Below are 48,917 nucleotides of genomic sequence, written 5' to 3'. Positions count from 1 at the left end.
CCGGGGGGCGCCCCCCCCCCCCCCCACACCCCTCTTCACACACACCCCACCACACCACCCTGCCGCCCCCCTGCCCCCCCCCCCCGCGCCGGCGCCCCCCCCCCCCCCCCCCCCCCCCGGGAGGTATTAGCTGAACAGCGAGTAGAAAATAGCGGAGATGGCAATCAGACCCATCACGACAACGAACACGTTGCTGATATGACCGCTGTACTTACGCATCGCCGGCACTTTCTGAATCGCGTACATCGGCATCAGGAACAGAATCATCGCGATAACCGGGCCGCCCAGGGTTTCAATCATGCCCAGGATGCTTGGGTTCAGGGTCGCTACCGCCCAGGTGGTGAGCAGCATGAACAGCGCAGTGATTTTGTTCAGCTTGTTGATTTCAATGCTCTTGCCTTTACCGCGCAGAGATTTAATCACCATACCGTTGAAGCCTTCACGCGCGCCCAGGTAATGGCCCAGGAAGGATTTGGTGATAGCGATAATCGCGATAATTGGCGCCATCCACGCAATAATCGGTGCGTTAAAGTGGTTCGCCAGGTAAGACAGAATGGAGATGTTCTGCTCTTTCGCTGCTGCCAGGTCCGCCGGGGACAGGCTCAGCACGCAGCTGAAGACGAAGAACATAACGGTCAGAACCATCATCACGTGCGCACGGGCAAGAATGCTGGAACATTTTTTCTCAGCGCCCTGGCCGTATTCTTCACGCTTCGCAACCGCGAAGGAGGAGATGATAGGGGAGTGGTTAAAGGAGAACACCATCACAGGGATCGCCAGCCACAGGGTCATCCACAGGCCGTTACCGGTTGCTGACGCGCTGCTTAATGAGAGGGTTTCCAGCGCTGCGCCGTTCCAGTTAGGAATCAGGTAGCAGGCCAGCACCATCAGCGCGATAACGAACGGGAATACCAGTACGCTCATCGCTTTTACGATCATCTGCTCGCCGAAGCGAACGATGGTCATCATGCCCACGATCAGGATCAGCGACAGAATGGCGCGCGGTGGCGGCGTGATCTGCAGCTGGTGGGTCATGAAGCTTTCAACGGTGTTGGTAATCGCTACGCTGTACACCAGCAGGATTGGGTAAATCGCGAAGAAGTAGAGCAGGGTGATCAGCTTGCCTGCGCCTACGCCAAAGTGTTCTTCAACCACTTCGGTGATGTCTTCGCCCGGATTTTTACCGGACAGCACGAAGCGGGTCAGGCCACGGTGTGCGAAGAAGGTCATCGGGAAGGCGATAATCGCCATGATGATCAGCGGGATCAGGCCGCCGACGCCTGCGTTGATAGGAAGGAACAGTACACCAGCGCCGATTGCCGTGCCGTACAGGCCAAGCATCCACATGGTATCCGTTTTGCGCCAACCGCTTCGGGAATCAATCGAAGCAACGGTGCTGGTTTGAGTGGTTTCCATCTATATCTCCTGGAGGAAGCAAATTGTCAGGTTTCTAGTCAAATCCGATGAAAAAGTGCCTGACGGTAATATGAAATTCGTTCAGTGACGGTTTTTTAATAATTTTTGCCCGTAACTATTGGCGGGCGGAAAGATACATTCTAGTTATGAATCCTTCAGTGATCGCGATCCCAAATGCAATAATCCACTTTTGATATGGATATATTTAGACCATTTATCTACTAAAAAAACGTCAAAGAGAATTTACGGGCGCGAAGGCTACCATTAACAACATGTAGCCTGGAAGGCTGCATTCTGAGATAGGCGCCTTTTGCTGTAAAAAAGCGGGTTTTTAGTGTTTTCTGACGGAGAATTTGGATTAAGGGCGATTATTTCCGGTTCGTCAGGAGAGGTAATCGTTTGCGTTTGGGCGAAGTTTGCATCTGATATAGAGGACGGCTATGAATGAGAACAGGAATAAAAAAGCCGGATAACGATCGTTCGTTATCCGGCCTGAGGCGATTTTTTTAGCCGTTACTTAATGATTTCGTAGCACGGTATATACGCTGAGCCCGGCAGCTTCATGCGGTGCTGAGCAACGAAGCCCTGCAGCATGTCGTCCATGCGGCGCATCATCTCTTGATCGCCGTGGATTTTGTACGGGCCAAACTCCTCGATGGCGCGAATGCCAACCTCTTTCACGTTGCCCGCGACGATCCCGGAGAAGGCGCGCCGCAGGTCGGCGGCCAGCACTTCGACCGGCTGATCGGGGTAAAGCTTGAGGTTCGCCATATTCTCGTGCGACGGCTCAAACGGGATCTGCAGATCCGGCGCAATGCGGATCGACCAGTTAAAGCTGTAGGCATCGCCCGTATCGCGGCGGTTCTCTTTCACCAGCGGCATGGCTTTCTTCATCTGGCGCGCCACTTCAGCCGCATCGTCAATGATGATGTGATAGTGGCGGCGGGCCGCTTCGCCCAGCGTATGCACGATGAACTCGTCCAGCACGCGGAAGTAGTCGGCGCTCTCTTTCGGCCCGGTCAGGATCAGCGGCAGGACCTGATCTTTGTTGGCCGGGTTCATCAGAATACCCAGCAGATAGAGCAGCTCTTCCGCCGTTCCCACGCCGCCCGGGAAGATGATGATCCCATGGGCGATGCGGACAAACGCTTCAAGGCGTTTTTCGATGTCCGGCATGATGATCAGCTCGTTGACCAGCGGGTTCGGCGGTTCGGCCGCGATGATCGACGGTTCGGTCATGCCGATAAAGCGCCCCTCTTTGTAACGCTGCTGCGCGTGGCCGACGGCGGCACCCTTCATCGGCGCCTCCATCGCACCCGGACCGCAGCCGGTACAAATGTTCAGCTCGCGCAGCCCGAGATGCGTCCCCACGCGGCGCGCGTACAGGTATTCCGTTTCGTTAATGGAGTGACCGCCCCAGCACACGACCATATTCGGCGCTTCGCCGACGTGCAGGGCGCGGGCGTTACGCAGGATAGAGAATACCAGGTTGGTAATGTGGACAGAGCTTTCAAGATCCAGATGCTGGAAGCGCCCGGCGTTATGAATTTGTCCGTTAACAAACAGGATGTCGCGCAGCACGGCAAACAGGTTGGCCTGCAGCGAGCGGATAATGCGCCCGTCAACGAAGGCGTCTTCCGGCGGGTTGATCACCTCAAGCTTCACGCCGCGCTCCCGGCGCAGCACGTTGATGTCAAAGCTTTCGAAGCGGGACAGCAGCTCTTTGCTGTTGTCGGTCAGGCTTCCGGAGTTCAGGACGGCAAGTGAACAGTTGCGAAACAGTTGATAGAGATCGCTGCTGGCCGTGCGTTTAAGCATGTCCACTTCCAGCTGCGACAACATATCCATTGAGCCCAGCGGGCTAATATGTGTAATCAAGTGAGCTCCTTACGGGACGAAAATCGTCTTTCCCTGTTGATTACAATAGCCCTGGCTTATGACGTTTCACAACTATAAGCGCGGAATAGACCGCGCATATTGTGAAAATATTTATATTACTGGCGCACCAGGCGGCCCGTTGCGGGCACAAAGTCGGTGTTGGTCCGCCACGGGTTGATGTCTAAACCCCCGCGGCGGGTGTAGCGCGCGTACACGCTCAGCTTTTCCGGCTGGCAGAAACGCTGGATGTCGTTAAAGATGCGCTCCACGCACTGTTCGTGAAATTCGTTATGGTGGCGGAATGACACCAGATAGCGCAGCAGCTTCTCGCGGTCGATCTGCGGGCCGCGGTACTGGATCTGCACGGAGCCCCAGTCGGGCTGGTGGGTGATCAGGCAGTTGGACTTCAGCAGGTGGCTGACCAGCGTCTCTTCCACCACCTTGCCGCCCGCGGCGTTTTCAAGGTAGTCGGTGCTGAACTCATAGCTGTCCACCTCAATGTCCAGATCGTCGATGCAGGTCCCGCTGAAGTGGGCGATCGGCTGACCTTCCAGCTCGTGCAGGCGGTACAGTGACACGGAGACATCCCCCTGCGCGCAGGCGCGTAAATCCTGCTCCAGCGTGCGCTGGACGTCGTCCCAGCTGCTGAATTTCGTCTGGTTAAAGCTGTTGAGATAGAGCTTGAAGCTTTTCGACTCCACCAGGTTAATGCTGGCGTGATCCAGCTCTACGTGGCCGACGGCGACCTGCGGCAGGCCGCGCGCGTTAAGCCAGGAGAGCTCGTACAGCGTCCAGATATCGCCGCCGACAAACGGCAGCGCGTCGGCGTGCAGGCCCAGCGGATCGCGGTTAAGGCTGCGCGGAACGCCCTGAAGCAGCGAGGCATCGTAGGTGTCGCGGTAATCGGTCGATTTACCCAGCGTTAAGCCCGTTAACGCCTGATGATTTTCGTAAGACATGTTTCATAGCCACTTTGCAGGTACACTTATGGGCTGAGTTTATCCTGTCTTACAAGAAGAGAGAAATCGGTGGATATCGAAACTGCAAATGCCCTGACGAACTTCACGACCCGCTACTGCGATGCGTGGCATGAAAAACAGGGAACGTGGCCGCAAAGTGCTGAATTACATGGTGTGCCTTCGCCGTGCATTGTCTCTTCCCTGGACGATAGCGTTATCTGGCAGCCCAAGCCCTTTACGGACGAGCAGAATGTAAATGCGGTTGAACGCGCAATGGACCTTGTGGTACAACCAGCGGTTCACGCGTTTTATACCACCCAGTTTGCCGGTGATATGCCCGCGCGTTTTGCAGGATTAGCGCTCACGCTGCTGCAAACCTGGAGTGAAGACGATCTCCAGCGCGTTCAGGAGAACCTGATTGGTCACCTGGTCACGCAAAAACGCCTTAAGCTTTCACCGACGCTCTTTATCGCCACGCTCGACAGCGAGCTGGACGTCATTTCCGTCTGCAATCTGTCAGGTGAAGTGGTTAAAGAGACCATTGGTACCCGCAATCGCGACGTGCTCGCTCCCTCTCTTGCGGATTTCCTCACTCAACTTGAGCCCCTTCTGTAATCCAGGATGCCATCAGGCGTGTGAGAGATCTCTTACAAGGTTTGTAGGAGATCGACGTCACTTTCAGTATTGCCTTAATATTTTTAGAATTTAATAACCATAAATATTAGTAAGTTAACTGATTATGAGGCCGTCAAATGGCCTTTCTTAAGGCTTACACCACGAATAAGGTGGGTTGTAAGACGAAGCGGAATAGAGGATTATTTCTCCGTCGACAGGAAGCCGACACGAAAAACGAACATCAGGATGATGACGTTTTTCACACAGGACACGTCAGGAAGGCGCTGCAGGAAGGCTTCAGGATGAAGCAAAGAGGATAACGCAGGACGCGTAAGGGACACCTCCAGGAAGGAGAATGAGAGCCGGTCAGGATGGTCGGTGGGTCAGGAAGGCCAGGACGTTTCAGGATGAAACAATCACGTCAGGACGATGTGAGCAGGATGCAAAGGTTAACGGATGAACACGCCCTCGGGCGCAGGAAAAGTTGTCACGGACGAGCAGGGAGCACGAATTGTAGCTGGAATGCTGCGAAACGAACCGGGAGCACTGTTTATACAGTGCTCCCTTTTTTTATTTCTGCTTCCTGCAATGCTATGCTGCGCGCCGTTCAGATTTTCAGTTGAGGTTATCATGACGCATCACGAAAGCGTTCGTGCGCAGTTGCACGCCATCGAAGCCCTTCTTCGCCATCACCAGCTTTGGCAGGAAACCGCGCCGCATCCCGAAGCGTTCGCCAGTACGCAGCCATTTTGCCTCGACACCCTGGCACCGTTTGAGTGGCTGCAGTGGGTGTTAATCCCGCGCATGCACGCGCTGTTGGAGGGCGGTCACCCGCTGCCGCAGGCGTTCGCCGTTTCCCCCTATTATGAAATGGCGCTTGAGGAAAACCATCCCGCGCGCGAGGTCGTGCTCGTCGAGCTGGCTCGCCTGGACGCGCTTTTTGCCGGTGCCGGTGCATGACGATTGAAATCCTCTATCAGGACGAGTGGCTGGTGGCGGTGAATAAACCGTCGGGGTGGCTGGTGCACCGCAGCTGGCTCGATCGTGACGAGAAGGTGGTGGTGATGCAGACCGTACGCGACCAGATTGGTCAGCACGTCTTCACCGCCCACCGTCTCGACAGGCCGACCTCCGGCGTCCTGCTGATGGGGCTCTCAAGCGAAGCGGGCCGCCTGCTGTCGCAGCAGTTTGAACAGCATCAAATCCAAAAGCGCTATCACGCGATTGCGCGCGGCTGGCTGACGGACGCGGCCCGGCTTGACTACCCGCTGGTCGAAGAGCTGGACAAGATTGCGGATAAATTCGCCCGCGATGATAAAGGCCCGCAGCCCGCGGTCACAGACTATCGCGGTATGGCCACCGCGGAAATGCCGGTGGCGACCAGCAAATTTCCCACCACGCGCTACAGCCTGGTTGAGCTTCTGCCCAAAACCGGGCGCAAGCACCAGCTTCGCCGCCACCTCGCGCACCTTCGTCACCCGATTATCGGCGACAGCAAGCACGGCGATTTACGCCAGAACCGCAGTGCGGCAGAGCACTTTGGCCTTAACCGCCTGATGCTGCACGCCAGCGAACTGAGCCTGACGCACCCGTTCACCGGCAGGCCGCTGACCCTTCACGCAGGGCTGGACGACGTCTGGATGCAGGCGCTGTCACAGTTTGGCTGGCTGGGGCAACTCCCCGAAAATGAAAGGGTTGAGTTTGCGGCGGGCAACGTTCAGGATGAACGGCAACAGTAAAAATCAACGGAGCAAAGCATGGCTGAAGTGGGTATTTTTGTCGGCACGATGTACGGTAACTCGCTGCTGGTGGCGGAAGAAGCCGAAGCGATCCTCGCCAGTCAGGGCCATAAAGCCACGGTCTATGAAGATCCGGAGCTGGCCGACTGGGAAAAGTATCAGGACAAATTCATTCTGGTCGTGACGTCGACAACGGGGCAGGGCGATCTGCCGGATAGCATTGTCCCACTGTTCCAGGGCATTAAAGACCAGCTGGGCTACCAGCCCGACGTGCACTACGGGATCATCGCGCTCGGCGACAGCTCCTACGCTAACTTCTGCGGCGGCGGCAAGCAGTTCGACGCGCTCCTGCAGGAGCAGAGCGCCCAGCGCGTGGGTGAAATGCTGCTGATCGACGCCGGCGAACATCCGGAGCCTGAAAGCGAATCCAACCCGTGGGTTGAGCACTGGGCGACGCTCCTCAAATAACGTCTGGCCCGCCTGCGCGGGCCTGCACCACCCGCGCCAAACGCCAATTCCGTGAACCATCTTCCATCGCTTTGGGCTTATGCCCCAAACAACGTTCCACACTCCCTTCAATGTTGTGTTCCTGCACGGTGAGGGAGCCACGCCCCCTTACATATACTTTTCCCGTCACTATAAAACGGCACGTAGCCGTACCAAAACTGCCAACCGCTAACCTCTCATTCTGATTACCCTACAGGTGCTTTACAGAATGAACCAGGCGAAAGCTATGATTCAGGAGTGCATCAATGAGTACATTAAGCCAAGCGGCGAGCGGCGCTGAAAAGCGCACCAACGCTCGCTACTGGATTGTGGTGATGCTGTTTATCGTCACGTCCTTTAACTATGGGGACCGCGCAACGCTGTCGATTGCCGGTTCCGAGATGGCAAAAGATATCGGGCTCGATCCGGTCGGTATGGGTTATGTTTTCTCCGCATTTTCATGGGCCTATGTCATCGGCCAAATTCCTGGCGGCTGGCTGCTTGACCGCTTCGGCTCGAAGCGCGTCTACTTCTGGTCCATCTTTATCTGGTCGATGTTTACCCTGCTGCAGGGCTTTGTCGACATCTTTAGCGGCTTCGGCATTATCATTGCGCTCTTCACCCTGCGCTTCCTGGTGGGGCTGGCGGAAGCGCCTTCATTCCCCGGCAACAGTCGAATCGTCGCGGCCTGGTTCCCGGCGCAGGAGAGGGGAACGGCGGTCGCCATTTTTAACTCGGCACAATACTTCGCAACCGTCATCTTTGCACCGGTCATGGGCTGGCTGACGCATGAGGTGGGCTGGTCGCACGTCTTCTTCTTCATGGGCGGGCTGGGGATTGTCATCAGCTTTATCTGGCTTAAGGTGATCCACGAGCCGAATCAGCATCCCGGCGTCAACAAGAAAGAGCTGGAGTACATTGCCGAAGGCGGCGCGCTGATCAACATGGATCTGAAAACCGAAAAGGCCAAAGTGCCGTTCAGCCAGAAATGGGCGCAGATCAAGCAGCTCGTGGGCTCGCGCATGATGATCGGTATCTACCTTGGCCAGTACTGCATTAACGCCATGACCTACTTCTTCATCACCTGGTTCCCGGTCTATCTGGTGCAGGCGCGCGGCATGTCGATTCTGAAAGCGGGCTTTGTGGCCTCGGTTCCGGCCATCTGCGGTTTCGTCGGCGGCGTGCTGGGCGGCGTGATCTCCGACTGGCTGATGCGCCGTACCGGCTCGCTGAACATCGCCCGCAAAACGCCTATCGTGCTGGGCATGCTGCTCTCAATGTCCATGGTGTTCTGCAACTTCGTTAACGCCGAGTGGATGATTATCGGCTTTATGGCGATGGCGTTCTTCGGTAAGGGGATTGGCGCGCTGGGCTGGGCGGTGATGGCGGATACCGCGCCGAAGGAGATCAGCGGCCTGAGCGGCGGCCTGTTCAACATGTTCGGCAACATTTCCGGGATCGTGACGCCGATTGCCATCGGCTACATCGTCGGCACGACGGGCTCGTTCAACGGCGCGCTCATTTACGTGGGCGTCCACGCGCTGGTGGCCGTACTGAGCTACCTGGTGCTGGTGGGCGACATTAAGCGCGTCGAGCTTAAACCTGTTGCGGAGCGCGGATGATGACAACCCAATCAAGCCCGATCGTGACGGACATGAAGGTCATTCCGGTGGCCGGACAGGACAGCATGGTGCTCAATATCGGCGGCGCGCATAACGCCTGGTTTACCCGCAACATCGTGGTCCTCACCGACAGCGCTGGCCACACCGGCGTCGGCGAGGCGCCCGGCGGAGAGGTCATTTACCAGACGCTGGTGGATGCGATCCCGCAGGTCGTGGGGCAGGAGATTGCCCGCTTAAACAAGGTGGTTCAGCGGGTGCACAAGGGCAACCAGTCCGCAGACTTCGACACCTTCGGCAAAGGCGCCTGGACGTTCGAGCTGCGCGTCAACGCGGTGGCCGCGCTGGAAGCCGCGCTGCTCGATTTGCTGGGCAAAGCGCTAAACGTCCCGGTGTGTGAGCTGCTGGGGCCGGGCAAGCAGCGCGACGCGGTAACGGTGCTGGGCTATCTGTTCTACATCGGCGATCGCAATAAAACCGATCTGCCGTATCTGGCGCGCTCTCCCGGCAGCCATGAGTGGTATCACCTGCGTCACCAGGAAGCGCTGTCCAGCGAGGCGGTTGTCCGCCTGGCGGAGGCGGCGCAGGATCGCTACGGCTTTAAGGACTTTAAGCTGAAGGGCGGCGTGCTGCCGGGCGAACAGGAAATCGAAAGCGCCCACGCGCTGAAAAAACGCTTTCCGGAGGCGCGGATCACCGTCGATCCCAACGGCGCGTGGCTGCTGGATGAGGCCATCGCCCTGTGTAAAGGGATGGGCGACGTGCTGACCTACGCGGAAGATCCGTGCGGCGCCGAGCAGGGCTTCTCCGGCCGCGAGGTGATGGCCGAATTTCGCCGCGCCACCGGGCTGCCGGTCGCGACCAACATGATCGCCACCAACTGGCGCGAAATGGGCCACGCGGTGATGCTCAACGCGATGGATATCCCGCTGGCCGATCCGCACTTCTGGACGCTTTCAGGCGCGGTCCGCGTGGCGCAGCTCTGCGACGACTGGGGCCTGACCTGGGGCTGCCACTCCAATAACCATTTCGATATCTCGCTGGCGATGTTTACCCACGTAGGCGCGGCCGCGCCGGGTAATCCGACCGCCATCGATACCCACTGGATTTGGCAGGAGGGAGAAGCCCGTCTGACCAAAAATCCGCTGGAGATTAAAAACGGCACCATCGCCGTTCCGGATTCGCCGGGGCTGGGCGTAGAGCTTGACTGGGACCAGATCCATCAGGCGCATGAAGCCTATAAAAAACTGCCGGGTGGCGCACGTAACGATGCGGGCCCGATGCAGTACCTTATCCCTGGCTGGACATTTGACCGCAAGCGCCCTGTTTTTGGACGTCACTGATAAAAGGATTGAACCATGAGCACATTTTCCACTCCCGTCGTTACCTCCATGCAGATTGTGCCGGTTGCCGGACACGACAGCATGCTGATGAACCTGAGCGGAGCCCACGCGCCATTTTTCACCCGCAACATCGTTATCATTAAAGATAATTCCGGCCACACCGGCGTGGGGGAAATCCCCGGCGGCGAGAAGATCCGCAAGACCCTGGAAGAGGCGATTCCGCTGGTAGTCGGCAAAGCGCTGGGGGAATACAAAAATGTCCTGAACGCCGTGCGTAACACCTTTGCCGACCGCGACGCGGGCGGGCGCGGCCTGCAGACGTTCGATCTGCGCACCACCATCCACGTCGTGACCGGCATTGAGGCCGCGATGCTGGATCTGCTGGGCCAGCATCTGGGCGTTAACGTGGCCTCGCTGCTCGGCGAAGGCCAGCAGCGCAGCGAAGTAGAAATGCTGGGCTATCTGTTCTTCGTCGGCAACCGCAAGCAGACGCCGCTGCCGTATCAAAGCCAGCCGGACGAGGCGTGCGACTGGTATCGCATTCGCCACGACGAAGCCATGACCCCGGACGCGGTGGTGCGCCTCGCGGAAGCGGCTTACGAGAAATATGGCTTTAACGATTTCAAGCTGAAGGGCGGCGTGCTGGCCGGCGCGGAAGAGGCGGAAGCGGTTTCTGCCCTGGCAAAACGCTTCCCGCAGGCGCGCGTCACGCTGGATCCGAACGGGGCCTGGTCACTCGACGAAGCGATCGCCATTGGCAAGCAGCTGAAAGGCGTGCTGGCGTATGCGGAAGATCCGTGCGGTGCGGAGCAGGGCTTCTCCGGCCGCGAGGTGATGGCGGAGTTTCGCCGCGCCACCGGCCTGCCGACCGCCACCAACATGATTGCCACCGACTGGCGTCAGATGGGGCACACGCTCTCGCTTCAGTCGGTCGATATCCCGCTGGCGGACCCGCACTTCTGGACGATGCAGGGCTCGGTGCGCGTGGCGCAGATGTGCCACGAATTTGGCCTGACCTGGGGCTCACACTCCAACAACCACTTTGATATTTCGCTGGCGATGTTCACCCACGTCGCGGCCGCCGCGCCGGGCAACATTACCGCCATTGATACCCACTGGATTTGGCAGGAGGGAAATCAGCGCCTGACCAGGCAGCCGTTCGAAATTAAGGGCGGTATGGTTCAGGTTCCTTCTACGCCGGGTCTGGGCGTGGAGCTGGATATGGATCGGGTGATGCAGGCGCATGAACTGTATCAAAAACACGGCCTGGGGGCGCGCGATGATGCGCTTGCCATGCAGTATCTGATCCCTGACTGGACATTCGACAATAAGCGTCCGTGCATGGTACGCTAAAGGCATTGGGACCGCTCCCATGAGCGGTCGTTTTCCCTGATGTATGCTTAACAAAGTCAACATGCGTAAGGATGCTATATGAAACTCGTTATCGCACCGGATTCCTGGAAGGAAAGCTTGACCGCCCTTGAGGTGGCGACGGCTATTGAGGACGGTTTCCGTGAAGTTTGGCCTGATGCGGAATATGTGAAAATCCCGGTAGCCGATGGCGGGGAGGGAACGGTGGATGCCATGGTGGCGGCCACCTCCGGCGAGCGCGTGGAGGTAGAGGTTACGGGCCCGCTTGGAACGCGCATCCCCTCATTTTATGGCATCTCCGGCGATAAGCAGAGCGCCTTTATTGAGATGGCGGCCGCCAGCGGTCTGGAGCTTGTTCCTGCTTCAGCGCGTAACCCGCTGAACACGACCTCGTGGGGAACGGGCGAGCTGATCCGCCACGCGCTGGACGCGGGCGTCAACCATATCATCATCGGTATCGGCGGCAGCGCCACCAACGACGGCGGCGCGGGCATGGTGCAGGCGCTGGGCGCGAAGCTGCTGAACGACCGGGCGCAGCCGCTTGGCTACGGTGGCGGGGAGCTGGCCACGCTGGCGCAGATCGATCTTAGCGAGCTGGACGCGCGCCTGGCGGAATGCCGCATTGAGGTGGCCTGCGATGTCAGCAACCCCTTAACCGGGCCTGAAGGGGCCACAGCGGTGTTCGGGCCGCAAAAAGGGGCAACCGCCGAGATGGTCACCGCGCTGGATGACGCGCTGGGGCATTATGCAAAGATCATTGCCCGGGATCTGGATATCGACGTGCTCTCTCTAGCGGGGGGCGGAGCGGCGGGCGGAATGGGCGCGGCGCTTTACGCCTTCTGCGGCGCGACGCTGCGCCAGGGCATTGAAATCGTGACCGACGCCCTGCGTCTGGATGAACAGGTTGCCGACGCTGACATCGTGATAACCGGTGAAGGCCGCATCGACAGTCAGACCATTCACGGCAAAGTGCCCGTGGGCGTGGCGAAGGTGGCAAAACGCTACAACAAGCCGGTGATCGGCATCGCGGGCAGCCTGACGGCAGACGTCGGCGTGGTCCATCAACACGGTATCGACGCGGTATTTAGCGTGCTTTACAGCATCTGCTCCCTTGAAGACGCGCTGGGGAATGCCCAGGCGAACCTGCGCATGGCCGCGCGGAATATCGCGGCGGTGCTGAAGGTTGGGAAAGGGTTGTAGGGGAATTCCCCTCACCCCGGCCCTTATGTCTTGATCTTCTCCACTCAGGTGGAGAAGATCCCCGACTGATCATCGGGAGGTTACCGGTGAGCATCACCCGGCCCTGGTGCCCCTGAGCCCGCGGGAGAGATTATGCCCCGGTAACCTGTTTCCCTGTCGCCTCAAGACCGAACGGTATCCTGTGCCCCGAGCACCCACATATAAGGATGGTCCGGCGATATTATTCATAAGGTTACGGAGTGCCATCATGAATCTTGTCCCCGTCGGCGTTGATATCGCCAAACTTAAATTTGATGTTGCTGTCCTGCTGCCAAATCAGAAGTACAAAACCAAAAAATTCGCCAACACGCCTGCCGGATGCCGTGAGTTCCTTAACTGGCTGACTCGCTTTGGCGACTGCCATATCTGCATGGAAGCCACGGGCTGCTACAGCACTGAGCTGGCCACACTGCTGGCCGATAACGGCTGCTGCGTCAGTCTCGAAAACCCGGCGCGTATACACGCATTTGGCAACACGGAACTGACCCGCAACAAAACCGACAAAAGCGATGCGGCGCTGATAGCCCGTTACTGCGCTCTGTATCAGCCCGCCCCCTGGCATCCAGCTCCGCTGAGCGAGCGGCAGCTGACGGCTCTGGTGCGCCATCTGCGTAACCTGGAGGAAATGCGTCAGATGGAGGTGAACCGCCTTGAGGCAGCCGATGACGTTATCGTTCCCTCCCTGAACGAGCACGTCGCGATGCTGGACGAACTGATTGAAGAAACGCGGAAGAAAATCAACCGTCACATCGATGATAACCCGGACCTGAAGCGGGACAGGGCATTGCTGAAAAGTATCCCCGGGATAGGTGACATGCTGAGCGTGAGTCTGCTGGCGTTCGCGGGAAACCTGCGAAGGTTCAGCGACAGCAAGGCACTGGTGGCGTATGCGGGCCTGAACCCACGTCGGAGCGAGTCAGGAATGTGGAAAGGGAAAAGCAGGCTGTCAAAAGTGGGTCACGCGGAACTGCGCAGCGTGCTGTATATGCCAGCGATAGTGGCGGGAAGATGTAATGAAGTGGTGAAAAAGTTGATGGGGAGGCTGGCAGCGAGAGGGAAGACAGGAAAAGAACGCGTGTGCGCGGGAATGCGAAAACTGCTGCAACTGGCGTATGGAGTGGTGAAATCCGGGCGCGAATTTAATGCTGAAATACCGCTTGCCGGATAACCGGCAAGACGGTATCTCCCCAAAGGGGCGAGGGGGTAAAGACGGCTCGGTGCAGTCCCCTCACCCCCAAGGGGGGGGGGGTTTGGGGGTGGGGGGGGGCCCGCGCACGGGTGACCCCCCCCCCCCCCCCCCCCCAGGCCGCTCTCTCGTGTCACCCACCCAACACCTTCCTCGCTTCCCGCGTCACGTTATCCATCTCGTCCAGCAGCTCCAGAAACTCGGGCTCAAGCTCGGCCTCCGGCGTGCCGCCGCGCAGCTGCTGCTCCAGCAGCTGGCAGAGGTTTTTCAGCCGCGGCACGCCGCTGTAGCCGCAACTGCCGTGCAGCTTGTGGATGGCGTCCAGCAAATCTTCCGGGTTCTCGCCCACCAGCTGTTCCTCCACCTTGTTACGGATCTCCGGCAGGAAGGCGATCAGCATTTGCAGCATCTCGCGCGCTAAGTCGGTTTTACCCGCGGCCTGGCGCAGCGCCAGCTGCCAGTCGAGCGTCGCGTTAGGGTTGATATCCTGAGCCGGTTCGCTCGGCTGGGCTGAAAACGTGTATGACCCGCCAATCCGATCGGGTTTGTAGCGCAGCAGCAGGTTATGCAGCTTTTCTTCATCTATCGGTTTCGCCAGGTAATCGTTCATCCCGGCGTTGAGAAGCTTCTCCTTCTGACCGGCCATCGCGTGGGCGGTAACGGCAATCACCGGCGTCTGCTGCTGGTGCGGCAGCTGGCGGATCAGCTCGCAGGCGCGGATGCCGTCCATGCCCGGCATTTGAATATCCATCAGAATCAGGTCGAACTGCATCTGTTTGGCTTGCTCAACTGCCTGCGCCCCGCTGGTGCACAGCTCAACGTGCTGAACCTGATCCTCCAGCAGCACGCCGATAAGCTTGAGGTTCGCCGGGTTGTCATCCACCGCCATCACGGTCATCGCCAGCTTGCTCTCTTCCTCTATCAGCGGCAGGGCGTGCTTGCTCAGGCGGCAATATTCCGTCAGCGCAGGAAGCAGCCGCGTGGCGGTAAGCGGCTTCAGCAGGCAGGCTGCGGCACCGTCGTTTTTCAGCTCTTCGGCGTTTATCTGCGCATGGCACGGCAGGGCCAGCAGCAGGTAGTCGGTCATTGAGGCCGCCTTTGCCAGCCGCTCCTGCTGCATGGTCAGCTCGCCGGTAAAGGTAACGGGTATGCCCATCAGCAGAATATCGTAGTGATCGATCGCCAGCGCCGAGAAGGTCGGGCTGTAGATAACCTCCAGCGGCGTGGTGCTTAAAATATCCAGCGTACACTGCGCCGCCGCGGCGTTAGGCTCAACGTAGGCCAGGCGCATGCCTTTCAGGCAGCCGGTCATCGGGCCGTCCGTCAGCACGTTTGGATTGAGGTCGAGATTGATATGGAACCAGAAGGTGGAGCCGCGGTTAGGCTGGCTGTGGAACGAGATATCTCCGCCCATCTCTTTGACCAGCTTTTGGGTGATCACCAGCCCCAGCCCGGTACCGCCGTGGCGGCGCGAGATGCTGGCATCCGCCTGGCGGAACGCCTGGAAGAGGCGCGACTGATCGCGCTCCGGAATACCAATCCCGGTATCGCGGATCTGCACCTCAACCTGCACCTTGTTGTTACTGAGCGCCCGCTTCTCCACCAGAATATCGATATTGCCGCTTTCGGTGAACTTGATGGCGTTCCCCACCAGGTTGGTGATCACCTGCTGCAGGCGCAGCGGGTCGCCGATGACGTTATCCGGCACGTCGTTTTTAATGTTAAGCGTCAGCTCCAGCCCCTTGTCGTGCGAGGAGTGGGCGAGAAGCGTCACCACCTCATCCAGCGTGCTGCGCAGCGGGAACGGAATGCTTTCCAGGATCAGCTTGCCCGCTTCCAGCTTGGAGAAGTCCAGCACGTCGTTAATGATCGCCAGCAGGTTGTTGGCCGAGCGCTCAATGGTGTGCAGATGATCGCGCTGGGTGGGGTTCAGCTCGCTCTTGAGCGTGAGGCGGGTAAAGCCGATGACGCCGTTGAGCGGCGTGCGCAGCTCGTGCGACATATTGGCCAGGAACTCGGACTTAATGCGCGCCGCTTCCTGAGCGCGTTTTTTCGCCAGATCCAGCTCGACGTTCTGAATTTCCATCTGCTCCAGCGTTTCGCGCAGATCGGAGGTGGCCTGATCGACGTTGTGCTGCATCTCTTCGTGGTAGGCCGCCAGCGACATCGCCATCGAGTTAATGCCGTTCTTGAGCATGTCCAGCTCGCCGAGCATAAACCCTTCCACGCGGCTGTCGAGCTGCCCGCGGCGGATGCGGTCAACGGTGTTCACCATGTTGCGGATTGGCCCGGTCACGTCGCGCATCAGTCGCCAGCCGAAAATCAGGGCAATGCCGATGCAGAACAGCATCATCATGCCGGAGACAAAAATTTCTTTGTACTGCTGCAGCCGCACCGACTTGAGATCCAGCTCCAGCGCCACATATCCCAACATATTATTGCCGGTTTTGGCATCGGACGTGGCGGATTCATCGGGTGAATAGCTCTCGGAGATAATCGGCGTGCGCAGAATCATAATATCCCCGCGGCGCAGTACGCTCAGATGGCGCGGGAACGGCGTACCGTTGGGGATCTGCAGCTGCGCCGGGTCGAGATGGAAGTTTGACGTCACGAACAGGCGGTTATGTTCGTCATACACGGAAATGGCCCGCACGATGTCGGAGTGACGGCGGTGCAGCACGCTGATTAACTGGCCAATGGATTCGCGGTTTTGCAGGTTCATCCCGTATTCGCTGGAGACGGCGAGCGGTTCGATAATGCTCGCTCCCGCGTCTTCAAGCTGCCGCTGCAGGTCGTTATAGCGGTGCACCACAAAGAAGATGCTCAGCAGCAAACCGATTAGCACGGTGGGGGCGAGGATCAAAATCATCATGCGAGCACGCAGGCTGTAGTTGGTCATGGCGTTCCGTTATGGGACAATTAGGATAATTATGTATATTTGAGAAAAATCTCGGCGATGGCGCAATTCTACTCTGCAAAGCGACGCGTGACGACGCGTCAGATCATAACTGTTGAAGCAACGGACCTCGACCCCTTTGGTCAGGGCGTTGCACGCCACAACGGTAAGGCACTGTTTGTCACTGGTTTGCTGCCAGCGGAGCGCGCTGACGTTACGCTGACCGAAGACAAACGCCAGTACGCTCGCGGCCGGGTTAAGCGTCGTCTTAATGATAGCCCTGAACGCGCCGCGCCGCGCTGCCCGCACTTTGGCGTCTGCGGCGGGTGCCAGCAGCAGCACGCGAGCGTCGCGCTGCAGCAGCAGAGCAAAAGCCGCGCGCTGGCGCGCCTGCTCAAGCACGACGTCAATGACATTATTGCCGACCAGCCGTGGGGCTACCGCCGCCGCGCGCGCCTGAGCCTGAACTATTCTCCGAAGACCGAGCGTCTGGATATGGGGTTTCGCCAGGCGGGCTCCAGCGATATCGTCGACATCCCGCAGTGCCCCATTTTGGTGCCCCGCCTTGAGGCATTGCTCCCGGACGTGCGCGCCTGCCTCGCGTCGCTGGAGGGCGTTCGCCATCTCGGCCACGCTGAGCTGGTGCTGGCGAACAATGGCCCGCTGATGGTTTTACGCCATACTTCACCGCTGTCGGATAAAGATCGGCAAAAACTGGAACGCTTTTCGCATTCCCAGGAGCTCGCGCTTTTCCTCGCGCCGCAAAGCGAGATACTGGAGCAGCTAACGGGAGACGCGCCCTGGTATGCCGCAAACGGGCTACGCTTAACGTTCAGCCCGCGAGATTTTATCCAGGTGAACGACGGCGTGAACCAGCAGATGATTGCGCAGGCGCTGGCGTGGCTGGACGTTCAACCCACTGACCGCGTGTTGGATCTCTTCTGCGGCATGGGCAACTTCACGCTGCCGCTGGCGCAAAAGGCGGCGAGTGTAGTGGGCGTTGAAGGCGTCGAGGCGCTGGTGGCGAAAGGGCAGGAAAATGCCCGAGAGAACGGCCTGCAGAACGTGACATTCTTTCATCAGAACCTTGAGGAAGACGTCACCAGGCAGCCCTGGGCGAAGCAGGGCTTCGACAAAATTCTTCTCGATCCGGCGCGTGCGGGCGCACCGGGCGTAATGGCACATATTATTAAACTCGCCGCAAAACGCGTGGTCTATGTTTCCTGTAACCCGGCAACGCTTGCCAGGGACAGCGAGGCATTAACAGCGGCGGGTTACCAGATTCAGCGTCTGGCAATGCTGGACATGTTCCCGCACACTGGGCATCTGGAATCGATGGTGTTGTTTGAGCACATCTAATGAGTTTGGCTTGTCGACTTCGACAGGCCCTTGTCCCTAAAGGAGAGGACGATGGTTGCGGTAAGAAGTGCACATCTTAATAAAGCTGGTGAGTTTGACCCACAAAAATGGATCGTAAGTCTGGGGATTTCCAGCCAGCAGTCGTGTGAACGCTTAACCGAAACCTGGGCCTACTGTTTGCGCACCACCACGGGCCATCCGGACGCCGACCTCCTTCTGTGGCGCGGCGTGGAGATGGTTGAAATCTTATCCATGTTGAACATGGATATCGAAACGCTGCAGGCTTCGCTTCTGTTTCCGCTTGCCGACGCTGACGTCGTCAGCGAGGACGTTCTGCGCGAAAGCGTAGGCAAGCCCGTGGTGGCACTGATCCACGGCGTGCGTGATATGGCGGCTATTCGCCAGCTTAAGGCGGCGCACACGGACTCCGTCTCGTCGGAGCAGGTCGACAACGTGCGCCGGATGCTGTTGGCGATGGTGGATGATTTCCGCTGCGTGGTCATTAAGCTTGCCGAGCGTATTGCCCACCTGCGTGAAGTGAAGGATGCGCCGGAAGACGAGCGCGTGCTGGCCGCCAAAGAGTGTACAAACATCTACGCTCCGCTGGCGAACCGCTTAGGGATTGGCCAGCTGAAATGGGAGCTTGAGGACTACTGCTTCCGCTACCTGCACCCGGCGGAATACAAGCGCATCGCCAAGCTGCTGCACGAGCGCCGCATTGACCGCGAGCACTACATCGACGAGTTCGTCGGCGGGCTGCGCCAGTCGATGAAGGAAGAGAACGTGCGCGCGGAAGTGTACGGTCGTCCGAAGCACATCTACAGCATCTGGCGCAAAATGCAGAAAAAGCATCTCGCCTTTGACGAGCTGTTTGACGTGCGCGCGGTGCGCATCGTGGCCGAGCGTCTGCAGGACTGCTACGCCGCGCTCGGGATCGTGCACACGCACTTCCGCCACCTGCCGGACGAGTTCGATGACTATGTCGCGAACCCAAAACCGAACGGCTACCAGTCTATTCATACCGTGGTGCTTGGCCCGGGCGGCAAGACGGTTGAAATCCAGATCCGCACCAAACAGATGCACGAGGACGCCGAGCTGGGCGTGGCCGCGCACTGGAAATACAAAGAAGGCACCTCTGGCGGGGCGCGCTCCGGCCACGAGGACCGCATCGCCTGGCTGCGCAAGCTGATTGCGTGGCAGGAAGAGATGGCGGATTCCGGCGAAATGCTCGATGAGGTCCGCAGCCAGGTCTTCGACGACCGCGTGTACGTCTTTACCCCGAAAGGCGACGTTGTCGACCTTCCGGCTGGCTCGACGCCGCTCGACTTTGCGTACCACATCCACAGTGACGTTGGGCACCGCTGCATCGGCGCGAAAATCGGTGGGCGCATTGTGCCGTTCACCTATCAGCTGCAGATGGGCGACCAGATTGAAATCATCACCCAGAAGCAGCCAAACCCAAGCCGCGACTGGCTCAACCCGAACCTGGGCTACGTCACGACAAGCCGCGGGCGTTCCAAGATCCACGCCTGGTTCCGCAAGCAGGATCGCGACAAGAACATCCTCGCTGGACGTCAGATCCTGGACGACGAGCTTGAGCACGTCGGCATCAGCCTGAAAGAGGCTGAGAAATTCCTGCTGCCGCGCTACAACTTCAACGAGCTGGACGAGCTGCTGGCCGCGATCGGCGGCGGTGATATCCGCCTCAATCAGATGGTCAACTTCCTGCAGGCGCAGTTCAACAAGCCAAGCGCCGAAGAGCAGGATGCGGCCGCGCTGAAGCAGCTGCAGCAGAAAACCTACGCGCCGCAGCAGCGCAGCAAGGACAATGGCCGCGTGGTGGTCGAGGGCGTGGGCAATTTGATGCACCACATCGCCCGCTGCTGCCAGCCGATCCCGGGCGACGATATCGTCGGCTTTATCACCCAGGGGCGCGGGATCTCCATCCACCGCTCGGACTGTGACCAGCTTGCGGAGCTCCAGTCGCACGCGCCTGAGCGCATCGTGGAAGCCGTCTGGGGTGAAAGCTACTCTGCGGGCTATTCGCTGGTGGTGCGCGTCACCGCCAACGACCGCAGCGGCCTGCTGCGCGACATCACGACCATTCTCGCCAACGAGAAGGTTAACGTGCTGGGCGTCGCCAGCCGCAGCGATACCCGCGAGCAGCTTGCCACCATCGATATGACCATCGAAATCTACAACCTGCAGGTGCTGGGCCGCGTGCTTGGCAAACTGAACCAGGTGCCGGACGTGATTGACGCGCGTCGTCTGCACGGCGGTTAAATTCCCTCTATGTAGGCCGGGTAAGGCGAAGCCGCCGCCCGGCATTTTTCCATCAGGACAGAACTATGACTCAAATCGACCGCCTGCTCGGCATCATGAAACGCCTGCGCGATCCGGAAAACGGCTGCCCGTGGGATAAAGAGCAGACTTTCGCCAGCATCGCACCGTACACCCTCGAAGAGACCTACGAGGTGCTGGACGCCATCTCCCGCGAGGACTTTGACGACCTGCGCGGCGAGCTGGGCGATCTCCTGTTCCAGGTGGTGTTTTATGCGCAGATGGCGCAGGAAGAAGGGCGCTTTAACTTCGACGATATCTGCGCCGCCATCAGCGACAAGCTGGAGCGCCGTCACCCGCACATTTTTGGCGATGCCACCGCGGGCAACAGCACGGAGGTGCTGGCGCGCTGGGAAGCGATTAAAAGCGCCGAGCGCGCGGAAAAATCCCAGCACTCCGCGCTGGACGACATCCCGCTGAACCTGCCCGCCCTGATGCGCGCGCATAAAATCCAAAAACGCTGCTCCGCCGTGGGCTTTGACTGGACCTCCCTTGGCCCGGTGCTGGACAAAGTGCACGAAGAGATCGACGAAGTGATGCACGAAGCGCAGCAGGCCGTGGTGGATGAGGCGAAGCTGGAAGAGGAGATGGGCGACCTGTTGTTCGCCACCGTCAACCTCTCTCGCCACCTGGGCGTGAAAGCGGAAACCGCGCTGCAAAAAGCGAACATCAAGTTTGAGCGCCGCTTTCGCGAAGTCGAGCGTATCGTGGCCTCACGCGGCCTGGAAATGACCGGAATCGACCTCGAACAGATGGAAGAGGTATGGCAGGAAGTAAAACGCCAGGAATCTGATCTCTAACGGAATTTTGCGATCAAGCGCTATTTGTGTGATTTTTTAAATGACAAGCGCTTGATTTGCGTCAAAAACATTTACCCAAAAGGGGCTATTTTCTCACTCCTTATGTTTGTCGTGACCTGAGATGGAGACGGAGAATGAATGTTTGTGGCGCTCGCCGTGTTCGGGTATACTACTTTCCCGTCCTGGTTATTCCATCGTTTCACCCTAACTTCTCAGGTTCAGCATGACAACGAACTATATTTTTGTGACCGGCGGGGTCGTATCCTCTCTGGGTAAAGGCATTGCCGCAGCCTCCCTCGCAGCCATTCTTGAAGCCCGTGGCCTCAATGTGACCATGATGAAACTGGATCCGTACATCAACGTCGATCCTGGCACCATGAGCCCAACCCAACACGGGGAAGTGTTCGTTACTGAAGACGGCGCTGAAACCGATCTGGATCTTGGCCACTACGAGCGCTTCATCCGCACCAAAATGACCCGTCGTAACAACTTCACGACGGGCCGTATTTACTCCGACGTTCTGCGTAAAGAGCGCCGCGGAGACTATCTTGGTGCGACCGTTCAGGTTATCCCACACATCACTAACGCCATTAAAGAGCGCGTCCTTGCCGGTGGCGAAGGTCACGACGTGGTGCTGGTTGAAATCGGCGGTACCGTGGGTGACATCGAATCCCTGCCGTTCCTGGAAGCGATTCGCCAGCTGGCGGTAGATATTGGCCGTGAAAACGCGCTGTTCATGCACCTGACGCTGGTGCCTTACATGGCGGCCGCAGGTGAAGTGAAAACCAAACCGACCCAGCACTCCGTTAAAGAGCTGCTTTCTATCGGTATTCAGCCAGACATCCTGGTGTGTCGTTCCGATCGCGCTATCCCTGCGAACGAACGCGCTAAAATTGCATTGTTCTGTAACGTGCCGGAAAAAGCCGTTATCTCAATGAAAGATGTCGATTCCATTTATAAAATTCCTGGCCTGTTGAAATCACAGGGCCTGGACGATTATATTTGTAAACGATTCAGCTTGAACTGTCCGGAAGCTAACCTGTCAGAATGGGAACAGGTGATTTACGAAGAAGCGAACCCGGCGGGCGAAGTGACTATCGGTATGGTCGGCAAGTACATTGAACTGCCGGATGCCTACAAGTCCGTTATCGAAGCGCTGAAACACGGTGGTCTGAAGAACCGCGTTTCCGTGAACATCAAGCTGATTGATTCGCAGGATGTTGAAACGCGCGGCGTTGAAATCCTGAAAGATCTGGATGCGATTCTGATCCCTGGCGGCTTCGGCTACCGCGGCGTAGAAGGCAAGATCGCCACCGCGCGCTATGCGCGTGAAAACAATATTCCGTACCTCGGCATCTGCCTGGGTATGCAGGTTGCGCTGATCGAATTTGCGCGCAACGTAGCGGGAATGGAAAACGCGAACTCTACGGAATTTGTGCCAGACTGTAAGTACCCTGTTGTGGCGCTGATTACCGAGTGGCGTGACGAAGACGGCAACGTTGAAGTCCGTACTGAGAAGAGCGATCTGGGTGGCACGATGCGTCTTGGCGCACAGGCCTGCCAGCTGTCCGACGATAGCGTGGTTCGCAAGCTGTACGGCGAGCCAACCATCACCGAGCGCCATCGTCACCGCTATGAAGTCAACAATATGCTGTTGAAACAAATTGAAGCTGCGGGTCTGCGCGTTGCAGGCCGCTCCGGGGACGACCAGCTCGTCGAGATCATTGAGGTGCCTAACCATCCGTGGTTCGTTGCCTGCCAATTCCACCCGGAATTTACTTCAACGCCACGTGATGGACACCCGCTGTTCGCAGGCTTCGTAAAAGCCGCCAGCGACTACCAAAAGCGTCAGGCGAAGTAAAAAGTTAGAGCGACAACGCGTACCCCTGGTACGCGTTGTTTGTCTGGAGTTTTAGTTTAACTTGTACTGAGGAAAATCTAATGTCCAAAATCGTTAAAGTCATCGGTCGTGAAATCATCGACTCCCGTGGTAACCCGACCGTTGAAGCTGAAGTTCATCTGGAAGGTGGTTTCGTCGGTATGGCAGCTGCTCCATCAGGTGCTTCTACTGGTTCCCGCGAAGCGCTGGAACTGCGCGATGGCGACAAATCCCGTTTCCTGGGCAAAGGCGTACTGAAAGCGGTTGGCGCTGTAAACGGTCCTATCGCTCAGGCGATCCTTGGCAAAGACGCCAAAGACCAGGCTGGCATCGACAAGATCATGATCGATCTGGACGGTACTGAAAACAAATCTAACTTCGGTGCGAACGCAATCCTGGCCGTATCCCTGGCAAACGCCAAAGCAGCAGCCGCTGCGAAAGGCCAGCCACTGTTCGAGCACATCGCTGAACTGAACGGCACCCCAGGCAAATACTCCATGCCAGTACCAATGATGAACATCATCAACGGTGGTGAGCACGCGGACAACAACGTTGATATTCAGGAATTCATGATTCAGCCAGTTGGCGCGAAAACCCTGAAAGAAGCAGTTCGCATGGGTTCTGAAGTGTTCCACAACCTGGCTAAAGTTCTGAAAGCTAAAGGTATGAACACCGCTGTTGGTGACGAAGGTGGCTACGCGCCAAACCTGGGTTCTAACGCAGAAGCGCTGGCTGTTATCGCTGAAGCGGTAAAAGCTGCTGGCTACGAGCTGGGCAAAGACATCACCCTGGCGATGGACTGTGCAGCATCTGAGTTCTACAAAGACGGTAAATACGTTCTGGCTGGCGAAGGCAACAAAGCGTTCACCTCTGAAGAATTCACCCACTTCCTGGAAGACCTGACCAAACAGTACCCAATCGTTTCTATCGAAGACGGTCTGGACGAGTCTGACTGGGATGGTTTCGCATACCAGACTAAAGTACTGGGCGACAAAATCCAGCTGGTTGGTGACGATCTGTTCGTAACCAACACCAAGATCCTGAAAGAAGGCATCGAGAAAGGCATCGTTAACTCCATCCTGATCAAATTCAACCAGATCGGTTCTCTGACCGAAACTCTGGCTGCGATCAAAATGGCGAAAGACGCTGGCTACACCGCTGTGATCTCTCACCGTTCTGGCGAAACTGAAGACGCTACCATCGCTGACCTGGCTGTTGGTACCGCTGCTGGCCAGATCAAAACCGGTTCTATGAGCCGTTCTGACCGTGTTGCTAAGTACAACCAGCTGATTCGTATCGAAGAAGCGCTGGGCGAAAAAGCACCATACAATGGTCGTAAAGAGATCAAAGGTCAGGCGTAATCCTGAGCATTTGTTCTGATAAAAAACCCGCTTCGGCGGGTTTTTTTATGTCTGGCCTAAAGCAGAAGAGGCAGCGTCGCGCTGGCCGTCTGCTGGCTGACCTCGCCGTAATGCTCATCAAGCGCGATTAGCGACGTGCTCAGCAGCTCAATCAGCAGCATCACACCCACCTTTGCATTCAATGCCCCTGCGCTTAGCGGCCCTTCCGGCTTTGCTGCCACCAGCTGTATATCGCACAGCGAGGCCAGCGGGCTGCGCGGCGTGTTGCTGAGCGCCAGCACCGGGACTCCGCGCTTGCGCGCCAGCTTAACCACGTGCAGCAAATCGCGCGTTGAACCCGAGCTGGAAATTGCCACCACCAGCGACTCTTCCGACAGCGTGGCGGCATTCATTGCCGCACGGTGCATATCGCTGAACAGCTGCGCCGGCTTGCCAAAGCGCAGCAGCTTGTAGTGCAGATACTCGCCCAGAATTGCGCTGGCGGCCACGCCGTAGATCTGAACCGATCGTGCCTGGTGCAGCGCGAGCGCTGCTTTCTCAAGTAACGCCCTGTCGAGCAGCCTGGCGGTGTCCTGCAGGGCCTGCACGGACTCGTCGACAACGCTGTCGATCGCATCGCCCTGCTGGCGAGCGGGCTGCCCCTGCTGAATATCCAGCGCCAGCGCCATTTTAAATTCGTTATATCCCTTACAGCCCAGCGTGCGGCACAGGCGCGTCACGCTTGCCTCGCTGGTAAGGCTTTCGCGCGCCAGCTCGGTAATGGTGAGGTAAAGCACCCGCGCCGGATCCTGAAGCACGAACTCGCCCAGTTTTTTCTGCGTGGGGCTGTATCCAGAGAGCCCCTGACGCAGCCTCAGCAGCAGGTTTTCATTTTCTGACATGCAAAATCCTTAATGCGTTTCTCTGCTGGCTAGTGTGGCGGAAAGCAGGGGAGAGATGCCAGTCATTTTAAAAAAGTATGATCCGCGTCCAGGTTGTTGGTGATAATTTTCAGTTTGTAGATTTTATGTGGTAAAAATTTTCATCGATTCTCGGGGGAATGAAAAAATGATGCAAATGATGAGTGGCGCGTCTTCGGGCGGATGGTTTGAAAAGGCGCAGCGCTTTGGCAAATCCTTCATGCTGCCAATCGCGGTACTGCCCGCGGCGGGATTGCTGCTGGGGATCGGCGGGGCGCTGTCGAATCCCAACACGCTGACGGCGTATCCTTTCTTAGACGTCGGCTGGCTGCAGGCCATCTTTACCATCATGAGCAGCGCCGGTTCGATTGTCTTTGCGAACCTCTCGGTGCTGTTTGCGGTGGGGGTCGCAGTCGGTCTGGCGAAAACCGATAAAGGCACCGCGGGGCTGGCGGCGCTGCTTGCGTTTCTTGTGATGAATGCCACCATCAACGCGCTGCTGATCCTGACCGGCAGGCTGGCGCTGGAAAATCCGGGCGCCGTGGGGCAGGGGATGACGCTGGGCATCCAGACGCTGGAAACCGGCGTGTTTGGCGGCGTGGTGATTGGCCTCGTGACCTGCTCGCTGCACCACCGCTTCAATAAAATTGCGCTGCCTCAGTTCCTCGGATTCTTCGGCGGCTCCCGCTTCGTGCCCATCGTGAGCTCTCTGGCGGCCATCCTCGTTGGCGCGGCAATGATCGTAGTATGGCCGCACTTCCAGAAGCAGATTTTTGGCCTGGGTGGCCTGGTGGACGCCACGGGCTATGTGGGCACGATGCTCTACGGCTTTATCCTGCGCATGCTCGGGCCGTTTGGCTTGCACCATATTTTCTATCTGCCCTTCTGGACCACCGCGCTCGGCGGCAGCGAGATGGTCAACGGCCACCTGGTGGAAGGCACGCAGCGTATCTTCTTCGCCCAGCTGGCGGACCCGACCACCCGCCAGTTTTATGAAGGCACCTCCCGGTTTATGTCCGGGCGTTTTATCACCATGATGTTTGGCCTGCTGGGCGCCTGCCTTGCCATGTACCACACGGCAAAGCCGGAAAACAAAAAGCGCGTTGCGGGCCTGCTGCTCTCCGCGGCGTTAACCTCTTTCCTGACGGGCATCACGGAGCCGATTGAGTTCTCCTTCCTGTTCGTTGCGCCCGTGCTGTACGTGATCCACGCGGTGTTCGACGGCCTGGCGTTTATGCTCGCCCACATTCTGCACATCACCATCGGGCAGACCTTCTCCGGCGGATTCATTGACTTCGTGCTGTTCGGCATTCTTCAGGGCGAGGCCAAAACCCACTGGATGTTCGTGCCGCTGGTGGGCGTGCCGTGGTTCTTCCTTTACTACTTCACCTTCCGCTATCTGATTAAGCGCTTCAATTTCTTGACCCCGGGCCGTGAAAAAGAGGCCGTGGCGGACGACGTCGCCCTGTCGCAAAGCGAGCGCGCCGCCGCCGTGATTGCCGGACTCGGAGGCAAAGACAATCTGGAAGAGGTGGACTGCTGCGCCACGCGCCTTCGCGTCACGGTGAAAGAGGGCAGCAAGGTGGACGACGCGGCGCTCAAGGCCACCGGCGCGCGCGGCGTGATCGTGCGCGGCAACGGCGTTCAGGTCATTTACGGCCCGCACGTCACGATTATTAAAAACGAAGTGGAAGAGATTTTATCGCTATGAAAACCGTACTGGATACCCTGAAAAGAAAGCTGGTCGTCTCTTGTCAGGCGCTGGAAAACGAACCTCTGCACAGCCCGTTTATCATGTCGCGAATGGCGCTGGCGGCGGCGCAGGGCGGAGCCGCGGCGATCCGCGCGAACAGCGTGGTGGATATCGATGCGATCAAAAAGCAGGTTTCGCTGCCGATTATCGGCATCATCAAGCGAGACTATCCGGGAAGCGACGTCTTTATCACCGCCACGATGAAAGAGGTGGATGAGCTGATGGGCGTTTCGCCGGAGATCATTGCCCTGGACGCCACGTCGCGTCCGCGCCCCGGCGGGCAGCCGCTCGACGCGCTGGTGGCGCAAATCCGCGCCCGCTATCCCTCGCTCCTGCTGATGGCGGATATCTCCTCGGTGGAAGAAGCCGCGGCGGCGCAGGCGCTGGGATTCGACTGCGTCGGCACTACGCTCTACGGCTACACCGCAGAGACCAAGGGCCACGCCCTGCCGGACGATAGCTGCGCGTTCCTTCGCGACGTGCTGGCGGCCGTCACGATCCCGGTAGTGGCGGAAGGGAACGTAGATACGCCGGAGCGGGCGGCGACGTGCCTCGCGCTGGGCGCTCATACGGTGGTGGTCGGCGGGGCGATTACCCGTCCGCAGCAGATCACCGAGCGGTTTATGGCGGCGATCGGCGCGCAAAGCACCGATGGAGCATGATCATCAGGCGGGGATCTGCGATACTTATCGTTTATCCCCTTAACTGAGATGACTATGCAGTACCCGATTAACGAGATGTTCCAGACCCTGCAAGGCGAGGGTTACTTTACCGGCGTTCCCGCAATTTTTATTCGTTTACAGGGATGCCCGGTTGGCTGCGCCTGGTGTGATACCAAACATACGTGGGATAAGCTCGCAGATCGGGAAGTATCGCTGTTTAGCATTCTGGCGAAAACCAAAGAGAGCGATAAGTGGGGCGCGGGCAGCGCGGAAGATCTGCTGGCGATTATTGGTCGTCAGGGCTGGACGGCGCGCCACGTGGTGATTACCGGCGGCGAGCCGTGCATTCACGATCTCACGGCGCTGACCGATCTGCTCGAAAAGAGCGGCTACAGCTGCCAGATTGAGACCAGCGGCACGCACGAGGTGCGCTGCTCGCACGCTACATGGGTGACGGTATCGCCGAAGGTGAATATGCGCGGCGGATACGACGTGCTCTCTCAGGCGCTGGAGCGTGCGGACGAAATCAAACACCCGGTGGGCCGCGTGCGCGATATCGAAGCGCTGGACGAGCTGCTGGCGACGCTGACGGATGAAAAGCAGCGCGTGATTGCCCTGCAGCCGATCAGCCAGAAAGACGACGCGACGCGCCTGTGCATTGAAACCTGCATCGCGCGCAACTGGCGCCTGTCGATGCAGACGCACAAGTATCTGAATATTGCTTAAAAAAATAGCCCGATGGCGCTAGCGCTCACCGGGCTTACGGTTCGAAGCTCTTGCAGGCCGGGTAAGCGTCAGCGCCACCCGGCAAGCATCACTCCCCGCGATACACGCAGCCTGCCGTACAGGTCTCTTTGATCATCACCGCGCTCAGCAGCGGCACCAGCGGCTTCATCTGATCCCAAATCCATTTCGCCAGCACTTCGCTGGTCGGGTTTTCAAGACCCGGAATATCATTCAGATAGTAGTGATCCAGACGATCGTACGTCGGCTTGAAGGCGGCCTTCAGCTCGGCAAAATCCATGATCCAACCGGTATGCGGATCGACTTCACCGGTGATCTCAAGACGCACCATAAACGAGTGCCCGTGCAGGCGGCCACATTTATGCCCTTCTGGCACATGCGGAAGGTGGTGAGCGGCTTCGAAGGTGAAATCTTTAAACAGTGTGGTGGACATCATGAACTCTCAAAAAATGCGGAAAAAACCGGCGCATAGTACCGGAAAGTACAATTTTTAGCATTAACTAAAACGGCTTTTACCTGAAACGGCATTCGGCGCGGGGCGTTATGTCGGTTTTGTCGTATAAAATCATCGGGTTACTTAATCACTTTTATCGTTAAGAACGATAGCTAAAACAGGTTAGTCCATTTGGTTATTTATTATTTCCATCCCTTCTTTAATTGTTATTATCCTCGCCGTTAACCTTATCGCTAGTTTGGTTTTTTTGCATAAATTCCGCTTTGCTACTGGAACAAAACGACGCATGACGACACAGGCCCCACCTTCGAACCTGCTTCCCCTGAACCCGGAGCAGCTGGCGCGCCTCCAGGCCGCAACCACTGATTTTTCACCGACCCAGCTTGCCTGGGTGTCCGGCTATTTTTGGGGAATGCTTAACCAGCAGCCTGGCGCCGTGGCGTCGGCTCCTCCTGCGGCCGTTGCGATCCCGGCGATTACGCTTATCTCCGCCTCGCAGACGGGTAACGCCCGCCGCGTGGCCGAGGCGCTGCGTGACGACCTTCTCGCCGCTAAGCTGAACGTGAACCTGGTCAACGCCGGGGATTATAAATTTAAGCAAATCGCGTCAGAAAAACTGCTGGTGGTGGTCACTTCAACGCAGGGTGAAGGTGAGCCCGCAGAAGAAGCCGTCGCGCTGCATAAGTTCCTGTTCTCGAAGAAAGCGCCAAAGCTGGACGGCACCGCCTTTGCCGTGTTTGGCCTGGGTGATACCTCGTACGAGTTCTTCTGCCAGTCCGGTAAAGACTTCGACAGCAGGCTGGCCGAGCTGGGCGCCGAACGCCTGCTGGACCGCGTAGACGCCGACGTTGAATATCAGCCTGCCGCCGCCGAGTGGCGCGCGCGCATCGTTGACGTGCTGAAAGCGCGCGTCCCGCAGGAGACGCCGGCCCAGGCGGCGGCTACCGCTGCCGGCGCGGTGAACGACATTCACACCAGCCCGTATACGAAAGAAGAGCCGCTGACCGCGACGCTCTCCGTTAACCAAAAAATTACCGGCCGTGATTCGCAAAAAGACGTGCGTCATATCGAAATCGACCTGGGTGATTCCGGCCTGCGCTATCGGCCGGGCGACGCGCTGGGGGTCTGGTATCAGAACGATCCTGCGCTGGTGAAAGAGCTGGTTGAGCTGCTGTGGCTGAAGGGCGACGAGCCGGTCACCGTGGACGGTAAAACGCTGGCGCTTTCCGAAGCGCTGCAGTGGCATTTCGAGCTGACGGTCAACACCACAAACATCGTTGAAAATTATGCCACCCTGACGCGCAGCGAGTCGCTGCTGCCGCTGGTGGGCGATAAGGCGAAGCTGCAGCATTACGCGGCGACCACGCCAATTGTCGACATGGTGCGTTTCGCTCCGGCACAGCTGGATGCCGAGGTGCTGATTGGCCTGCTGCGTCCGCTGACGCCGCGCCTCTACTCCATCGCCTCTTCGCAGGCGGAAGTCGAGAGCGAAGTGCACGTGACCGTCGGCGTCGTACGTTATGACATCGAAGGCCGCGCGCGCGCCGGTGGAGCGTCCAGCTTCCTGGCCGACCGCGTGGAGGAAGAGGGCGAAGTGCGCGTCTTTATCGAGCACAACGACAACTTCCGCCTGCCCGAGAACCCGGAAACGCCGGTCATTATGATTGGCCCTGGCACTGGCATTGCGCCGTTCCGCGCCTTTATGCAGCAGCGCGCGGCGGATGACGCGCCCGGTAAAAACTGGCTGTTCTTCGGCAACCCGCACTTTACCGAAGATTTCCTTTATCAGGTGGAGTGGCAGCGCTACGTCAAAGAGGGCGTGCTGACCCGCATCGATCTGGCCTGGTCCCGCGATCAGGCACAAAAAATATACGTACAAGACAAGCTGCGCGAACAGGGCGCAGAGCTGTGGCGCTGGATCAATGACGGTGCCCACATTTACGTCTGCGGCGACGCCAATCGCATGGCGAAAGACGTTGAGCAGGCGCTGCTGGAAGTGATTGCCCAATTCGGCGGTATGGACGTCGAAACGGCGGATGAATTTTTAAGTGAGCTGCGCGTTGAGCGCCGTTATCAGCGAGATGTCTACTAATGAGCGAAAAACATCCTGGCCCACTGGTGGTCGAAGGCAAACTGACCGATGCCGAGCGCATGAAGGTAGAGAGCAACTACCTGCGCGGCACCATTGCCGAAGATTTAAATGACGGCCTGACGGGCGGTTTTAAAGGCGACAACTTCCTGCTGATCCGCTTTCACGGCATGTATCAGCAGGACGACCGCGACATCCGCGCCGAGCGCGCGGAGCAAAAGCTGGAGCCGCGCCACGCGATGCTGCTGCGCTGCCGCCTGCCGGGCGGTGTCATCACCACCAACCAGTGGCAGGCGATTGACAAATTTGCCCATGACAACACCCTTTACGGCAGCATCCGCCTGACCAACCGTCAGACGTTCCAGTTCCACGGCATTCTGAAGAAGAACGTCAAGCCGGTGCACCAGATGCTGCACTCCGTTGGCCTGGACGCGCTGGCGACCGCCAACGACATGAACCGTAACGTGCTCTGCACCTCGAACCCGTACGAGTCCGAGCTGCACGCCGAAGCCTACGAGTGGGCGAAGAAGATCTCCGAGCATCTGCTGCCGCGCACCCGTGCCTATGCGGAGATCTGGCTGGATCAGAAAAAGGTCGCGACCACGGACGAAGAGCCGATCCTCGGCCAGACCTACCTGCCGCGCAAGTTCAAAACCACGGTGGTGATCCCGCCGCAGAACGACATCGACCTGCACGCCAACGACATGAGCTTCGTGGCGATTGCCGAAAACGGCAGGCTGGTCGGCTTTAACCTGCTGGTGGGCGGCGGCCTGTCCATCGAGCACGGGAACAAGAAAACCTACGCCCGCACCGCGAGCGAGTTCGGCTATCTGCCGCTGGAGCACACCCTGGCCGTGGCGGAAGCGGTGGTGACGACCCAGCGCGACTGGGGCAACCGTACCGATCGCAAGAACGCGAAAACTAAATATACCCTTGAGCGCGTCGGCGTTGAGACGTTCAAAGAGGAAGTGGAGCGTCGCGCGGGGATCAAATTTGAGCCGATTCGTCCTTACGAATTTACCGGCCGCGGCGATCGCATCGGCTGGGTGAAGGGCATCGACAATAACTGGCACCTGACGCTGTTCATCGAAAACGGCCGCATTCTGGATTATCCGGGCCGTCCGCTGAAAACGGGCCTGCTGGAAATTGCTAAGATCCATAAAGGCGAGTTCCGCATTACCGCTAACCAGAACCTGATTATCGCGGGCGTGCCGGAAAGCGAGAAGGCGCAGATCGAGAAGCTGGCGCGCGACCACGGGCTGATGAACGCGGTCAAGCCGCAGCGTGAAAACTCCATGGCCTGCGTGTCGTTCCCGACCTGCCCGCTGGCGATGGCCGAAGCCGAGCGTTTCCTGCCGTCGTTCACCGACAAAGTGGAGTCGATTCTGGAAAAACACGGCCTGCCTGAAGAGCATATCGTCATGCGCGTGACCGGCTGCCCGAACGGCTGCGGCCGCGCGATGCTGGCCGAGCTGGGGCTGGTCGGCAAAGCGCCGGGCCGCTATAACGTGCACCTTGGCGGCAACCGCATGGGCACGCGCATTCCGCGCATGTACCGCGAAAACATCACGGAACCGGAAATTCTCGATTCCATCGACGAGCTTGTCGGGCGCTGGGCGAAAGAGCGCGAAGTGGGTGAAGGCTTCGGCGACTTTACGGTGCGTGCGGGCATCATTCGCCCGGTGCTCGATCCCGCAAGGGATTTCTGGGAGTAACCCAAATCCCCTCACTCTAACCTGGTTTTCTCCCTCGCCCCTCAGGGGAGAGGGCCGGGGTGAGGGGAAACATATAAACGAGGTCTCTATGTCCATACTCGATCTGAACGCCCTTAACGAACTGCCAAAAGTCGAACGTATTCTGGCGCTGGCGGAAATCAACGGCCAGCTGGAAAAGCTGGACGCCGAAGGGCGCGTGGCGTGGGCGCTGGAAAACCTGCCGGGAGAGTACGTGCTCTCGTCGAGTTTTGGTATTCAGGCGGCGGTGACCCTGCATCTGGTGAATCAAATCCGACCGGACATTCCGGTGATCCTCACCGATACCGGCTACCTGTTCCCCGAAACCTACCAGTTTATTGACGAGCTGACGGACAAGCTTAAGCTGAACCTGAAAATTTACCGCGCGGAAGAGAGCGCGGCCTGGCAGGAGGCACGCTACGGCAAACTCTGGGAGCAGGGCGTTGAGGGCATTGAGAAATACAATGAGATCAACAAGGTCGAGCCGATGAACCGCGCGCTGAAAGAGCTGAACGCGCAGACGTGGTTTGCGGGCCTGCGCCGCGAGCAGTCCGGCAGCCGGGCGACGCTCCCGGTGCTGGCGCTACAGCGCGGCGTGTTCAAAGTGCTGCCGATTATCGACTGGGATAACCGCACGGTTTACCAGTACCTGCAAAAGCACGGGCTTAAATACCATCCGCTGTGGGACCAGGGCTATCTGTCGGTCGGCGATACCCACACCACGCGCAAATGGGAGCCGGGCATGGCGGAAGAAGAGACGCGCTTCTTTGGGCTCAAACGCGAGTGCGGGCTGCACGAAGGGTGATCAAATTTCAGCCCTCTCTCTGTCGGAGAGGGCTGGATGAGGGCATCAGGCCGCACGATGCTTAAAAACCTCAAACTTTCCCCGCTTTCGCCAGCTCCTTCACCAGCGGCAGCATCACTTTCATCACGTCGCGGCTGCGGTGCTCAATGCGCTGCGGCAGCGCGCTATCAATGTGCTGCTGGTTATCCAGCCTGACGTCGTGCCAGCTCGTCCCGTCCGGGAAGGCTTTCGATTTTGCGCGCTGCTGGTAGCCATCTTTCTTACCCAGCCCCCAGTTGGTGGCCTCCACGTACAGCACCGGAATACCCGCTTTATCAAACACTTCCCCGTCGTTACAGCAGCCCGTGCCTTTTGGATAGTTCGGATTGTCGCCTGGGTTGGTGGTGGCATAAACGCCGTGGCTGCGGGCAATCGCCAGCGCCCGGTCGCGGGTTAATTTCCGCACGCTGTTCGGCGTGCTTTGTCCGCTATTGAAATAAAGCTTATCGCCGACGATCAAATTATCGAGATTAATCACCAGCAGGGTATTTTTCTTCTCTTCTGCGCTCATGCGCTTAAGGAGATTCTCAGCGCCGAGCGATCCTTCCTCTTCGCCGCTGGTAGCAACAAAGCGAATGCCGTACTGCGTCGGAATATTTTTCATGCGCTCGGCCAGCTCAAGCATCACGCCCAAACCCGCCGCGTTATCGTCCATGCCCTGCAGCGTCAGCCCGCCGAGGTTGTTATCCGTGTCGGTATCGCTCATGGGCGCGAAGGTGTCCAGATGCGCCAGAATCATAATCTGGTGAGGCCCTTTACCCTCGTGGGCGGCAATCACCGTACTGCCGGTGACGTTACGCCAGTTTTGCGTTTTATTGCGCGAGGTATAAATGTAGCGGCTGTGGAATGCCCGAATGTCGCTCCGGTAGCCCATGTCGGCAAACTGCTGGCGAATATAATCCGCGGAGAGCATTTCGGCCGGCGTGCCGGTCATACGGCCAGGAAAAACCGTGGCAATATGCCGCGCCTGCTGGGCGGCGATTTCACCGTACGGTTGATTTTTTGCCTGGGCGGAAAAGATAAAGCAAACGCCGAGCGCCAGGGCAGCAATACGGTGGCGCGTTGCGGAAAACATAGTGAGTCCTTAAAAACAGAGCAAAATTTTAACTCGCTTAGTATGAAACCGTGATCCCGCTTACACAATTTGAATTGCGCTTAAATACCCGAAATTTCGCCTGTTAAGCACTTTTTGACATTAGCTTTTCCAGCGCGTTATTCCATTGAGTAACTACTCATTCCAATTCGTAATTTCATTCGCTCTAAGCCGCCCCCTATAGTCCCTCTATTCCTCATTTTTAGTTGAGCTGTTGCGCCGTGGATTACCTGCCTCTCTTTGCTGCAATTAACGATCGCCCGGTACTGGTTGTAGGGACGGGCGAGATCGCCGATCGCAAAATTGCCTTTTTGCGACGCGCCGGTGCACGCGTGCAGGTTATCGAGGGCGACGATTTTCACGACGCGATGCTGGACAACGTGGTGCTGGCCATCGCCGCCACCGAGGACCGCGCGCTTAACCGCCGCGTGTTCGACGCGGCGAACGCGCGCCACCGGCTGGTAAACGTGGTCGACGACCAGCCGTTGTGCTCGTTTATCTTCCCGTCGATTGTCGATCGCGCTCCGCTGCTGATTGCCATCTCGTCCGGCGGCAACGCGCCGGTGCTGGCCCGGCTGTTGCGCGAGAAGCTTGAAGCGCTGCTGCCCGCAAGCCTTGGGCGAATGGCGCAAGTAGCTGGACGCTTTCGCGATCGTCTCAAGACTCAGGTTAAAACCACCGACGGCCGCCGCCGCTTCTGGGACCGCGCCTTTCGCGGGCGCTTTGCCAGCCTGATGGCGGCGGGCAACGAGCGGGAAGCTGAGCGGGTGCTGGAAGCGTCTCTGACGCAGCCGGAACGGGCGCAGGGCGAGATTATCCTCGTCGGCGCGGGGCCGGGTGACGCGGGGCTATTAACCCTGCGCGGCCTGCAGGTCATCCAGCAGGCGGATATCGTTTTCTACGACCATCTGGTCAGCGACGGGGTGCGCGAGCTTATCCGCCGTGACGCGGAGAAAATCTGCGTGGGCAAACGGGCGGGCGAGCACTCGGTGCCGCAGCACGACACCAACCAGATGCTGATTGAGGCGGCGAAGGCGGGCAAAACCGTGGTGCGCCTGAAGGGCGGCGATCCGTTTATCTTCGGGCGCGGCGGCGAAGAGCTGCAGGCGGCCGCCGAGGCGGGCGTACCGTTCCAGGTGGTGCCCGGCATCACCGCAGCGTCCGCGGTCACGGCGTATGCCGGTATTCCGCTTACCCACCGTGATTATGCCCAGAGCGTCACCTTCGTGACGGGCCACTACAAGCCCGACAGCGCGCCGTTCGACTGGTCGCATCTGGCCCAAAGCCGCCAGACGCTGGCGATCTACATGGGCACGATGAAGGCGGCGGACATCAGCGCGCAGCTCATTCAGCACGGTCGCGAAGCGGCCACGCCGGTCGCGGTGATCTCCCGCGGCACGCGCGCCGATCAGCACGTTGCGATCGGCACATTACAGGATCTTGCAGCCCTGGCGAAAGACGCCCCGATGCCCGCGCTGATCGTGGTCGGGGAAGTGGTGCAGCTGCACGACACGCTCGCCTGGTTTCAACACACAACAGACGCAGAGAACCTTCGTTCATCTGTGGTGACTCTGGCTTAAGGAACGGTTATGGACCAAAAACGACTTACTCACCTGCGGCAGCTCGAAGCGGAAAGTATCCATATTATCCGCGAAGTGGCGGCCGAGTTCTCTAACCCGGTGATGATGTACTCCATCGGCAAAGACTCCAGCGTAATGCTGCACCTGGCGCGTAAAGCGTTTTATCCGGGCACGCTGCCGTTCCCGCTGCTGCACGTGGATACCGGCTGGAAATTCCGCGAGATGTACGAGTTCCGCGACCGCACCGCTAAGGCCTACGGCTGCGAGCTGCTGGTGCATAAAAACCCGGAAGGGGTGGCGATGGGCATCAACCCATTCGTCCACGGCAGCGCAAAGCACACCGACATCATGAAGACCGAAGGGCTGAAGCAGGCGCTGAACAAGTACGGCTTTGACGCGGCCTTCGGCGGCGCGCGGCGTGACGAAGAAAAATCCCGCGCGAAAGAGCGTATCTACTCCTTCCGCGACCGCTTCCACCGCTGGGACCCGAAAAACCAGCGCCCGGAGCTGTGGCACAACTACAACGGCCAGATCAACAAAGGCGAAAGCATTCGCGTTTTCCCGCTCTCCAACTGGACCGAGCTGGATATCTGGCAGTACATCTTCCTCGAAAATATCGAGATCGTGCCGCTGTACCTCGCGGCGGAGCGCCCGGTACTGGAGCGCGACGGCATGCTGATGATGATCGACGACGATCGCATTGACCTGCAGCCGGGCGAAGTGATCAAAAAACGCATGGTGCGCTTCCGCACCCTCGGCTGCTGGCCGCTGACCGGCGCGGTGGAATCCAGCGCGCAGACGCTGCCGGAGATCATCGAAGAGATGCTGGTCTCGACCACCAGCGAACGACAGGGCCGCATGATCGACCGCGACCAGGCAGGCTCCATGGAGCTGAAGAAACGTCAGGGTTATTTCTAAGGAGCCGCCATGAACACCACGATTGCACAACAAATTGCCGACGAAGGCGGCGTTGAAGCGTACCTGCACGCACAGCAGCACAAAAGCCTGCTGCGCTTCCTGACCTGCGGCAGCGTCGACGACGGGAAAAGCACCCTGATTGGCCGCCTGCTGCACGATACGCGCCAGATTTATGAAGATCAGCTCTCATCCCTGCACAATGACAGCAAGCGTCACGGGACGCAGGGCGAAAAGCTCGACCTGGCGCTGCTGGTGGACGGCCTGCAGGCCGAGCGCGAGCAGGGCATCACCATTGACGTGGCCTACCGTTATTTTTCCACCGAGAAGCGCAAATTTATTATCGCCGACACCCCGGGGCACGAGCAGTACACCCGCAATATGGCGACCGGCGCGTCCACCTGCGATCTGGCGATCCTGCTGATCGACGCCCGCAAAGGCGTGCTGGATCAAACCCGTCGCCACAGCTTTATCTCCACGCTGCTGGGGATCAAGCACCTGGTGGTGGCGGTGAACAAAATGGATCTCGTTGAGTTTAGCGAAGCGCGCTTCGACGAGATCCGCCAGAGCTACCTGACCTTCGCCGAGCAGCTGCCGGGCAATCTGGACATTCGCTTCGTGCCGCTCTCCGCGCTGGAAGGGGACAACGTCGCTTCCCAGAGCGCGAACATGCCGTGGTACAGCGGCCCGACGCTGCTGGAAGTACTGGAAACCGTGGAGATTCAGCGCGTGGTGGAAACCCAGCCGATGCGCTTCCCGGTGCAGTACGTTAACCGTCCAAACCTCGATTTCCGCGGCTTCTCCGGCACGATTGCCTCCGGCACCGTGCAGGTGGGCCAGCGCGTCAAGGTGCTGCCGTCCGGCGTGGAATCCGCCGTTGCGCGCATCGTCACCTTCGACGGCGACCTGCCGGAAGCGGGCGCGGGCGAGGCGGTGACGCTGGTGCTGAAGGATGAAATTGACATTAGCCGCGGCGACCTGCTGGTCGACGTCAGCGAAACGCTGGCGGCGGTGCAGGGCGCGTCCGTGGACGTGGTGTGGATGGCCGAGCAGCCGCTGACGCCGGGCCAGAGCTACGACATCAAAATCGCGGGCAAGAAAACCCGCGCCCGCGTGGACGGCGTGCAGTACCAGGTTGATATCAATAATCTGACCCAGCGCGAGGTGGACGAGCTGCCGCTGAACGGCATTGGCCTGGTGGATCTGACCTTCGACGAGCCGCTGGTGCTCGATCCGTATGCGCAAAATCCGGTAACGGGCGGGCTGATCTTTATCGACAGGCTGACCAATGTCACCGTGGGAGCGGGGATGGTGCGCGAGCCTAACGCGCAGGCAGCCACGACCGGCGAATTTAGCGCCTTTGAGCTGGAGCTGAACGCGCTGGTGCGCAAGCACTTCCCGCACTGGGGCGCACGCGACCTGCTGGGAGGCAAGTAATGGCCGCTCACGATGAGAACGTTGTCTGGCATCCTCATCCGGTCACCGTTGCGCAGCGGGAGCAGCTCCACGGCCACCGTGGGGTTGTGCTGTGGTTTACCGGGCTTTCCGGCTCCGGTAAATCCACCGTCGCCGGGGCGCTGGAGGAGGCGCTCCACCAGCAGGGCGTGAGCACCTACCTGCTGGACGGCGACAACGTGCGCCACGGCCTGTGCAGCGATTTAGGGTTTAGCGACGACGACCGCAGGGAGAACATTCGTCGGGTGGGCGAGGTTGCCAGCCTGATGGCGGACGCCGGGCTGGTGGTGCTGACCGCGTTTATCTCTCCGCACCGCGCCGAGCGCCAGATGGTGCGCGAGCGCGTCGGGCACGATCGCTTTATCGAGGTGTTTGTCGATACCCCGCTGGAGATCTGCGAGGCGCGCGATCCGAAAGGGCTGTATAAGAAAGCGCGGGCGGGCGAGCTGCGAAACTTCACCGGAATCGACTCGGTTTACGAAGCGCCTGATTCCCCTGAGATTCACCTGCAGGGCCAACAATTGGTAACAAATTTAGTGAGCCAATTATTAGACCTGCTCAGGCGGGACGATATTATCAGATCCTGAGACGGTATCGTTCGGGAGCCGTTGTCCCGGACGATAGGTCACAGTCACAGGATTAGCTATGCGCAACAGTGAAAACTACATAATCACCGGATCAGAGCCGTTGACGACGCAAGACGAGACGACCTGGTCCCTCCCCGGGGCCGCGCTCGGCTTCATTTCGTGGTTGCTGGCGCTGGGCATCCCCTTTCTTCTCTACGGCGGCAACACGCTGTTCTTCTTTCTTTATACCTGGCCTTTCTTCCTCGCGCTGATGCCCGTTGCGGTCGTGGTCGGGATTGCGCTGCATTCGCTGCTTAACGGCAGGCTGCTTTTCAGCGCCGTGGTCACGATTGTGACGGTGGTGGTGATGTTTGGCCTGTTATTTTTGTGGCTCATGGGCTAACTTCAGCCATAATTCAAACCGTAAACAACCGTGTGGCAATATTGTGCAGGGCGATTCTGCAAAAAAAATGTGGTACATTTGCCCGCGATGTTGCGGCATCTCTGTGACCCCGGCGTAGAGTCCAGGGGCGTTTTGGGATGATGATGCCGTTTTTCAGGGGGCAGGATGGGTAAACTAACGCTGCTGCTGCTGGCTTTGCTGGTCTGGCTGCAATATTCGCTGTGGTTCGGTAAGAACGGGCTGCACGACTATAGCCGGGTAAGCGATGACGTGGCGGCTCAGCAGGCAACAAACGCCAAACTTAAGGCGCGAAACGATCAACTTTTTGCTGAAATTGATGACCTCAATGGCGGGCAAGAGGCGATTGAGGAACGCGCACGCAACGAACTCAGTATGACTAAGCCGGGCGAAACGTTTTATCGTCTGGTTCCGGATGCGTCTAAACGCAATCAGGGCTCAGCACAAAACAATCGATAATCAGGCCCAGGATTACGACATGGCAGCAACTTTTTCGGACGTATGTGCCGTGGTGCCGGCCGCAGGTTTTGGCCGGCGCATGCAGACAAAATGTCCTAAGCAGTATCTTTCTATTGGCGACAAAACGATCCTCGAACACGCCGTGGCTGCGCTGCTGGCGCACCCCAGGGTCACGCACGTCGTGATCGCCATCAGCCCGGGCGATGCCCGCTTTGCGCGGCTACCGCTGGCAAATCATCCGCAGATTACCGTTGTCGACGGCGGCGCCGAGCGCGCCGATTCCGTGCTGGCGGGCCTTCGTGCGGCCAAAAACGCGCAGTGGGTGCTGGTGCACGACGCCGCGCGCCCTTGCCTGCATCAGGATGATTTGGCGAGCCTGCTGGCGCTGAGCGAATCCAGTAAGGTTGGCGGCATTCTGGCCTCTCCGGTACGCGACACCATGAAGCGCGCCGAGCCGGGCAGCCAGGCCATCGCCCACACCGTTGAGCGCGTCGATCTATGGCACGCGCTGACGCCCCAGTTTTTCCCCCGCGAACTCCTCCACGATTGCCTGACGCGCGCGCTTAACGAAGGGGCGACCATTACGGACGAAGCCTCGGCCCTGGAGTATTGTGGTTTTCACCCAACGCTTGTTGAAGGACGCGCTGATAACATTAAGGTGACGCGCCCCGAAGACCTGCAGCTCGCGGAATTTTATCTTACCCGTTCGACCCATCAGGAGAAGTCATAATGCGAATTGGACACGGTTTTGATGTACACGCCTTTGGAGGCGTTGGCCCAATTATCATTGGCGGCGTGCGCATTCCCTACGAAAAGGGGCTGCTGGCGCATTCTGATGGCGACGTGGCGCTCCACGCGCTGACCGATGCGCTGCTCGGCGCAGCCGCGCTGGGCGATATCGGCAAGCTATTCCCGGACACCGATCCGGCGTTCAAAGGCGCGGACAGCCGCGAGCTGCTGCGCGAAGCCTGGCGCCGCATTCAGGCGAAGGGCTATACCCTTGGCAACGTCGACGTCACCATCATCGCCCAGGCGCCAAAGATGCTGCCGCATATTCCCCAGATGCGCGTGTTCATCGCCGAAGATCTCGGCTGCCATATGGACGACGTTAACGTCAAAGCCACCACCACCGAGAAGCTTGGCTTTACCGGCCGCGGCGAAGGCATCGCCTGTGAAGCCGTGGCGCTGCTGGTTAAGGCGGCCAAATGACCGATTTTGACAGCCTGACATACCTGCACGGCAAACCGCAGGGGAACGGCCTGCTGAAGGCCAATCCTGAAGATTTCGTGGTGGTGGAAGACTTAGGGTTTGAGCCGGACGGCGAGGGCGAGCACATCCTGGTGCGGATCCTGAAAAACGGCTGCAACACGCGCTTTGTGGCCGACGCGCTGGCGAAATTCCTGAAAATCCACGCCCGCGAAGTGAGCTTTGCCGGACAGAAGGATAAGCATGCGGTCACCGAGCAGTGGCTTTGCGCCCGCGTGCCCGGCAATGCGATGCCTGATTTAAGCAAATTTGAGCTTGAGGGCTGTAAGGTGCTGGAGTACGCCCGCCACAAGCGCAAGCTGCGCCTTGGCGCGCTGAAAGGCAACGCGTTTACGATCGTGCTGCGCGAAGTGACGAACCGTGACGACGTGGAAAAGCGCCTGAGCGCCATCGGCGAGCAGGGCGTGCCGAACTACTTTGGCGCGCAGCGTTTCGGCATCGGCGGCAGCAACCTGCTCGGCGCGCTGCGCTGGGCGCAAAGCGACGCGCCCGTCCGGGACAGGAATAAGCGCAGTTTTTGGTTGTCTGCGGCCCGCAGCGCGTTGTTTAATCAGATTGTGAGCGAGCGGCTGAAAAAACCGGACGCGAATCAAGTTGTTGTCGGCGATGCGCTACAATTAGCGGGACGCGGAAGCTGGTTCGTGGCGACGGCCGAGGAAATGGCCGACGTGCAGGCGCGCGTGGACGCCAAAGCGCTGATGATCACCGCCGCGTTGCCCGGTACGGGCGACTGGGGCACGCAGGGCGACGCGCTCGCTGCGGAGCAGTCCGCCGTTGCGGATGCGCCGGAATTACAATCACTGCTGGTGCGGGAAAAGGTCGACGCGGCGCGCCGGGCGATGCTGCTCTACCCGCAGCAGCTTAGCTGGAATTGGTGGGATGACGTAACCGTTGAGTTACGCTTCTGGCTGCCGGCAGGGAGCTTTGCCACCAGCGTTGTCAGGGAACTTATCAACACATCGGGTGACTATGCGAATATTGCTGAGTAACGATGACGGGATACACGCGCCGGGCATTCAGACGCTGGCGAAGCACCTCCGCGAATTTGCGGACGTGCAGGTCGTGGCTCCCGATCGTAACCGCAGTGGGGCGTCTAACTCCTTGACCCTGGAGTCGTCGCTTCGCACCTTTACCTTTGATAACGGCGATATCGCCGTGCAGATGGGCACGCCAACCGACTGCGTATTTTTGGGCGTGAACGCGCTAATGCGCCCGCGTCCCGATATCGTCGTCTCCGGCATTAACGCCGGGCCAAACCTGGGCGATGACGTGATCTACTCCGGCACCGTTGCGGCGGCGATGGAAGGGCGTCACCTCGGCTTCCCGGCGCTGGCGGTGTCGCTTAACGGCCACACCCATTACGACACCGCGGCGGCGATAACCTGCACGCTGCTTCGCGCGCTGGGCCGCGAGCCGCTGCGCACCGGGCGCATCCTGAACATCAACGTGCCGGATTTGCCGCTTGACGAGATCAAGGGCATCCGCGTGACGCGCTGCGGCAGCCGCCATCCCGCCGATCAGGTGATCCCGCAGCAGGACCCGCGCGGCAATACGCTGTACTGGATCGGGCCTCCCGGCGAGAAGTGCGATGCCGGGCCGGATACGGACTTTGCCGCCGTTGACGAAGGCTATGTCTCCGTTACCCCGCTGCACGTAGATTTAACCGCCTATAGCGCGCATGATGTGGTGTCGGACTGGCTGGAGCGGGTCGGGGTGAACGTGTAATGGTAAGTAAACGTGTACAAACTCTTCTGGAACAATTACGCGCGCAAGGGATCGCCGACGAGCATGTGCTTGATGCACTCGCTCAGGTTCCACGTGAAAAATTTGTCGACGAGGCGTTTGAGCACAAAGCGTGGGAAAACGTCGCGCTGCCTATCGGGCAGGGCCAGACGATTTCCCAGCCCTACATGGTGGCGCGCATGACGGAGCTCCTGGAGCTAACGCCGGAATCCCGCGTGCTGGAGATTGGCACGGGCTCGGGCTATCAAACCGCGATTCTGGCGCACCTCGTGCATCATGTATGCTCCGTCGAGCGGATTAAAGGTTTACAGTGGCAGGCGCGTCGTCGCCTGAAACAACTTGATTTACATAATGTTTCGACACGCCACGGTGATGGATGGCAGGGTTGGCAGGCTCGCGCCCCGTTTGATGCCATCATCGTCACGGCGGCACCGCCCGAAATTCCCGCTGCGCTGCTGTCGCAGCTGGACGACGGCGGCATTCTGGTTTTGCCCGTTGGGGACGCGCATCAGCTGCTGAAGCGCGTTCGTCGACGCGGCGGCGAGTTTATTATCGATACCGTGGAAGCCGTGCGCTTTGTGCCTCTCGTGAAGGGAGAGCTGGCCTGAGACTCGGATTTATCCAGGGTTATTAAGGCAAATTCAGCGTATGGTGTGGCGCAAAAGGTTCGTGCCATCACGGTTATTTTAAGTCACTGGTAGTTAACACATTCCTGGGGGATAAATGAGCGCGGGAAGCCCAAAATTCACCATCAGCCGCGTGGCGGCACTGTCACTGGTTTCGCTCTGGCTGGCGGGGTGTTCAAGTTCTAATAATGCGCCTGCGCCCGTCAGCTCCGTCGGCGGAAGCAGCGGCTCGGGTAACACGTCCAGTGGAATGCTGATCACGCCTCCACCGAAAATGGGCACCTCGACGCCTCAGCCGCAGCAAACGCCACAGATCCAGCCTGTGCAGACCCCGGTTACGCAGCCAACGCAGATTCAGCCAGTGCAACAGCCTGTTCAGACCGAAAATGGCCGCATAGTGTATAACCGCAAGTATGGGAACATTCCGAAAGGCAGCTATACCGGTGGCAGCACCTATACCGTGAAGCGCGGCGACACGCTGTTCTATATCGCCTGGATCACCGGGAACGATTTCCGTGACCTGGCGCAGCGCAATAACGTCCAGGCCCCGTATGGTCTGGAAGTGGGGCAAACGCTCCAGGTTGGCAACGCGACGGGTACGCCGCTCACGCCTGGCAACACCGTTTCAGCGGCAGACGTAACCGCGCAAAATAACAGCGTTAAGCCTGCACAAAAATCCACCACGCCTGTTGCTTCGCAACCTGTAATTACGTATTCTGAGGATTCAGGTGATCAGAGTGCTAACAAAATGTTGCCGAATAATAAAGGTACTGCGACTGTAGTCACAGCACCGGTTACGGCACCTGTGGTTAGCTCTTCGCAACCGACTGCAAGCAGTCAGATGTCCAGTGCGTCTATTTCTTCATGGCGCTGGCCAACCGACGGCAAAGTTATCGAGAACTTCTCTACCTCTGAAGGGGGGAATAAAGGGATCGATATCGCAGGAAGCAAAGGACAGGCCATCATCGCGACTGCAGACGGTCGCGTTGTGTACGCCGGTAACGCGCTTCGCGGTTACGGTAATCTTATTATCATCAAACACAACGATGATTACCTGAGTGCCTACGCCCATAACGACACTATGCTGGTCCGGGAACAACAAGAAGTTAAGGCGGGGCAAAAAATCGCTACCATGGGTAGCACCGGAACCAGTTCTACACGCTTGCATTTTGAAATTCGTTACAAGGGGAAATCCGTAAACCCGCTGCAGTATTTGCCGCAGCGATAATTTGACGGGGCATGCCAGCCAGGGTGTCTCGTTTAGGGATCACGGGTAGGAGCCACCTTTATGAGTCAGAATACGCTGAAAGTTCATGATTTAAATGAAGATGCGGAATTTGATGAGAACGGAGCAGAGGCTTTTGACGAAAAAGCCTTAGTAGAAGAGGAACCCAGTGATAACGATTTGGCTGAAGAAGAGCTGTTATCGCAGGGCGCCACACAGCGTGTACTGGACGCGACTCAGCTTTACCTTGGGGAGATTGGATACTCCCCACTGTTAACGGCCGAAGAAGAAGTCTATTTCGCACGTCGTGCTTTGCGTGGTGATGTTGCCTCGCGCCGTCGCATGATTGAAAGTAACTTGCGACTGGTCGTAAAAATTGCCCGCCGTTACGGCAATCGTGGTCTGGCTCTGCTGGACCTGATTGAAGAGGGTAATTTAGGCCTCATCCGCGCAGTTGAGAAGTTTGACCCGGAACGCGGGTTCCGCTTCTCAACCTACGCGACCTGGTGGATTCGTCAGACCATCGAACGGGCAATCATGAACCAAACCCGTACGATTCGACTGCCGATCCACATCGTCAAAGAGTTGAACGTCTATCTGCGTACCGCACGCGAGTTGTCCCATAAGCTGGACCACGAGCCAAGCGCGGAAGAGATTGCCGAACAGCTCGATAAACCGGTTGATGACGTAAGCCGTATGCTGCGTCTCAACGAGCGCATTACCTCGGTTGACACCCCATTGGGTGGCGACTCCGAAAAAGCGCTGCTGGACATCCTGGCCGATGAAAAAGACAACGGCCCGGAAGACACCACGCAGGACGATGACATGAAGCAGAGCATCGTTAAATGGCTGTTCGAACTGAACGCCAAACAGCGTGAAGTGCTGGCACGTCGTTTCGGTTTACTGGGGTATGAAGCTGCAACGCTGGAAGACGTCGGCCGTGAAATTGGCCTGACCCGTGAACGCGTTCGTCAGATTCAGGTTGAAGGTCTGCGCCGCCTGCGTGAAATTCTGCAGGGGCAAGGTCTGAGTATCGAAGCGCTGTTCCGCGAATAAGCAACCTTTCGTCAAAAAAGCCCGTCGTGAGACGGGCCTTTTTCTTTTGCGCTACGGCTGTGCCGTCTCGTGCAGCAGTCGCCACGCGATATTATCGCCATCCTCATTCAGCACGGCAGTGGACCAGCGCACGTTGACGGGCAGGTTTGGCCGCGTTTGCGTCTCCCTGTAGTGCAGCACCGCGCCCTTGTCCCACGCCTGCAGCGTCGTTAATTCATCAACCACAATCTTCAGGCCGGGGCGGCTGCCGCGCTGGCTCTCGAGGAAGCTTGCCAGCCCCGCATGGTCAATATGGGCACCCGTGGGGGGGATCATCAGAAAGTCTGGCCGAAAGCGCGCAAGCAGCGCGCGCAAATCTCCTTCGCCCTCCCCGAGCCAGTTTTCCAGCGCAACGTGGACGTCGAGAATCTCTTTTTCATAGCGGGTCATGGTTTCTCCTGTCGAATCTGCATCAGTATCTTCGGGTTGTTAAGATGAAAAACGCGCAGCAGGGGCAGTAACGTCACGGCGGCTGCGAAAATAAACGTCCAGCGCCACGCGCTCGACGGCGGCAGATAGCCTTGCGTCAGGCTCAGCAGCTCTGCCAGCAGCAGGGCGCCCATAAAAAAGCTCAGCTGGCGGTTAAGGTTCCACAGGGCGCTGGCGTCGGGCATCTCCGCGTGTGGAATGGTTAAAAACGCGCTGCTTTGCGCCGTGCTGCTGCACAGGCTGCCGCCGATGCCCATCAGCGTAAAGGCCAGCACGGCCAGCGCGCGCGCCGTTTCCGGCCCGACGTTCATCAGCAGTAAAATCCCCGCCGCCTGCAGCAGGCAGCCGAGGGCAATCAGCGGGCGGGGGCCCGTGCGGTTAAAGTAGCGTCCCGTCGCCGTAATTTCCACAAAGGAAGCCAGCGACCAGGGCAGCATCAGCAGGCCCGTTTCCGCTGGCGTCAGCCCGGCGACGCTTTGCAGGTAGAACATCCCCACCACGTTCACGCCGATGAACATGCCGGGCACGCAGAGGTACACCAGCATTGAAAATCGCAGGAGCGGATCCTTCAGCAGCGGAAGATGCAGCAGGCGCGAAGGTGCCTTCTCGGGCTTTTCGTCGCTGAGCCACAGCCAGGCCAGCGCAAACGTCACCGCGGAGACGGGCAGAGTCACAAAAAAGACCCACCGCCAGCCCAGCGTCTGCACCAGCAGCCCGCCGAGCGCGGGCGAGCATGCCGGTGCCAGCAGGGCGACCAGCATCACCGCCGAGGAGAGCCTGGCGCGCTCGTGCGGCCCGAACTGCTGCCACGCCAGCGCCTGACCAACCGGGATCAGCAGCCCGCCTCCCAGTCCCTGAACGACGCGCCAGGCAATCAGGCTTTCGAGCGAGGTCGCCAGCCCCGCCGCGGTGGACGCCGCGCTAAACAGCAAAAGCGAGATCAGGATAACGCGCCTGGGGCCCAGCACGCGGGCCAGCAGGGCGCTGAAGGGAATAACCAGCGTTAGGCCGGCAATGTAGCCATTGCTCACCCAGGCGAGCGACGCGGGCGCGGCGTGAAGCGCCTGACCCATCGCCGGAAAGGCGACGCTGGCAATAAACATATTGATCAGGTCGAGAAAAAAGCCCAGCAGAAACACGGCCGCAACCCTGGTGCGATACGTCATAAATAATCCTCCCATAAGGCGGCGTATCGTATCGGGCGGCGCGAGGCGGATAAACGCGCTAATCAGCGATATACTGTCAAAAAAATTTTGACGAACGAGAGGCTACAATGCTGAATTTGCAGCGCGCGGCGATTTTTGCGGCGGTCGTGGATACGGGCAGTTTTACCGCGGCGGCAAACGCGATGGGGCTAACGAAAGCGGTGGTGAGCTTCAACATTCGCCAGCTTGAAGCCGAGCTGGGCGTCACCCTGCTGCTGCGCTCTACCCGCCGCCTGACGCTTACCGAGGCCGGCTCGCTTTTTCATCTGCGAAGCGCCGCGCTGCTAAAGGACGCTGAAAACCTGCAGGACGAGGTGCGCGCCAACCACGCGGGGCTGAAGGGGGAGCTGCGCATCACCACCACGCCCGAGTACGGTTCCCGGGTTGTCGTGCCTCTGCTGGCCGAGTTCAGCCTTCTGCACCCCGAGCTGCGCGTGCGGCACGCCTCGTCGTCCCTGCATGCGGATCTGATTTCAGAGCGCTTCGACGTTGCCATTCGGCTGGGGACGCTCGCCGATTCCCGCTACCACGCGGCGCTGATTTCACAGTTCACGATCCTGCCGGTGGCCTCCCCGGGCTGGCTGAAGGCCCATCCCGTTGATTCGCTCGAGGCGCTGGCCGCGGCAGAGTGGATCATTCATGAACGCTTATCCGCGACGCTGCGCTGGCAGGTGAGAAGGACTGACGGGGAAAAAGCCGTGCTGGAAATCAAACAGCCTCCTCGCCTGTTTGCAGACAGCGCCCAGGCGCTGATGGCCTTTGCGCTGGCCGGATGCGGCGTCGCGCTTTTGCCCGAATGGCTGGTGCAAAAGGCGCTGGCGTCCGGCGAGCTGGTGGCCGTACTGCCCGATTATGAATTTGCGTCGCAGGGGATTTATGCCGTCTATCCCGATGCCCGGCACGTGTCGGCGAAGGTCCGCACCTTTATCGATTTTATGCGCGCGCGGGTGAATTAGGGCTGCATCATCTTTTTGATGAGCTCAGCGAAATGCGCCTGCTCTTCCTTGCTGAGCCGTCCGAGAAACGCCTCGTCCACGTCGTTCCCGATGGGCTTGCGGCTTGCAAGCAGCGCTTCGCCTTCGGGGGTCAAAAATACAAACCGTCGGCGTTTATCTGCCGGATCGTGCTCGCGCTTAACCAGCCCGCGCGCCTCCATGCGGCTCAGCATCTCGGCC

At 58.8% G+C, this 48,917-nt stretch carries 44 protein-coding genes (1 of these 44 only partly in view); 34 read left to right on the top strand and 10 right to left on the bottom strand.

The annotated features are described in order from the left end of the window. Positions 1 to 126: 126 nt before the first annotated feature. The 3 genes from AB8804_RS16285 to queF all read right to left on the bottom strand — a co-directional run bounded on the left by AB8804_RS16285 (position 127) and on the right by queF (position 4,253). Positions 127 to 1,416 carry an HAAAP family serine/threonine permease gene (locus AB8804_RS16285; RefSeq protein WP_371187955.1) on the bottom strand — a complete coding sequence of 430 codons (1,290 nt, stop codon included), beginning with the start codon at positions 1,414 to 1,416 and terminating at the stop codon, positions 127 to 129. Positions 1,417 to 1,929: 513 nt separating this feature from the next. Beyond that, positions 1,930 to 3,294 carry a nucleotide 5'-monophosphate nucleosidase PpnN gene (gene ppnN, locus AB8804_RS16280; RefSeq protein ID WP_371187953.1) on the bottom strand — a complete coding sequence of 455 codons (1,365 nt, stop codon included), beginning with the start codon at positions 3,292 to 3,294 and terminating at the stop codon, positions 1,930 to 1,932. Between the two features lie 116 nt (positions 3,295 to 3,410). Beyond that, on the bottom strand, positions 3,411 to 4,253 hold the full coding sequence (gene queF / locus AB8804_RS16275; protein WP_371187951.1) for an NADPH-dependent 7-cyano-7-deazaguanine reductase QueF: 843 nt from the start codon (positions 4,251 to 4,253) through the stop codon (positions 3,411 to 3,413). A 69-nt stretch (positions 4,254 to 4,322) separates the two neighbouring features. Here queF and syd point away from each other — a divergent pair, with 69 nt between their 5' ends. The 9 genes from syd (at position 4,323) to AB8804_RS16230 (ending at position 13,833) form a co-directional block, all read left to right on the top strand. After that, positions 4,323 to 4,868 (top strand): SecY-interacting protein, encoded by a 546-nt coding sequence (gene syd, locus AB8804_RS16270; protein WP_371187949.1) that lies wholly within the window; start codon positions 4,323 to 4,325, stop codon positions 4,866 to 4,868. A 630-nt stretch (positions 4,869 to 5,498) separates the two neighbouring features. Then, positions 5,499 to 5,828, top strand: a complete 330-nt coding sequence (locus AB8804_RS16265) for a YqcC family protein (RefSeq protein ID WP_371187947.1) — start codon at positions 5,499 to 5,501, stop codon at positions 5,826 to 5,828. Next, positions 5,825 to 6,607 carry a tRNA pseudouridine(65) synthase TruC gene (gene truC, locus AB8804_RS16260; protein ID WP_371187945.1) on the top strand — a complete coding sequence of 261 codons (783 nt, stop codon included), beginning with the start codon at positions 5,825 to 5,827 and terminating at the stop codon, positions 6,605 to 6,607. Before AB8804_RS16265 ends, truC begins: the two co-directional genes overlap by 4 nt. Before the next feature lie 18 nt (positions 6,608 to 6,625). Continuing rightward, positions 6,626 to 7,075: a flavodoxin gene (locus tag AB8804_RS16255; RefSeq protein WP_371187943.1), complete on the top strand. Its 450-nt coding sequence runs from the start codon at positions 6,626 to 6,628 to the stop codon at positions 7,073 to 7,075. A gap of 284 nt (positions 7,076 to 7,359) precedes the next feature. Continuing rightward, on the top strand, positions 7,360 to 8,715 hold the full coding sequence (locus AB8804_RS16250; protein WP_371187941.1) for an MFS transporter: 1,356 nt from the start codon (positions 7,360 to 7,362) through the stop codon (positions 8,713 to 8,715). Then, positions 8,715 to 10,055, top strand: a complete 1,341-nt coding sequence (locus AB8804_RS16245; RefSeq protein WP_371187961.1) for an enolase C-terminal domain-like protein — start codon at positions 8,715 to 8,717, stop codon at positions 10,053 to 10,055. Before AB8804_RS16250 ends, AB8804_RS16245 begins: the two co-directional genes overlap by 1 nt. A gap of 15 nt (positions 10,056 to 10,070) precedes the next feature. Next, positions 10,071 to 11,408, top strand: coding sequence for a glucarate dehydratase (gene gudD, locus AB8804_RS16240; protein WP_371187939.1), 1,338 nt, complete (start codon positions 10,071 to 10,073; stop codon positions 11,406 to 11,408). A 78-nt stretch (positions 11,409 to 11,486) separates the two neighbouring features. Next, complete coding sequence (locus tag AB8804_RS16235) at positions 11,487 to 12,626, top strand: glycerate kinase (RefSeq protein ID WP_371187937.1); 1,140 nt, start codon at positions 11,487 to 11,489, stop codon at positions 12,624 to 12,626. 247 nt (positions 12,627 to 12,873) lie between these two features. Further along, entirely contained in the window at positions 12,874 to 13,833 is a 960-nt protein-coding gene (locus AB8804_RS16230; RefSeq protein WP_371187935.1) for an IS110 family transposase, read from the top strand. A gap of 151 nt (positions 13,834 to 13,984) precedes the next feature. Here the strand turns inward: AB8804_RS16230 and barA are convergent, their stop codons facing one another. Then, complete coding sequence (gene barA / locus AB8804_RS16225) at positions 13,985 to 16,750, bottom strand: two-component sensor histidine kinase BarA (protein WP_371187933.1); 2,766 nt, start codon at positions 16,748 to 16,750, stop codon at positions 13,985 to 13,987. 57 nt (positions 16,751 to 16,807) lie between these two features. Here barA and rlmD point away from each other — a divergent pair, with 57 nt between their 5' ends. The 5 genes from rlmD (at position 16,808) to eno (ending at position 24,486) form a co-directional block, all read left to right on the top strand. Further along, the gene (gene rlmD / locus AB8804_RS16220) at positions 16,808 to 18,106 is read left to right on the top strand and encodes a 23S rRNA (uracil(1939)-C(5))-methyltransferase RlmD (protein ID WP_371187931.1); all 1,299 of its coding nucleotides are present in this window, start codon (positions 16,808 to 16,810) and stop codon (positions 18,104 to 18,106) included. A 51-nt stretch (positions 18,107 to 18,157) separates the two neighbouring features. Beyond that, entirely contained in the window at positions 18,158 to 20,389 is a 2,232-nt protein-coding gene (gene relA / locus AB8804_RS16215) for a GTP diphosphokinase (RefSeq protein ID WP_371187929.1), read from the top strand. A gap of 65 nt (positions 20,390 to 20,454) precedes the next feature. Next, complete coding sequence (gene mazG, locus AB8804_RS16210) at positions 20,455 to 21,246, top strand: nucleoside triphosphate pyrophosphohydrolase (RefSeq protein WP_371187927.1); 792 nt, start codon at positions 20,455 to 20,457, stop codon at positions 21,244 to 21,246. Positions 21,247 to 21,469: 223 nt separating this feature from the next. Continuing rightward, positions 21,470 to 23,107, top strand: coding sequence for a glutamine hydrolyzing CTP synthase (pyrG, locus tag AB8804_RS16205; RefSeq protein WP_371187925.1), 1,638 nt, complete (start codon positions 21,470 to 21,472; stop codon positions 23,105 to 23,107). A gap of 80 nt (positions 23,108 to 23,187) precedes the next feature. Beyond that, a complete protein-coding gene (gene eno / locus AB8804_RS16200) occupies positions 23,188 to 24,486 on the top strand; it encodes a phosphopyruvate hydratase (protein WP_371187923.1) in 1,299 nt (432 codons plus the stop codon). Positions 24,487 to 24,542: 56 nt separating this feature from the next. Here the strand turns inward: eno and AB8804_RS16195 are convergent, their stop codons facing one another. Beyond that, on the bottom strand, positions 24,543 to 25,367 hold the full coding sequence (locus AB8804_RS16195; RefSeq protein WP_371187921.1) for a MurR/RpiR family transcriptional regulator: 825 nt from the start codon (positions 25,365 to 25,367) through the stop codon (positions 24,543 to 24,545). Between the two features lie 166 nt (positions 25,368 to 25,533). Here AB8804_RS16195 and AB8804_RS16190 point away from each other — a divergent pair, with 166 nt between their 5' ends. The 3 genes from AB8804_RS16190 to queE are packed head-to-tail and all read left to right on the top strand — an operon-like array spanning position 25,534 to position 28,526. Beyond that, positions 25,534 to 27,096, top strand: coding sequence for a PTS transporter subunit EIIC (locus tag AB8804_RS16190; RefSeq protein WP_371187919.1), 1,563 nt, complete (start codon positions 25,534 to 25,536; stop codon positions 27,094 to 27,096). Next, positions 27,093 to 27,800 (top strand): N-acetylmannosamine-6-phosphate 2-epimerase, encoded by a 708-nt coding sequence (locus AB8804_RS16185; RefSeq protein ID WP_371187917.1) that lies wholly within the window; start codon positions 27,093 to 27,095, stop codon positions 27,798 to 27,800. Before AB8804_RS16190 ends, AB8804_RS16185 begins: the two co-directional genes overlap by 4 nt. A 54-nt stretch (positions 27,801 to 27,854) precedes the next feature. Next, entirely contained in the window at positions 27,855 to 28,526 is a 672-nt protein-coding gene (gene queE / locus AB8804_RS16180; protein WP_371187915.1) for a 7-carboxy-7-deazaguanine synthase QueE, read from the top strand. Between the two features lie 88 nt (positions 28,527 to 28,614). Here the strand turns inward: queE and queD are convergent, their stop codons facing one another. After that, positions 28,615 to 28,980 (bottom strand): 6-carboxytetrahydropterin synthase QueD, encoded by a 366-nt coding sequence (gene queD, locus AB8804_RS16175; RefSeq protein WP_167515535.1) that lies wholly within the window; start codon positions 28,978 to 28,980, stop codon positions 28,615 to 28,617. Positions 28,981 to 29,284: 304 nt separating this feature from the next. Between queD and cysJ the strand changes: the two genes are divergently transcribed. The 3 genes from cysJ (at position 29,285) to cysH (ending at position 33,625) form a co-directional block, all read left to right on the top strand. Continuing rightward, the gene (cysJ, locus tag AB8804_RS16170) at positions 29,285 to 31,090 is read left to right on the top strand and encodes an NADPH-dependent assimilatory sulfite reductase flavoprotein subunit (RefSeq protein WP_371187912.1); all 1,806 of its coding nucleotides are present in this window, start codon (positions 29,285 to 29,287) and stop codon (positions 31,088 to 31,090) included. Next, positions 31,090 to 32,802 (top strand): assimilatory sulfite reductase (NADPH) hemoprotein subunit, encoded by a 1,713-nt coding sequence (gene cysI, locus AB8804_RS16165; protein ID WP_371187910.1) that lies wholly within the window; start codon positions 31,090 to 31,092, stop codon positions 32,800 to 32,802. The genes cysJ and cysI overlap by 1 nt, the downstream gene beginning before the upstream one ends. Positions 32,803 to 32,890: 88 nt before the next feature. Further along, positions 32,891 to 33,625 (top strand): phosphoadenosine phosphosulfate reductase, encoded by a 735-nt coding sequence (gene cysH / locus AB8804_RS16160; protein WP_371187908.1) that lies wholly within the window; start codon positions 32,891 to 32,893, stop codon positions 33,623 to 33,625. A 70-nt stretch (positions 33,626 to 33,695) separates the two neighbouring features. Here cysH and AB8804_RS16155 read toward each other — a convergent pair whose 3' ends face one another. Further along, positions 33,696 to 34,739 carry an aminopeptidase gene (locus AB8804_RS16155; RefSeq protein WP_371187906.1) on the bottom strand — a complete coding sequence of 348 codons (1,044 nt, stop codon included), beginning with the start codon at positions 34,737 to 34,739 and terminating at the stop codon, positions 33,696 to 33,698. A 239-nt stretch (positions 34,740 to 34,978) separates the two neighbouring features. Here AB8804_RS16155 and cysG point away from each other — a divergent pair, with 239 nt between their 5' ends. The 13 genes from cysG (at position 34,979) to rpoS (ending at position 46,069) form a co-directional block, all read left to right on the top strand. After that, the gene (gene cysG, locus AB8804_RS16150; protein WP_371187904.1) at positions 34,979 to 36,337 is read left to right on the top strand and encodes a siroheme synthase CysG; all 1,359 of its coding nucleotides are present in this window, start codon (positions 34,979 to 34,981) and stop codon (positions 36,335 to 36,337) included. Between the two features lie 9 nt (positions 36,338 to 36,346). Next, positions 36,347 to 37,255, top strand: a complete 909-nt coding sequence (gene cysD, locus AB8804_RS16145; RefSeq protein ID WP_371187902.1) for a sulfate adenylyltransferase subunit CysD — start codon at positions 36,347 to 36,349, stop codon at positions 37,253 to 37,255. Between the two features lie 9 nt (positions 37,256 to 37,264). Beyond that, positions 37,265 to 38,689: a sulfate adenylyltransferase subunit CysN gene (gene cysN, locus AB8804_RS16140; protein ID WP_371187900.1), complete on the top strand. Its 1,425-nt coding sequence runs from the start codon at positions 37,265 to 37,267 to the stop codon at positions 38,687 to 38,689. After that, positions 38,689 to 39,294: an adenylyl-sulfate kinase gene (gene cysC / locus AB8804_RS16135; RefSeq protein WP_371187898.1), complete on the top strand. Its 606-nt coding sequence runs from the start codon at positions 38,689 to 38,691 to the stop codon at positions 39,292 to 39,294. The genes cysN and cysC overlap by 1 nt, the downstream gene beginning before the upstream one ends. Positions 39,295 to 39,352: 58 nt before the next feature. After that, the gene (locus tag AB8804_RS16130) at positions 39,353 to 39,676 is read left to right on the top strand and encodes a DUF3561 family protein (RefSeq protein ID WP_371187896.1); all 324 of its coding nucleotides are present in this window, start codon (positions 39,353 to 39,355) and stop codon (positions 39,674 to 39,676) included. A 165-nt stretch (positions 39,677 to 39,841) separates the two neighbouring features. Next, positions 39,842 to 40,153, top strand: coding sequence for a cell division protein FtsB (gene ftsB / locus AB8804_RS16125; protein WP_003862095.1), 312 nt, complete (start codon positions 39,842 to 39,844; stop codon positions 40,151 to 40,153). Positions 40,154 to 40,172: 19 nt separating this feature from the next. Next, complete coding sequence (gene ispD / locus AB8804_RS16120) at positions 40,173 to 40,883, top strand: 2-C-methyl-D-erythritol 4-phosphate cytidylyltransferase (RefSeq protein WP_371187892.1); 711 nt, start codon at positions 40,173 to 40,175, stop codon at positions 40,881 to 40,883. Further along, on the top strand, positions 40,883 to 41,362 hold the full coding sequence (gene ispF, locus AB8804_RS16115) for a 2-C-methyl-D-erythritol 2,4-cyclodiphosphate synthase (protein WP_003862097.1): 480 nt from the start codon (positions 40,883 to 40,885) through the stop codon (positions 41,360 to 41,362). Before ispD ends, ispF begins: the two co-directional genes overlap by 1 nt. Further along, positions 41,359 to 42,408, top strand: a complete 1,050-nt coding sequence (truD, locus tag AB8804_RS16110) for a tRNA pseudouridine(13) synthase TruD (protein ID WP_371187889.1) — start codon at positions 41,359 to 41,361, stop codon at positions 42,406 to 42,408. The genes ispF and truD overlap by 4 nt, the downstream gene beginning before the upstream one ends. After that, a complete protein-coding gene (gene surE, locus AB8804_RS16105; RefSeq protein ID WP_371187887.1) occupies positions 42,389 to 43,144 on the top strand; it encodes a 5'/3'-nucleotidase SurE in 756 nt (251 codons plus the stop codon). Before truD ends, surE begins: the two co-directional genes overlap by 20 nt. Continuing rightward, positions 43,144 to 43,770: a protein-L-isoaspartate(D-aspartate) O-methyltransferase gene (locus tag AB8804_RS16100; protein WP_371187884.1), complete on the top strand. Its 627-nt coding sequence runs from the start codon at positions 43,144 to 43,146 to the stop codon at positions 43,768 to 43,770. The genes surE and AB8804_RS16100 overlap by 1 nt, the downstream gene beginning before the upstream one ends. 115 nt (positions 43,771 to 43,885) lie before the next feature. Beyond that, entirely contained in the window at positions 43,886 to 45,016 is a 1,131-nt protein-coding gene (gene nlpD, locus AB8804_RS16095) for a murein hydrolase activator NlpD (protein ID WP_371187882.1), read from the top strand. A gap of 60 nt (positions 45,017 to 45,076) precedes the next feature. Continuing rightward, positions 45,077 to 46,069, top strand: coding sequence for an RNA polymerase sigma factor RpoS (rpoS, locus tag AB8804_RS16090; protein WP_371187880.1), 993 nt, complete (start codon positions 45,077 to 45,079; stop codon positions 46,067 to 46,069). Positions 46,070 to 46,120: 51 nt separating this feature from the next. On the opposite strand, the gene AB8804_RS16085 is transcribed toward rpoS, so the two are convergent. Together AB8804_RS16085 and AB8804_RS16080 are read right to left on the bottom strand one after the other, a co-directional pair. Further along, positions 46,121 to 46,498: a DUF4440 domain-containing protein gene (locus tag AB8804_RS16085; protein ID WP_371187878.1), complete on the bottom strand. Its 378-nt coding sequence runs from the start codon at positions 46,496 to 46,498 to the stop codon at positions 46,121 to 46,123. Then, positions 46,495 to 47,703, bottom strand: coding sequence for an MFS transporter (locus tag AB8804_RS16080; RefSeq protein ID WP_371187876.1), 1,209 nt, complete (start codon positions 47,701 to 47,703; stop codon positions 46,495 to 46,497). The genes AB8804_RS16085 and AB8804_RS16080 overlap by 4 nt, the downstream gene beginning before the upstream one ends. A gap of 107 nt (positions 47,704 to 47,810) precedes the next feature. On the opposite strand from AB8804_RS16080, the gene AB8804_RS16075 reads away from it, so the two are divergent. Beyond that, a complete protein-coding gene (locus tag AB8804_RS16075; RefSeq protein WP_371187874.1) occupies positions 47,811 to 48,698 on the top strand; it encodes a LysR family transcriptional regulator in 888 nt (295 codons plus the stop codon). Here AB8804_RS16075 and AB8804_RS16070 read toward each other — a convergent pair. Continuing rightward, positions 48,695 to 48,917 carry the 3' portion of a MarR family winged helix-turn-helix transcriptional regulator gene (locus AB8804_RS16070; RefSeq protein ID WP_371187872.1) on the bottom strand. It continues 185 nt past the right edge of the window, so only the last 223 of its 408 coding nucleotides appear in the window; the start codon falls outside the window, past its right edge — the gene reads right to left on this strand; the stop codon is at positions 48,695 to 48,697. The two genes, AB8804_RS16075 and AB8804_RS16070, sit on opposite strands and share 4 nt — an antisense overlap.

Origin of the sequence: Enterobacter sp. KBR-315C3_2022 (assembly GCF_041399425.1) — a bacterium.
GTDB lineage: Bacteria > Pseudomonadota > Gammaproteobacteria > Enterobacterales > Enterobacteriaceae > Enterobacter.
Note: the sequence above shows the minus strand (reverse complement) of the source record. Positions and strands in the feature narration are given on the sequence as shown.

Bases quoted from the DNA above. Each gene is read 5' to 3' on its own strand.
- cysN (WP_371187900.1), top strand. From the start codon at position 37,265: ATGAACACCACGATTGCACAACAAATTGCCGACGAAGGCGGCGTTGAA.
- AB8804_RS16230 (WP_371187935.1), top strand. From the start codon at position 12,874: ATGAATCTTGTCCCCGTCGGCGTTGATATCGCCAAACTTAAATTTGAT.
- queF (WP_371187951.1), bottom strand. From the start codon at position 4,253: ATGTCTTACGAAAATCATCAGGCGTTAACGGGCTTAACGCTGGGTAAA.
- pyrG (WP_371187925.1), top strand. From the start codon at position 21,470: ATGACAACGAACTATATTTTTGTGACCGGCGGGGTCGTATCCTCTCTG.
- cysI (WP_371187910.1), top strand. From the start codon at position 31,090: ATGAGCGAAAAACATCCTGGCCCACTGGTGGTCGAAGGCAAACTGACC.
- AB8804_RS16100 (WP_371187884.1), top strand. From the start codon at position 43,144: ATGGTAAGTAAACGTGTACAAACTCTTCTGGAACAATTACGCGCGCAA.
- barA (WP_371187933.1), bottom strand. From the start codon at position 16,750: ATGACCAACTACAGCCTGCGTGCTCGCATGATGATTTTGATCCTCGCC.
- AB8804_RS16185 (WP_371187917.1), top strand. From the start codon at position 27,093: ATGAAAACCGTACTGGATACCCTGAAAAGAAAGCTGGTCGTCTCTTGT.
- AB8804_RS16250 (WP_371187941.1), top strand. From the start codon at position 7,360: ATGAGTACATTAAGCCAAGCGGCGAGCGGCGCTGAAAAGCGCACCAAC.
- AB8804_RS16245 (WP_371187961.1), top strand. From the start codon at position 8,715: ATGACAACCCAATCAAGCCCGATCGTGACGGACATGAAGGTCATTCCG.
- AB8804_RS16190 (WP_371187919.1), top strand. From the start codon at position 25,534: ATGATGCAAATGATGAGTGGCGCGTCTTCGGGCGGATGGTTTGAAAAG.
- ispD (WP_371187892.1), top strand. From the start codon at position 40,173: ATGGCAGCAACTTTTTCGGACGTATGTGCCGTGGTGCCGGCCGCAGGT.
- rpoS (WP_371187880.1), top strand. From the start codon at position 45,077: ATGAGTCAGAATACGCTGAAAGTTCATGATTTAAATGAAGATGCGGAA.
- ispF (WP_003862097.1), top strand. From the start codon at position 40,883: ATGCGAATTGGACACGGTTTTGATGTACACGCCTTTGGAGGCGTTGGC.
- gudD (WP_371187939.1), top strand. From the start codon at position 10,071: ATGAGCACATTTTCCACTCCCGTCGTTACCTCCATGCAGATTGTGCCG.
- AB8804_RS16075 (WP_371187874.1), top strand. From the start codon at position 47,811: ATGCTGAATTTGCAGCGCGCGGCGATTTTTGCGGCGGTCGTGGATACG.
- rlmD (WP_371187931.1), top strand. From the start codon at position 16,808: ATGGCGCAATTCTACTCTGCAAAGCGACGCGTGACGACGCGTCAGATC.
- relA (WP_371187929.1), top strand. From the start codon at position 18,158: ATGGTTGCGGTAAGAAGTGCACATCTTAATAAAGCTGGTGAGTTTGAC.
- queE (WP_371187915.1), top strand. From the start codon at position 27,855: ATGCAGTACCCGATTAACGAGATGTTCCAGACCCTGCAAGGCGAGGGT.
- queD (WP_167515535.1), bottom strand. From the start codon at position 28,980: ATGATGTCCACCACACTGTTTAAAGATTTCACCTTCGAAGCCGCTCAC.
- AB8804_RS16255 (WP_371187943.1), top strand. From the start codon at position 6,626: ATGGCTGAAGTGGGTATTTTTGTCGGCACGATGTACGGTAACTCGCTG.
- AB8804_RS16155 (WP_371187906.1), bottom strand. From the start codon at position 34,739: ATGTTTTCCGCAACGCGCCACCGTATTGCTGCCCTGGCGCTCGGCGTT.
- AB8804_RS16080 (WP_371187876.1), bottom strand. From the start codon at position 47,703: ATGACGTATCGCACCAGGGTTGCGGCCGTGTTTCTGCTGGGCTTTTTT.
- cysH (WP_371187908.1), top strand. From the start codon at position 32,891: ATGTCCATACTCGATCTGAACGCCCTTAACGAACTGCCAAAAGTCGAA.
- surE (WP_371187887.1), top strand. From the start codon at position 42,389: ATGCGAATATTGCTGAGTAACGATGACGGGATACACGCGCCGGGCATT.
- AB8804_RS16130 (WP_371187896.1), top strand. From the start codon at position 39,353: ATGCGCAACAGTGAAAACTACATAATCACCGGATCAGAGCCGTTGACG.
- cysC (WP_371187898.1), top strand. From the start codon at position 38,689: ATGGCCGCTCACGATGAGAACGTTGTCTGGCATCCTCATCCGGTCACC.
- eno (WP_371187923.1), top strand. From the start codon at position 23,188: ATGTCCAAAATCGTTAAAGTCATCGGTCGTGAAATCATCGACTCCCGT.
- AB8804_RS16285 (WP_371187955.1), bottom strand. From the start codon at position 1,416: ATGGAAACCACTCAAACCAGCACCGTTGCTTCGATTGATTCCCGAAGC.
- cysJ (WP_371187912.1), top strand. From the start codon at position 29,285: ATGACGACACAGGCCCCACCTTCGAACCTGCTTCCCCTGAACCCGGAG.
- ftsB (WP_003862095.1), top strand. From the start codon at position 39,842: ATGGGTAAACTAACGCTGCTGCTGCTGGCTTTGCTGGTCTGGCTGCAA.
- mazG (WP_371187927.1), top strand. From the start codon at position 20,455: ATGACTCAAATCGACCGCCTGCTCGGCATCATGAAACGCCTGCGCGAT.
- truD (WP_371187889.1), top strand. From the start codon at position 41,359: ATGACCGATTTTGACAGCCTGACATACCTGCACGGCAAACCGCAGGGG.
- nlpD (WP_371187882.1), top strand. From the start codon at position 43,886: ATGAGCGCGGGAAGCCCAAAATTCACCATCAGCCGCGTGGCGGCACTG.
- AB8804_RS16085 (WP_371187878.1), bottom strand. From the start codon at position 46,498: ATGACCCGCTATGAAAAAGAGATTCTCGACGTCCACGTTGCGCTGGAA.
- truC (WP_371187945.1), top strand. From the start codon at position 5,825: ATGACGATTGAAATCCTCTATCAGGACGAGTGGCTGGTGGCGGTGAAT.
- cysD (WP_371187902.1), top strand. From the start codon at position 36,347: ATGGACCAAAAACGACTTACTCACCTGCGGCAGCTCGAAGCGGAAAGT.
- AB8804_RS16195 (WP_371187921.1), bottom strand. From the start codon at position 25,367: ATGTCAGAAAATGAAAACCTGCTGCTGAGGCTGCGTCAGGGGCTCTCT.
- AB8804_RS16235 (WP_371187937.1), top strand. From the start codon at position 11,487: ATGAAACTCGTTATCGCACCGGATTCCTGGAAGGAAAGCTTGACCGCC.
- AB8804_RS16265 (WP_371187947.1), top strand. From the start codon at position 5,499: ATGACGCATCACGAAAGCGTTCGTGCGCAGTTGCACGCCATCGAAGCC.